The organism is Flavihumibacter solisilvae (genome assembly GCF_000814475.1).
In the GTDB taxonomy this organism is placed as follows: Bacteria; Bacteroidota; Bacteroidia; order Chitinophagales; family Chitinophagaceae; genus Flavihumibacter; species Flavihumibacter solisilvae.
This window is the reverse complement of record NZ_JSVC01000045.1, coordinates 115,343-165,171: the sequence shown is the minus strand read 5'-3', so window position 1 is coordinate 165,171 and position 49,829 is coordinate 115,343. Positions and strand designations below refer to the sequence as shown.

Sequence of the window (49,829 nt, the reverse complement as noted above, 5' to 3'; positions counted from 1 at the left end):
TCTTTCACAATACGGATGTTATAAGGGAGAAAACGTATAATCCAATACTTTTGTGGCTCCGATATGAGTAAGTCAGATTCACCAGCGACGGTTTCTTCCAATGATATTTTTATCAAAGGCGCCAGGGTTCATAATCTAAAAAATATTGATGTAAGCATTCCCCGGAATAAACTGGTAGTAGTTACCGGCGTTTCCGGTTCGGGCAAGTCATCTCTAACTATTGATACGCTTTTTGCCGAAGGCCAGCGCCGCTATGCAGAAAGCTTAAGCGCGTATGCCCGCCAGTTCCTCATGCGCATGAACAAGCCCGATGTTGATTTTATTAAGGGACTATGCCCCGCTATTGCGATAGAACAGAAAGTTATTACCCGGACACCACGTTCAACCGTGGGCAGCATGACGGAAATCTATGATTACCTGCGCCTGCTTTTCGCCCGCGCCGGTAAAACCATCTCGCCGGTTTCAGGACGGGAGGTTAAAAAGGATGATGTTTCAGATGTGGTCCGTGCCATCAGGGAGCGCCGCAAGGGAGATAAGATCCTGGTAATGGTACCTTTTCGCCAGCATCAAAACAGGTCGGTGGAAGAGGAACTGGTGATCCTGCTGCAGAAAGGTTTCAGCCGCCTGTACGATGGCTCTGTACTAAGCATAGACGATATCCTTCAGGAGTCAGCTAATGGCAAGCCCTGGGTTCCCAAACCGAAGAAAAAAGTGTACCTGCTGGTCGATCGCCTGGTTGCGAAGGATTTTGAGGAAGACGACCTGCATCGGATAGCCGACTCCGTGGGCACCGCATTTTATGAGGGTGAAGGGGAAATGGTATTGCTGGTCAATGAAACTGAACTGCTGCAGTTTTCAAATCGGTTCGAGCTCGACGGCATTGCTTTCGAAGAACCTGTTCCGAATCTTTTTTCGTTCAACAACCCATTTGGCGCCTGCCCGACCTGCGAAGGTTTTTCACAGGTGCTCGGAATCGACGAAGACCTGGTGATCCCCGACAGGCGGCTAAGCGTTTATGAAGGCGCCGTTGCCCCGTGGAAAGGGGAGAAGCTCGGTTGGTGGAAAGAGCAATTCATTAAAGCTGCCAAGGCAACCGGCTTTCCGATTCACAAACCCATTGCCGCTCTGACGAAAGAACAATACCGCCAGCTGTGGAAAGGCAGTAGTCCTGCCCTCGGAATAGACGACTTCTTTAAGGAAGTTGAACAGAACCTGTATAAGGTGCAGTACCGGGTACTGCTTTCCCGGTACCGTGGCCGCACTATGTGTCCCGATTGCAACGGATACCGGTTAAGAAAAGAAGCACTTTATGTAAAAGTAGCCGGCAAACATATCGGGGAGTTGTGTGAAATGCCGGTGAAGGACCTGCAGGACTGGTTCCAAAACCTGTCTCTCAGCGATTACGATCGCCAGGTCGCGAAAAGGATCCTGCTTGAAATAGAAACCCGGATCGGGACACTAATGGATGTCGGACTTAGTTACCTGACCCTGTCAAGACTCGCCAACTCATTGAGCGGTGGCGAGAGCCAGCGCATCCAGCTCACCCGGAGCCTTGGCAGCAACCTGACAAATTCATTATATATACTGGATGAACCTTCAATAGGGTTACATGCGCGTGACACGGAAAGGCTTATCCGCGTGTTAAAATCACTGCGCGACCTGGGCAATACTGTGGTAGTTGTGGAACACGACGAACTCATGATGCGGCAAGCCGACCATATTATTGATATGGGTCCGCTTGCCAGCCATCTCGGTGGTGAAGTGGTTGCAGCAGGCGATTACAAAACGATAACAGCAGATAAAGACAGCCTTACTGGAAAATATCTTACCGGTAAGCTGACAATTGATCCGCCCAAGAAAACGAGGAAGTGGCGGAGGTCGGTTACCGTTAAAGGTGCTGCACAGAACAACCTGCGAAATATTGACGTCGAGTTTCCTTTGGGCGTGTTTTGCGTGGTGAGTGGTGTAAGCGGCAGCGGAAAGACCACACTTGTCAAACAGATTCTTTACCCCGCACTTCAAAAATTGAAGGGTGAGGCAGCTGATAAAGTAGGCCATCACCTGTCGATAGACGGCGATATAGACTTTATAACGCAAATAGAGCTGGTCGACCAGAACCCGATTGGGAAATCTTCCCGGAGTAACCCTGTCACTTACATCAAGGCATACGATGAGATCAGGGATGTTTTTGCCAGCCAGCCTCTTAGTAAAATGCGCGGCTTCATGCCCAAACATTTTTCATTCAACGTCGATGGTGGCCGTTGCGATACCTGTAAGGGGGAAGGCGAACAGGTGGTGGAAATGCAGTTCCTGGCCGACGTTCACTTAACCTGTGAAGTATGTGGCGGCAAACGATTCAAGGAAGAAGTACTTGAAGTCACATACAAGGAAAAGAATATTTATGACGTCCTCGAAATGAGTGTTGATGAAGCGCTTGAGTTTTTTGCAGGTGAAAAAGACGTTGTCAATAAAATAAAAGCTTTGAGTGATGTGGGCCTTGGCTATGTGAAACTTGGCCAGTCATCTGATACACTTTCGGGCGGTGAAGCACAAAGGGTGAAGCTGGCGTCATTCCTTGGCAAAGGCAGGTCGCAGGGACATATCCTCTTCATCTTCGACGAACCGACCACAGGTCTCCACTTTCATGACATAACCAAATTGCTCGCATCTTTCAATGCACTCGTAGAGCAGGGTCATACCATCCTTGTGATTGAACACAATACTGATGTAATCCGCAGTGCAGACTGGGTGATTGACCTTGGGCCTGAGGCTGGCGACGCGGGCGGGCAACTGGTATACGCCGGCGAACCCTCCGGACTACCGGCAGTTCCACAAAGCATTACAGGTAAACACCTGCGAAGCTGACCTCATGTTATTCAGACCTGGCGATCTTCGTTGTAAAGATCCTGCTTCCTGATTGCAACACCAGGAAGTAATTTCCCGCACGAATATTTCGCAGTGAAACCTGGCGGCTGTTCCTGCCCGGGGTTTCAGGAAGCGAACGCAGATCCGCCACCCTGCCCAGGAAATCTATGAAACGCAACTGCGCTGTTCCGGCTGCTGCAGCGTCCCATTCTAATTGCAGGTTGTCCCTTGAAGGGTTCGGATAAGCTACGAGCCGTCCGGCACTTTTCTCAGTCAGGATCAGCGCCTGTGCTGGCGCGGTGCCACTGCATGCACCTGGAGTATCGCCATGCGCCAGGTGGGTGGCAACTTCCGATGCCAGGATGCAGAGCGTATTCTTGTTTTTATGGCAAATGACCCGCTTTTCATTGTTGGTGCCACACCTTCCATTTACAACGTTTACAATCACTGCATCTGTCGCCTCGTGTTCATTTGCATCGGTTGCAGTTACTGTGTAGGTCGTCGTTACTGTCGGACTAACTATAATGCTGGCCCCTGACTGGCCGGTTGACCAGGCAAATGTCGGTGCACCGCAGGAAACGGCTGTTGCTGTAAGTGTCACTGAAGGAGAGCCGAATCCAAGCGTAATAGTCTGGTCGGTACCTGCATTTACTGAAATGAATCCGGGAATGGTTGCCCACGGATTGAATAACACATTCGCACCCACAGGGTCACCGGTACCCGGACCAGCACCGGATGGTCCACTTGCATTACCCCACCAGTTACAGGTCGCATCAACCGGCGTTCCGGAATTGTTGACAACTCCGGTTCCATTACCAGTAATGGTATTGTTCTTCAGGTTAAGAGTAAGCGAACCACCGGCAGACGATGGCGCAAGTAAACCTGTTTGCCAGGCGCTAATTGCGTTATCAATTACCGTTAACTGCACACTGGCGCCACTACCAGCCAAGGCAGCGATCCCGGTTCCTGCGGAAGTGCCTGTCCCTGTCACAGTATTCTTATTTACGGTAACGTTGGAGTTGCCTGCACCCGGCTGTACCATAATTGCAGTGGTAACTGGCGAACTCAGGGCAAGCAATGTATTCTCTGAAATGTTGGCCGTTCCACTTCCGGTGTAAACAATCCCGTTTATGAAAGATGAAGTGCTGCCGCTCACATTGATTTGACCGATCTCGTTCTTTTCAGCAGTGACCCCGGCTTCTTCCAGCACAATGCCCCTGAAACCTGCATCACCATCACCGGCATCGATGGTCAGGTTGTTGATGAGGTTTTCATCAATTACAGAAGGTGAAATCGGATTGGCACAGGCGGTGAGCAGGTTCTCAATGAAGCCGATAGCAACAAAATCTAACGGTCCCGTTCCTGAAGCGTCGACCTGGAAGATCTGGTTTCCTGAAATTGTCGTATTGCTGAATGGAACCCGACCTATTCCGATGAAATGCAATTCATTCCCCGCCATCACGATATGGCTGATAGTATTGTCGGTTATCGAAACCGGGAAGCAGGAATAACTGATAATACCTTCAACAACGGTGTTGCTGGGGCCGCCGGTAAGAACAGTATTATCGGCAGTTGATGTACCGCCAATCAGGTTGTTGGAAACCTGCACGGCACCATTTTCAATCACGATCCCCGTCACCCTGACACTGCTCTGGGTTGGCGCTATATTTTTGATCACGTTATTCTGTACCGCGGTACCAGAACCTGTACCTGCTTTCAAAAAGATTCCTGTGAAGTTTGCCTTGCCATCATCACCGGTATGCACCCATTTTGGTGCTCCCGCCAGTGGTGCCTGTCCGCCGATGAAATTGCCCGCAATAACATTGTCATTGGCCGCAGTACCTGGCCTGAAGTCAATGCCGACGCGACCGGTTTGGGAAGACACATTCAATTCATTGAAGATGCTGTTGCCGGAGATCGTCCAGCCACCACCGTTACCTGTTGCTTCAATCCTGATGCCATAGATAGCGAAGTTGAAGATCTCATTGTTCAATATTGAGTTGTTGGCGTTCGGACCGGCAGCAATCCCGATCGCATAAATGCCGTAAAACGGCGGATCAACATCCGCGATCGCTCCCTCTACCCGGCAAAATGAAATGGTATTGTTTGTGTTGCCGACCGCCGCACCAGTTGTATTGGTGAAGGTTACAACACCTTCTTCCAATAGAAAATCACCACTTGCCAGGTGGCAATAAGTGATAAGGTTGTTATTGGCACCATTGGATAATCGCAGCGCCGATCCGTCGTTGCTCATGTTGCTGATGGTAAGCGCTATGGCGGTTCCCGTGCGTCCCGGCCTGCCATCGATAATCAGGTGCGCAGCTGCAGATAATTCCATTGCCGGACCGCTGACAGTGGATTGAATCTGTAAGTTACTGCTGCCGGCGGCGGGACTGATAGTTAGAGTATTTGTTGCACTGCTGCCGGTAAGCGGACCGATCACAATGGGGAAATTTTCTGAAGTGGATACGTAACCCGGTTGTAACTCGAGTACGACAGCACCCCCTAACCCCTGTATGCCAATGTCCTGGATAGCCGCTGTGATGGTTGGGTAATTACCGGGGATGGCTTTTGTCCCGGAAACCTGTGAATTGCCGGCAATCCATATGCAGCCAGCAATCATAAAAAGGGTAAACTTTTTCATGTGAAAAAAGTTGTTGTTCCGTGAATATGATGCCAGGTCTGGATAAAGGCATTATGGGGAAGTGATTATTATCTCCCTGATGCCAATCAATAAATAAGGGAATAAGCTTGAAGTAGCAGCGCTACAAATGTACAAAAAAGGCGCCCCACCAACCCCTGGTGCGACGCCTTTTGAATATAAATATTTAAATTTTGAAACTTCTGCCGTTATCGCAGCCGGTCGAGGCTTTTTACAAGTTTCTCGTCCTTGCGAATATGTTTTGCGGCTATGAAAAGGAAGATCATCATAGCGATAGGCAATAGTCCGCCCCACTGGTATGTGCCCTGGATCATGTTGATGGATTTCTTGAAATTCTCAACTGAATAAACCTGCAGGGCAATTACACCTGCGGAAAGCAAACCACCGGTGATTGCCAGTTTATATTGTGTCGGCCTGTTTTTAAAAAGAAAGATAATTACCAGCGACAGGCAGGCAATTCCTATAACAAGGGCAAATGTCAGCAGGCTTTCCGTTGCCAGGAAAGTGCGGCTTGATTTATCTGCAAGGGTTGCAGTGAACAGCGGAACACGCGCCATGGCAAAACCGCAGATGGCTGCAAGTGCAAGCCAAACCGTCTGAATGCGTTGTATCATACAGTTACTTTAAAAAGAAAGATAAAACAAATAACGGGTCATGGCTTAGCCCAGTTCAGGATAAAGCGGGAACTGGTCCATGAAATCATTTACTTCCTTCCTCGTTTTCGCAATGATGGCTTCGTCATCGGCATTCATCAACACCGTGTCAATGGCATTGACCACAAACTCCATATGTTCCGCCTGCATGCCGCGGCTTGTTATTGCCGGTACTCCCACACGGATGCCTGAGGTAACGAACGCACTCTTGTCATCGAAAGGAACCATATTCTTGTTGAGGGTGATCTCTGCTTTGCCAAGAACCTGCTCTGCCTTCTTTCCGCTGATGTCTTTATTACGCAGGTCGATCAGCATAAGGTGGTTATCTGTTCCCTGGCTGATGATGTTGTAACCGCGTTGAACGAAAGCGGCCGACATTGCCTGTGCATTAGTGATAACTTGTTTGGCGTAGCTTGTAAAGCTGTCGCTCAGCAATTCTCCGAAGGCAACAGCTTTAGCTGCGATCACGTGCTCAAGCGGGCCTCCCTGGATGCCCGGGAAAACAGCCATATCAAGCAGGTTGCTCATCAGCCTGGTATTTCCCTTTGGATCTTTAAGTCCGAAGGGATTTTCAAAATCTGACTTCATCAGGATAATTCCGCCGCGGGGTCCGCGAAGTGTTTTATGTGTAGTTGAAGTAACAAAGTGACAATGCTCAAAGGGGGAGCTAAGCAGGCCCTTGGCAATCAGACCGGCCGGGTGTGCCATATCGCACATCACAAAGGCACCGATCTCGTCAGCTACTTTCCGGATGCGGGGATAATCCCAGTCTCGGCTGTAAGCGGAAGCTCCGCAAATGATAAGTTTCGGCTTTTTTTCACGGGCCTGCTTCTCAAGCATGTCGTAATCGACACGACCGGTCTCTTTTACCACGCCATAAAAATGTGGTTCGTACAGTTTGCCGGAGAAGTTTACCGCAGAACCGTGGGTCAGGTGACCACCCATGCTGAGGTCGAGCCCGAGGATCCTATCACCCGGCTGTAAGATCGCCAGTAATACGGCGGCATTTGCCTGCGCGCCACTATGAGGTTGCACGTTGGCATATTCGCAGTCAAATGCGGTCTTGATGCGGTCAATTGCCAGCTGCTCTGTCTGGTCTACAATCTCGCAGCCACCATAGTAACGGCGACCGGGATATCCTTCCGCATATTTATTGGTCAGCACACTTCCCATTGCCTGCATTACCTGCAGTGAAGTAAAATTCTCAGACGCAATGAGTTCAATACCGTGACGTTGCCTTTCCAATTCCTTGCGGATGAGATCAAAGACCAGAGCATCTTGTTGCATGTATTAAAAATTTGGCGCAAAAATACGGCATCCGCCGGTAATTGTTTTTTCCTATTTTCACGCCTAGTATGAAAGCGATTATCCCGGTGGCAGGAGCAGGCACTAAGCTGCGACCGCATACTTATACTCAGCCAAAGGCACTCATTCCCCTGGCAGGAAAATCAATTTTAGGAATTATAGTTGACCAGCTGGTTGAAGCCGGCGTTAATGAATTTATTTTCATCATCGGTTACCTGGGCGATAAAATCCAGGACTTCGTAAAAGAAAAGTACCCTCACCTCCAGACACATTTTATTCAGCAGAACGAACGACTGGGTATCGGGCATGCTATCTCGCTGACACGCAACGTAGTACAGGACGACGAAGTGATCATTGTACTGGGCGACAGTATCTGCGAATATGATGTCCGTTCTGTTATAAAGAGTGAACAATCACTGTTGTGCGTGAAGCGGGTTGACGATCCGCGGGATTTTGGTGTGGCAGAGATCAATGAGGAAGGCCTCATTACCCGGGTGGTCGAAAAGCCACAGATCCCGAAATCTAATATGGCCCTCGTAGGCATCTATCGCATCCGCGAAACAACAACCCTGTTCGAATGCCTCGAGAACAACCTGCAGCAAAATATCACCAGTTATGGTGAATTCAATCTTACCGATGCCATTGAGTGCATGATCACCAAGGGATCCCAGATCAGGTCATACAAAGTGCAGAACTGGTTTGACTGTGGTAAGAAGGAAACCCTTCTCGAAAGCAATGCAACGCTCCTCAGGAAAATGGGCCAGACCATTTCCGACGATCATCAGTTTGAGAATACGATTATCGTACCTCCGGTAAGTATCGCGGCAGGTTGTGATATTTCAAATAGTATTATCGGACCCAATGTGGCAATCGGGGAGTGTGTGACCATCAGCGACTCCATTATCAAGGATTCCATTATCGGTGCCTTTTCTGATCTGAAGGATATTGTGCTTACCCAGTCTCTGATTGGATCCGACACCGAAGTGCGTGGTGAAAGCCGCAGCCTTAACATCGGCGATAATACCGAGATCGACCTGGGCAAAAGATAGAGACTTTCTATTTTACCCACTCACCTTAAACGCCATATAAACCCATCATGAATTTTGATAATCGTGTTACCCGGCTCCTGGGAGTAAAATATCCGATTGTACAGGCAGGAATGGTCTGGGCAAGTGGCTGGCGATTGGCAAGTGCGGTAAGTAATGCAGGTGGATTGGGACTTATAGGCAGCGGAAGCATGTATCCTGATGTCTTATTGGAACATATCCGGAAATGCAATAAGGCTACCGCTATGCCGTTTGGTGTAAATGTGCCCTTAATGTACCCGGATATCGATAAGGTCTTCCAGATAATTATTGATGAAAACGTAAAGATTGTTTTTACATCGGCAGGCAACCCGGCTGCGTGGACAGGCATTTTAAAGGAGAAAGGAATCAGGGTTGTACACGTGGTAAGCAGCAGCAGGTTTGCCATGAAGGCGGAAGCGGCAGGTTGTGATGCAGTTGTGGCTGAAGGCTTTGAAGCAGGCGGCCATAATGGGCGGGAAGAAACCACCAGTATGGTGCTGGTTCCCGCGGTTTCGTCAGCGGTAAAGATCCCGGTGATCGCAGCAGGCGGAATTGCAACAGGAAGGCAAATGTTTGCAGCCATGGCACTCGGGGCGGAAGGCGTACAGGTAGGAACGCGGTTCGTGGCCAGCGAAGAGGCATCGAGCCATGCGAATTTCAAATCAGCATTGGTGAAGTCTGCAGAAGGCGACACTATGTTGAGCTTGAAAAAGCTGGTACCAGTTCGATTGATGAAAAATAAATTCTTTGCCGAAGTCCTGGCAGCCGAACAGCGAGGCGCATCCGAAGACGAACTTCGAACCTTGCTGGGAAGAGCCAGGGCAAAAAAGGGAATGTTTGAGGGCGACCTCGACGAAGGTGAACTGGAGATCGGCCAGGTGAGTTCCCTGGTAAAAGATATTCTTCCGGCTGAGAAAATATTACGAAATTTATGGAGTGAGTTCGTAAGCGCTATGGAAACTCCATTTCTAAAACACTAACGAGGGCAACATGAAAAATCTACGCTCGACTATTACATTAATCGGATGTATGGCGTTATCACATGCAGCGCTTGCCGTAGGAGGCGAATCCAGCAAGAACGAAGGCGTGGTGCATGGATATGTTATTGATGCAGCTACGAAAAAACCTGTTGCGGGCGTCGTAGTTTCAGCCTCATCTTCAAAAGGCGGACCAAGTAAGGAAGTTGCAACAGACGCAGCCGGTTACTTTAAAATAAAACAACTGCCAGCCGGTGACCTTTCTATACAGTTTGACAAAAAAGGCTATCGCAACCTGAAGAAAGAACAGGTTTCACTGAAGGAAGGGATGATCCTGAAAATGAACGTGGATATTTTATCAGACCGGAATGGGGAAGTGGTCGATGACCTGGAACATCCGGTGCTGAGGTTGATCGAAAGCATTTAAGAAAGTAATTTTAAAAAGTAAATATTTAAAAGGGCGCCCTTCGATTGAGGGGCGCCCTTTTTTTTCAAGGATAAGTCTTAATGGTTTGATCAGTCATTTTCATCACCCTTCTCAAGATCAAACTTGTCCTTCTCGTTTACCAGGACAGTTTTTTTACCGGAGAAGTATTTTTTGTAGCGGTTAGTAACCGACTCCGGTTGCAGTTTACCGTCTACAGTCAGCTTGCCATCATTGTATTCAATGCGGTAGTTTTTCGGGTCTTTGATGATTCCCTCTTTTTCCATTGACAGGATCATCGTTTTATATCCTTCGAATTCCAGCTTGGTCGCGTCGATCTGCCTGCGGGCGGTTTCAAGGCTTTCCTTTATGTGGAACTTATTATTCTTCATCTCATCGCGTGCACGTGCGATCTCTTTTTCAATATTCACTTTGTTCCTGGCCATCTCATCTTTCGCCCGGTCCAGTTCTGCCTTCAGTTGCTGCTCATTGATCTTCGACATTTCACGGGTGGCTTTTTTCGCTTCTTCCATGGCCGCCCTTATCTCCCTGTCCCAATCTGCATTTTTAAATTCTTTCTGGATCTTTTCTTTGGCGATCTCCATTTCCTTCTGCAACTTTTCCATGTCCAGCTGGCGCATCACCTGCTCATCCCTGATTTTATCCATTGCCAGGTTCACTTCCTTCATTGCCTTCGCTATCTGTTCCTCCATTTCTTTGGTATTGATCTTTGCAAGAGCTGTTTCCATTTCCCTTTCGATCTTGTCCCAGTCCTTGCCCCCCAGCTCGCGCTGCAAATCCAGCTGCGCTTTTTCCAACTGCTTTATATGATCGTCAAGCGAGGAAGGTTCGGAAGACCTGTACTTTTTTGACCTGGTTCCCGGCACTGTATCGCCGCTACAGCCGTCCGTAGAATATATATCGTGATTTAATCCTGCTGTATGCACTATTGTATCAGTCCAACTGATACCTGTAACCGTTATTGCCGTCAGGGCAGCCATTGCCAGCCATTTTCTGGAGGGTTGATCGAATCTGAACATAGTGAAGGTTTTATTTTTACGAATGATTTCGTAATAAATGTACGATTCGTTTCGTATTGATGCACACAAAAGATTTTCTTTAGGAAAAATTAACAACTGGCCGGGCAGTGCTGATTAAAAGGGTGATTCATGAACAATTTCCCACCTGGCGGGAGAAAGCTTCAATAAACTGATTCTGTCCGCTTGCATCAGCGCGGTATAACTAAGTGTTTCAAAATGTTCCATTGCGCTGCGGAAAGCCCCTTGCGGAATATCGCGCGTAGCAATGGTGACGTGTGGATGATATGGTCGTGTATCCACAGTAATCAAACCGGGCAACTCCTGTCTCAGGTAGTGATTGAGTTTATTATAACATTCACTCAATGCGGCGTTATGTTCAACATGTACGAAGATGACTTTCCTGTTGAACGTATCGAAGCCATTGAGGGTGATCTCAAAAGGAACCTGTGTGGCGGTAAATTGGTTAAGCAGGGATTTCAATTTCCCTTCCGAATCCGCTGTCATTCTGAATGGTGGCACCAGGGTTATATGAGCCGGTGATCGCAAGGCTGCCCTGCATCCAAAGTTGTCACGCATCCAATGCTTCCAGCTTTTTACTTTCAAACCGATCTCGTCCGGTGCAACCAGGGCTATGAAATAAAGGGCAGACATAATCATCACTTCGTGAAAGCCCACTTCCACATTTCCTTCCAGGTTGGTTTCTTTCCATACATCAGAATGCCGGTGCGGTAAATGCGTGCAGCAAGCCATGCGGTTCCCAGGAATCCCAATGCAAGGAGGGCAATGGACAGAAAAATTTGCCATCCGGGTACACCATACGGCAGTCGGGCCATCATTACGATCGGAGAAGTGAGCGGGAAAAGGCTTCCGAACAAAGCTAAACCACCATCCGGATTGTTTAGTGCCTGCGTCATGATCACGAAAGAAAAAATGATCGGCATCATTATCGGAAACATAAGTTGCTGGGCATCCTGCGGATCTTCGTTTACTGCGCAACCAACGGCAGCGAAAAGGGCCGAATACAGGAGGTAACCACCGAAGAAGTATAGAATAAAGAGTCCGGCGATCATTCCGATATTGGTGTTGTTGAGGTTTTTCGTCAGTTCCTGCAGCATTCCAGGCTGCTGTGCAGCATTCGTCATAGCAGGCATACTGCCCTGTTGTTGTATCGCCTGGTCAACCATCTCAGGGAAAAACAGGGGTAACAGCATTTGCAATGCCATGATCAATACACCCCAGATGAAAAATTGTACAATTCCTACGGCACCAATTCCGAGGATCTTGCCCATCATCAGCTGGTAGGGTTTTACACTGCTTATCATTACTTCTGCAACTCGGTTAGTTTTCTCCTCCATTACACCCCGCATAACCATGGTACCATAGATCAGCAACACCATATAGATCAGGATGCCGCTGGCGAAACCCAGCACGTATGCAAAACCAGTACTTCCACTTTTGCCGCCCTCTTTCGAAACCTGCAATGCGATTTCCGCGCGTGTGCTGTCAACAGCTTTTATGCTCACCCCAGGTGCCAGCAGTGGCTGCAGCCTGATTTTTTCGTAGGCCTTGTTGATCCGGCGTTCTATCTTCTCCTTAGTCATCAACCCGACATTGGAATTACTGGCATACACAAGGGAATCTCCTTTTTGTGCTGTAAAGCCGGCAGGGACAATGATATATCCGTTGTATTTGCGTTCTTTCAGTGATTGTTGCAACACAGCAGGATCTTTTTCCTCCACGAAAGTGAATTGTACGGACTCCGAATTTTCCAGCTTGTCCTTTAATAATCCCGTGTGGTCTGCAACTGCTACTTTCAGGTCATCATTCCCTTTTACGCTGAAATAGATAATGAGTGCATAAAAACCAAAGATGAGGAGCGGCAGCAGGATGGTTGTCAATACGAATGTCTTTTTCTGTACCCTGCTCAGGAATTCCCTTTGTATAATAATATATGTCTTGTTCATAGTAGGCGGGTTTTAGGCAGTTACGGGTTGGAATTGCCTGCTTGCTGACTGGCTGCCATTTACCAGGCGGATGAAAATATCGTTCAATGAAGGAAGGATTTCATTGAAACCTTTGATGTTTACATTATTTGCGATGAGTTGTGTGAGCATCTCATTTACGGAAGTTTGTTCATTCAGTTGAATGATCCACTCATGGCCATCCCTTTCCTTGATGGTGAAGCCATGCGTTACCGGTATCTGTTCGCTGTCGGTTTGCAGCAGGTACAGGTTTTCCTTAAACTGTTGCTTGACTGTATCAACTTTACCGTCAAGTATTTTTCTTCCTTTATTAATAAGGATGATCTGGTCGCAGATCTCTTCCACCTGTTCCATCCGGTGTGTACTGAAGATGATGGTGCTGCCTGCTTTCGCCAGCTTGAAGATCTCTTCCTTGATGAGGTTGGAGTTAACAGGGTCGAGGCCGCTGAATGGTTCATCCAGTATGATCAGACCAGGCTCATGCAGCACGGTAGTAACGAACTGAAGCTTTTGCCCCATCCCTTTACTCAGGTCTTCAACCTTCTTCGACCACCAGCTTTGCATCTCGAATTTTTCGAACCACTCTTTCACTTTTGCAATTGCCTTATCTCGTGGCAATCCTTTCAGTTGGGCGAGGTATACAGCCTGGTCGCCGATCTTCATCTTTTTATAAAGTCCTCTTTCTTCAGGCATATAACCGATGCGCAGGATGTCAGTTTCAGCCTGGAATGGGCGGCCATCGAGCAGCACATTGCCTTCATCAGGATAAAAAATACCGGTGATCATTCTCAGCAGTGTCGTCTTACCGGCACCATTCGGGCCCAGAAGTCCGAATATGCTGCCCGGCTGAACGGAGAAGCTGACATCATCCACTGCTTTCTGGGTAGCATAATATTTTTTAAGGTGCTGAACTTCAAGTAAGGCCATATGAGGTCGAATTAATTGAGGAAAGGAATTTGCTGTATCAGTCGTTGATCCGGCAAGGATATTACATTTTTTTAATAAAACTTCTGCCATTCAGATAATCCACAATTACCCCGGCTATTTTTTCGCCATCCATTGCGGCGCTGACAATGCCACCAGCATATCCGGCACCTTCCCCTGCGGGATAAAGTCCTTTTACCTGCGGATGTTCCAGAGTTTCCGGGTCTCTGGGGATTCTTACCGGAGAAGAAGTCCTCGACTCTGTGGCTACCACAACTGCGTCGGCGGAATAATAGCCACGCATTTTTTGTCCGAACATTTTAAAGGCTTCTGCGAGGCTCTTGTAAACGAACTGTGGCAGCACTTCCCAAAGCGGAGCGGATGCAAGTCCGGGAAGGTATGAGCATAAAGGAAGATCCGCAGAGAGGCGGCGGTTAACGAAGTCGGTCATGCGAAGTGCGGGAGCAACGAACTTTCCGCCACCAGCCTGGAAAGCTTTCTGTTCAACCTGCTGTTGAAATCTCATCGCTGCAAGTGGTCCGTCAGTCGCCCCATAATCTTTTTCTTCCACTGACACCACCATACCCGAGTTGGCGAAAGGGTTGTTGCGTTTCGATGGGCTCCATCCATTCACAACCAGTTCTCCTTCGCTGGTTGCTGCCGGCGCGATGATTCCACCGGGACACATGCAAAAAGAGAACACGCCGGTCCCATTCACCTGCTGAACAAGACTGTAGGAGGCGGGGGGCAGGTGTTCGTTGCGGGCGGGACTGTGGTACTGGATACTGTCGATCAGTTGCTGCGGGTGTTCGATGCGAACGCCAAGCGCAAAGGGCTTTGCATGGATCAGGACATTCTGCCGGTGCAGCAGTTCAAAGATGTCGCGGGCAGAATGGCCGGTGGCCAGCACAACAGCGCTGCCGGTAAATCGGTTACCTGCGGCCGTTAGCACACCGGTAACGCGGTCGCCTTCAATCTCCAGCGCCGTCACTTTCTGTTCAAAAAGGAAGATTCCGCCACTATTCGTGATCTGCTGCCGCATTTCGGTTATGATTTGCGGAAGTTTGTTGGTGCCGATATGAGGATGTGCTTCATATAATATCCTTTCATCCGCACCAAATTGTACGAACAGGTTCAGAATCCTGTCAATACTACCTCTTTTGTTTGAACGGGTATATAATTTACCATCGCTGTAAGTACCTGCCCCCCCTTCACCGAAACAGTAATTGCTTTCACCGTTCACTATTCCTTCTTTATTAAGCATGGCCAGGTCACGCCGCCTTGCCCGTACATCTTTACCTCTTTCCAATATCACCGGCCTGATGCCATTCTCGATCAGCCTCAGTGCAGCAAATAATCCGCAGGGACCGGCACCCACAACGATCACCTGTTCATCAGCGCGTGAAACATCCGGATAACTGATCTGTTGTACGGTACGATCGTGGAACGGTTCATTAATGAATGCCCTTAAAGTGAGGTTGATGCGGACCTGGCGGCCGCGTGCATCTATGGACTTTTTTAATATATGAAAACCGCTAACAGCTGTTCGTTTTGCAGAAACGGTTGCGGCAATGTAGGCTGAAAGGTGCTCCGGGTTTTCCGCTTCGGCCGGTGTAACCTGTAATGTAATGACTTGTTGCATGGTTAGGTATTGATCCTAAAACCCCCCAAAGGTAGTGCACAGGCTATTTTACTTTTAATTTTTACTTTTTAATCCGGCCCTGCTGCTATCTTTGCGTCCCCCAAAAAATGACACTTGGAAAGTAAAAATAATTTGTACCTTATGAGCTCACGTATGAGATACTCTGGTAAAAAGGCACTGGTTAAGATTACTCTTCCTCTGTTACTATTCTTCGGGCTTTGTGGCATTTCCTGCAACAGGAACTACCATCCTGTTTCCGTGCAATATGAACAACGCAGAATCACACCCCAGTCTTCCGGAAGCAAGGATTTGAACGTATTGCTGCAGCCTTATGCAGACAGTGTGAACAAGAGCATGAATAAGGTTATAGGTGAAGTTGCAGAAACACTTGAAAAGAAATTGCCGGAAAGCAGCCTGGGTAACCTCATGGCTGATGCTATCCTTAACGAAGCCACCAGGATCTTCAACACAAAAGTGGATGTCGCTTTCATGAACTATGGCGGTATCAGGTTAAATCAATTAACTGCAGGTCCGCTTACCATTGGCAAGGTTTATGAACTGATGCCGTTTGATAATCTGCTCGTGATCCAGCGTTTGCGTGGAACAGTCCTCCAGCAATTGCTTGATCACATTGCAGGCAGGGGAGGATGGCCGTGCAGCGGCATCACTTACCAGATAAAAGAAAAAAAAGCTGTTGAAATAAAAGTCGGAGGTCTTGCACTTGATACTTCTGCTACATATATTGTAGCAAACTCTGATTTCATAGCAAACGGTGGTGATGATTGTGAGATGTTGCGAAAAATACCACAGGAAAATAAAGGCTACCTGATACGTGATGGGTTGCTTCATTATTTCAGTGGCTTTACATCGAAAGGAGAAAAGATCAGGGCACGAACAGATAAAAGAGTAAGTAATGCAGACTAGGAGGAAATTTTTACAGGATGCTGCCCTTACCACTGGTGCACTCATTGCCGGTAATGGCATAGTGAATGACGCATTGGCAGGTGAGGGAACGGAGCGCCTTATTATTCTGCATACAAATGATACGCACAGCAGGCTTGAACCATTTCCGATGGATGGTGGCAGGAACCAGGGACTCGGCGGAGTGGCAGCAAGGGCTGAACAGATCAGGAAGATAAGGGCGGAAGGCGCAGAAGTACTTTTACTTGATGCGGGTGATATATTCCAGGGTACTCCATATTTTAATTTCTATAAAGGGGAGCCTGAGATGAGAGCGATGGCTGCGATGGGATATGATGCGTGCACGATGGGCAACCATGATTTTGATGCAGGGCTTGAGAATTTTGTTGCGCAGCTTGGGAAGGCAACATTCCCCGTCCTGAATTGTAATTACGATTTCACCGGAACACCAATGGAAAATAAATCAATGCCTTATAAAATATTCAGGAAAGGAAAGTTGAAAATAGGGGTAACTGGCGTAGGTATTGAAATGAGGGGATTGGTACCAGACAATCTATATGGTAACACAAAATATCTTGACCCGGTGCAACATGCCAGCGCCACAGCGCACTACCTGAAAAAGGAAAAAGATTGCGATATGGTCATCTGCCTGTCGCACCTCGGTTATAAGTACCGTGAGAATAAGGTAAGTGATGAGATCCTGGCAAAGGAATCATCACATATTGACCTGATAATTGGCGGACACACACATACGTTTTTTGATGCACCTGTTGTGTATAAAAATAAAACAGGCGGTGATGTAACAGTGAACCAGGTGGGTTGGGCAGGAATCGTTCTAGGCCGCTTGGACTATGCGTTTCAGCGGAATAAAAGAAAAAAGTTGGAAGCCTCACACACTGTTATTATTGGCAAAAAAAGTAGTGAGTAAAAAATTTTTTTTTCAACAAAAAAATTTGATATTCGTCCCCCCACGATAAATTTTTACTCTATCTAACTCAATTATAAAACTGCACGATCACAAATGACCAAAACCTTAGATACTGTCTGGAATAGTTGTCTGGAAATCATCAAGGATATCGTGGAGTGGCAGCATTTCAAAACATGGTTCGAACCCATCCGTCCCGTTGAATTAAAAATCAACATTCTTGTCATCCAGGTGCCCAGCCAGTTCTTTTATGAGTACCTCGAAGAGCATTACGTTAACCTTCTCGCAAAAACATTGCGCAGGGTTTTGGGAAAGGATGCACAACTCGAATATCGCATCATGGTCGACAGCGGCAATCACAAGAACAAGCCATTGACCATGGATGTTCCTGCTCATGGGTATAAAACCTACTCTAACAATGAGATGGATTTTCCACTGGTTATTAATAACCCGGTGAAGAATCCGTTTGTGATCCCCGGTCTGAAGAAAATGCAGATCGATCCGCAGCTGAATCCCATTTATACTTTTGATTCATATATAGAAGGTGATTGTAACCGCGTAGCACGTCGTGCAGGTAAAACTGTTGCCGACAAGCCCGGTGCCAATTCTTTCAACCCATTGGTTATATATGGTGGTGTAGGGCTGGGTAAAACGCACCTTGCCCAGGCGATCGGGAATGAAGTGAAGCGAACCAACCCGAATAAGGTGGTATTGTATGTAAGCTCGGAGAAATTCATCAACCAGTTTGTTGACCACAGCCGCAACAATGCCATTAACGACTTTATTCATTTTTATCAACTGATAGATGTGCTGATCATCGATGATGTTCAGTTTTTTAACCGCGCTGAAAAATCGCAGGATGCTTTCTTCGCGATCTTCAACCACCTGCACCAGTCGGGCAAGCAGCTGATCCTTACGTCTGATAAATCACCCAAAGACCTTGAAGGTGTACAGGAACGATTGCTGAGCCGTTTCAGGTGGGGGTTGAGCGCTGACCTGCAGTTGCCGGATTATGAAACGCGGATCGACATCCTTGAAAGGAAAATGAAGAATGACGGCCTTGAAATGCCTCGTGAAGTTGTTAAGTACCTGGCTTATAATATCAATAGTAACGTACGTGAACTGGAGGGTGCTTTGATTTCCCTTTTGGCACAATCTTCGCTGAACCGTAGGGAAATTGACCTAGACTTGGCCAAGAAAGTACTCCGTAACTTTGTGAAGACCTCTTCCAAGGAAATCACCATTGAGGCAATTCAGAAGATGGTGTGCGATTATTTCGATGTTCCTTACGAGAAGCTTTTACAGAAAACCCGTAAACGCGAAATCGTACAGGCACGCCAGATAACGATGTACCTTGCTAAGTCATTCACAAAGAATTCACTCAAAACCATCGGCGAGCATTTCGGTGGAAGGGATCATACGACCGTGATCCACTCCTGTCAGACTGTCAAAGATCTCATGGATACGGATAATGTATTCAGGGAGAACGTGATGGAACTGCAGCAGAAGGTTCAGCTTGCAGCCCTTTAAATGATTTTGTTTATTTAGGGTAAATACATATTTTTGCGTCCCCTTGAACCAGTTACAGGGGACTTTCGGTGAGGTGCCTGAGTGGCCGAAAGGGCCGGTTTGCTAAACCGTTGTACGGGCTTAAACCTGTACCGAGGGTTCGAATCCCTCCCTCACCGCGAATGAACGCAGATCCAGAAAGGGCTGCGTTTTTTTATTATTGGTCTTTTCTTAAAACCTCACCGATAACGTTGCTAAAACGAAAGCATCACCAGATCCGATATTGTAAAAGTAAGTTGACAACTCCCAGTTTTTAAGTCCACCTCCTATCAGCAGTCCGCGCTGCACTTCGAAACCACTTTGATATACCCTTGTTCGCTGACCGCTTATTCCAACCCAAAGCCAGTCAAAAGGCGAATAGATCAGATCTGACCAGTTGTAGAAGTAGTTTTCGCTTTCAAAATCGAACATGTATTCAGATTCTGAGTAAAGTTCAAAGCGTTTATAAGTAAAAGTCATTTCCAGGCCGGGAGCTATCCCGTTTGTACGCCCTACTACAGCACCAATCATTGGTGTAATGGTATATTCAAGCTTTCTCCCGCCATTGAAGTTGTATCCTGCCCAGGCGGAAAAAGTTTCCCTGTCTTCATAATTGTAACGTGCTTCCAGGTGGAGCTTATTTTTATCTGCACGGAATACCGGAAGGATAAAGAAATCTTCAGGAATAAAATAGAAACCTGCGTCAGCGTTGAATTCCCATGCTGATGAATCCGCGTGCTGGGCGAGGACCGGCAAAAAAACTGCGACAAGTGCAAATGTTAAGATGATCTTTTTCATCAGCTATCCTCCTAAGCTCATCGTCAGAGCCACTAGTAATACTCCGATTGTCATAAAGAGCAACGCCGTAAGTAAACGCGAAAACCCTGCATATCCCGCCAGGATAAAGCCACCAATGAACAGCATGACTAAGGCTACTCCGTTTGAGATACGCATGGCCGAAGCAATATCATGGTGCAGGGCAAATGGTAAGGCTACTGGAAGCGTACAAAGGAAAACAAGTAAAAATATTTCAACCCCCGTCCCCAGGTCTTTCAGGGTAAGCAAATTGCGTACTGAAGGAACAGGCAATTGTTTCAGGCGATCATTTAGTTGATCGAGCTCATCTTCAGTCATCAATGAGGATACCAGCGGATTAATTTCTTCCTTCAGTATCTCCCTGGAATCTGCCTGGGACCCGGAACGCATGATTTTTTTAATGATAACCAGGGAATGTCCGCGTTCAAGCACGATGTTCATAAGATACATAATGGCATCAACAAGCCCCCATGCAACATTGCACCCCAGCGCCGCCCACAATAATTCCCGTACCTCGCTTCTTCCATCAGAAGCAGCACTAATAGCGCCGGTGAATGTCAATACCATGATCAATCCGAAAAGCACTTCCGAAGTGCGATCGATGGGATTCAACACCGCGTTCTCTTTCACCCGGTTCTTCCAAAATATCTGGTCAGTCATATAGTTATGCAGGTACAAAATAAAACATCAGGGCAATGATCAGGTAAACGAGCACCAGCTGAACACCTTTGTACCAGTTCGAACGGCCATCACCGGAAATCATCGCGGCCAGGATAACCGCGAGAAATAATGTTCCGATCAGCGCACGCGAAAAAGAGAGATTCATCTGGTGAGGGCCGACAAACAGGCTGAGTAATACCAAAGTCGGAGCAATAAAAAGTGCGATCTGAATCGAACTGCCTAAGGCAATGCCGATGCTCAGGTCCATCTTATTCTTATATCCCATTAAAACAGCCGAAATGCTTTCTGCAGCTCCGCCCACAATGGCAAGAAAAATGACACCAATAAACAAACTGGACATGCCCAGCACTTCCCCCGTTTCTTCTGCTGCCCCAACAAGTATTTCGCTCATAAATGCTGCCAGGACCGAAGCGATTACGAGAGACATCACTGCGCGTTGTAAGGACCAGTGGTCTTCATGTTCTTCCTCTGCGATCTCATGGCTTTTGAAAAAGTCTTTATGGGTGTTAAGCATAAAAACCAGGTAGAGCGTATAAGCGATCAATAGCACAACCGAAAGCCAGATATTCAATGCGTTCTCCTCCGATGTCGCAGTTTCTGATCCAAGGAATCGGTGAAATGCGCTGGGAACCGTAAGACTAAGTACAGCGATCATCATCATGGAACTGTAGACCCTGATACTGGCTGGGTTGTAGTCCTGGTTGTGAAACCTGATGCCACCGACCAGGAATGACAAACCCATTGCCAGCAGAAGGTTACCAAGAATAGCCCCGGCAAGCGAAGCGAGAACCATATCATAAAGTCCTGCCCGTAAGGCAACAATTGCAATGATCAATTCAGGGAAATTGCCAAATGTTGCATTTAGCAAGCCACCTATTGCATCCCCGGTGTATGTGGCCAGGTTTTCAGTTGAGGTGCTGATCATCCTGGCTATAGGAATGATGGAAAGTGCGGCCGAGAAAAAGATTAATGGAGCCGAGGCGTGACCAAATTTCAGTGAGAGAGCAATCGGGATAAAGACCAGTAGCCAGTGGATTCCTGGTTTGAGCAACTTTTTCAAGACTTTGTCGGTTTATGGCTTTAGTACATGTTATTGTTAAAGTTCTGCCGTTTGTCGCCCTCCGTTTAATTTTACTGTTAAATTCAACCCGTGTTGAAAAAGCTGGCAGCAATATTCTTTTTAACCACATATCTCTTCTCCTCAACAGAAGCGGGAGAACTATTGAAACTGCCTCTCGTCTTCCTGCATTTTACTGAACACAAACAGGAGAACTGCAGAATCAGTCTCCTGCAGTTCCTTGACATGCATTACATGCATGGCAGTCCGAAGGATAAAGACTTTGACCGCGACATGCAACTGCCTTTTAAATCGTTGGCGCATTACGCAGCATCCATTACTTCAACTTTTATCCCGCTGCTAACGGAAATGTCGGTGCAACCGGATGATGGTGTTTTGCTGGATCAACCTGTTCCGTTGCAAACTCTTCCTTCCTTTGCAAGTGGCTTTCATGCGCTCGTCTGGCAACCTCCCCGTATTTGCTGATTGTGTCTCAACCCGGTTTAAGCCCCGGTGGCTCCTTATTTACTGACCAATCAATTAACGATGAAACATTTCCTGTTTGCATTATTGTGCACTACCGGCATGTCTGTGACCGGATGGCAAACCAATTTCGAAACAGCAAAAAAACTGGCGAAGGAGCAGGATAAGTTGATACTGCTCAATTTTTCAGGATCGGACTGGTGCGGTCCATGTATCCGCATGCACCGCGAATTCTTCAGCAACGACCAGTTTACCCGGATGGCCGACAGTGCGCTGATCATGCTGAATGCTGATTTCCCGCGCGACAAAAAGCACCAGTTGTCGAAGGAACAGAAAGCACATAATGAGGCTCTTGCTGACCAGTATAATCCTTCAGGCAAATTTCCCTTTACACTTTTACTTGACGCAGAGGGAAAGGTCATTCGCAGCTGGGATGGATTTCCGTCGATGTCTCCAGCAGGATTTTCCATGGAAATAAAACATTTGTATGAATCCCGTAACAAGCAAAAAAACGACCCTCTGTGAGTACAGGCAGTCTGCCCGTTTGATGGGAAACCGGTTCGAGTTTACAATCGTCGCAGACGACATAGAATGGGCGAATGAAATGACCAGGCTCGCTATTTCCGAAGTACAGCGAATCGAAGTGCTGCTGACAACCTACAATGAAAACAGCCAGACCTGCCTGATCAACCAACAGGCGGGCATCAGTGCAGTTAAGGTGGATCGGGAAGTGTTTGAGCTTATACGTCGCTCACTGCGGATCTCTGCTATAACTGATGGCGCATTTGATATCACCTATGGTTCAATTGACAGGCAGCTCTGGAATTTCGATACAACCATGAAAGCATTGCCGGATCCTGAAACTGCAAAGCGATCGGTACGACTGATCAATTACCGGAACGTTATCCTGGACGAAGCTGATTGCTCCGTTTATCTCCGGGAGAAGGGGATGCGGATAGGTTTCGGTGGCATCGGGAAAGGTTATGCGGCTGAACAGGTTCGCCGGCTCCTGCAACAACATGGTGTTCAAAGCGGCATTGTAAATGCGTCTGGTGACCTGGCTACCTGGGGAACCCAGGCCGACGGTCGACCGTGGACCATTGGGATTTCAAATCCTGACCAGGCGGAACTGCCGTTCTCATATATGAATATTTCCGGGCTCGCAGTGGCAACTTCAGGCAATTATGAGAAGTTCATAACTGTTAAAGGAAAACGCTATTCGCATACTATTAATCCCCGCACCGGACTGCCGGTCACCGGCATTAAAAGCGTGACAATTATTTGCCCTAATGCCGAACTGGCCGATGCAATGGCAACTCCAGTTACGATAATGGGCGTGAAAGCCGGACTGATGCTGGTTAATCAGCTTGAACAGATGGCCTGCATCATCATCGACGACAACAACAGGATTTACACCTCAAAAAACATTCAACTGACATGAAAACACTAACATTTCTAATAACTGCTGCAGTTTGCTTTTCTGCCTGCAGCACAGTGAAGGAATACCAGAAAAATAAACTGAACGATGCAGAAATGGTGCTCGGTAACCGTAAAGTGGAAAAATCGGAACTCAGTTTCCAGTCCTACCGCGAAGGCGCTTCCGGTGCTAATGCTGGCAAGAGTGGCGGAGGCTGCGGCTGCAACTGATCACCTGACCAAATCAACATCAAATGAAAAAAATCTTCCTGACAGCAGCAGGGATTATGGCCCTGGTGCATGGCTTCAGCCAGGTTTCCAAAGACAGTGCCGGTTATAATCCAAGAAAACTTAAGATCGAAGAAGTTAACCTTGTTTCAAGTTACTACAAGCAGGATGGCGAAAATGCCCCGGTTACCGGTGGTATAGGTTCACAGAAACTCACCGACATTGCCAATGTGCTGGAACTGAAGCTAACCCGGTACGACAAGCGCTTTCGTAAACATAACTACAGCGTTGAAATAGGCATCGATCATTATACGTCGGCCTCATCAGACAAGATAGACATGAAAGCCAATTCATCTGCTTCTTACCAGGATACGCGGGTATACCCGACATTAAGCTGGACCAGGGAAGATGAAAAGAAAGGCCGCACAATCGGGGCATCTGTATCTTCCTCGGCTGAATATGATTATTTGTCTTTTGGCGGTAATCTCAGCTTCGCCCAAAAAACGCGGGACAGGAGCGGAGAATTTTCGGCAAAGATCCAGGCATATATCGACCAGGTAAAAATGATAGCGCCTGAAGAATTGCGTGGTACCGCAGATGGAACGGTTAAAAGTGAAGGCTCTGAAGCGCGTAATACGTTTGTTGCTTCCCTTTCTTATTCGCAGATCGTCAACGAACGGTTACAGCTGACCGTGCTGGCCGACGGCATCCAACAGCAGGGATTCCTTAGCCTGCCTTTCTACCGGGTTTATTTCAACGATGGTTCCGTTCACCAGGAAAAATTGCCCGATAGCCGCTTCAAGTTGCCACTCGGATTCAGGGCCAATTATTTCCTCGGCGATCGATTCATCTTCCGTACCTATTACCGTTTCTATACAGACGACTGGGGATTGCATTCGCATACGGCAAGTCTCGAAATCCCGGTAAAGATTACGCCGTTTCTTTCTGTCAGCCCGTTTTACCGGTACTATACCCAGACCGCAGTGAAATATTTTTCGGGGTATGCGAAGCATACGGTCGCGGATGAGTATTACACGAGCAATTACGACCTGTCCGCGTTCAGCAGCAATTTCCTGGGCGCTGGTGTCAGGATAGCCCCGCCACGTGGCGTATTGGGAATCGAATACTTCAAATCACTGGAGTTGCGTTATGGGCATTATGTTAAGAGTATTCCCATGAATGCTGATATTGTCAGTCTTCATTTACAATTCAAATAAGAAATGCTGACGCAGACCCATAAGGTCTGCGTTTTTTTATGCTTTGGCAATTCATGGAAATCTGTTTAAATTGATTTAAACGCTTCGTTATGCTGCCAGACAATATGAAGAAGGTCAAGGACCATGTGAAAAAAACGCTTACCAGCAATGATAAAGCCATCAAATATCCCCATGCAGTTGAAGCGCAAACTTTTTTTGATACACCTGGACTGGAACAGGATGCTGTGAAAAAAGTGATCAGTTATCTCGTTGAAACCGGGGAAATAGAAGTAACTGAACGGCAGGAGCATATTCAACTCCTTCCGCCCTTTGGTAACGATGAAACCTCGGGTGCAGAATAATTAACCCGCATTTCGGGCGAAAAAAACTGCATTTCAGCCTTCTAAAAGCCGTGAAAGAGCCGTCTAAGACAGGAAACGGTGCAGACAAGAACTATAAAAGCACAGGGCGAGCACAGTAAAAGCAGAGTAAAAGCACGGCGGTACCACGGGAAAGCAGAGAGAAATGTGCACGAACGGTAAGTCATTTAAGCGTAAAGCCAGCACGAGTGACACAGTAAAACTCAAATACAGACGGTCACCTGCGACATTTTGCAAAGATTTTACCAGTATTTGGGAAAAAGGCACAAATGGGAAACTTTCCTGGTGTCTAATTTCGGTGGGTATTAATAAAAACATTGTGCAACCTAACGATACAGCCAGGGCTTATATCCTTACTACCATTTGTTTCTTTGTATTGGTCAGCTTTCAAATACAGGCACAGCTAAAGCCGGATCAACACGTAGTAAGCAGGTACCGGAATTTGTTTACTGTTCCGCCATCGCGTACTCCTTCATCAGTGTCAGTGGATGCACCACTGCTTGGCAATGGTTATTCTGCAGCTGCAATTGCTGGTCCGCCCGAATTACAGAACTACTATCTTGCCAGAAACGATTTCTGGAGACTGAAATCGGGGTTTAATGAATCATTTCCCGCCGTTGCGGGTAAACTCAGCATTTCAATTCCTGCGTTAAAGCGTGCATCTTACAAAATAGAGCAGGATTTATATTCTGCAGTTACTTCCTCTTACTTCACCAAAGGAGATACCGCTGTCAGGATCCAATCAATCCTGGCTGCAACAAAGGACTGGCTGTTGATTGAAATCACAAATACTGGCAACGCAAAGGTGAATGGAAGCATACTATTGAATCTCCCAGACAAAGATCAGTTTCACCTCGATCCGCCACTTGTAAATAAATTCCCGGATTCAGCGGCTAAAGGCAATTATGCCGGTGTGCAATGGATCCAGAGAGGATTTGTGAGAGAGGTGGAGATACCAACTATGGTAACTGTGGCCTGCAGGATCATGGGGTATGATAGTAATAGTTTTATAATACGGCCCGGTCAGACCCTGGTCGCAGTGTGCGTACTGGCAAGCAATTTTAGAACATCTGATTCTTTCCAGGCTGTGAAAGATGCCGGGAAAATCTCTGCCTCCATGATAACTACGACGAGAAAGCAACATGATGAATGGTGGCGCGCCTATTGGAATGAAAGCTATGTGAGCATTGGAGATTCGCTGATTGAGCACCAATACTATCGTTCCCAGTATACCATCGCAGCCTGCAGCCGCGACCCAAAATTTCCACCGGGAATCTTTGGTAGCTGGGTCACAAAGGAATTGCCGGCATGGAACGGTGACTATCACCTAAATTACAATTATAGTGCACCGTTTTATGCTTTATATTCTTCCAATCATTTGCAGCAGTCATTGCCTTATGAAGCGCCGCTACTGGACTTTATGAAGAGGGGAAAATATTATTCGGCAAAAATCACTGGAATTCCGGATGGATTGTTGTACCCTGTTGGCATAGGTCCATTAGGCATCGAGACAACCAGGAAGAATAAGATAATGAGTGAGCACACTGGTTACATAACAAGCGGCGAAGCTGAAGATGAAGGTTTGTTTTTTGGACAGAAAAGTAATGCAGCGTATTGTGCGACCAACCTATGCTTTAAATTCTACCGGACATACGATGTTGCTTTTACCCGTCGGGTATATCCCTACATGAAATCGACAGCGCAGTTCTGGGAACGCTATCTTAAGAATGAAAATGGCCGGTATGTTATAGAGAATGATGCAATACATGAAGGTACCATCGGGACAAAAAACGCCATCCTTTCACTTGGTCTTGTACCAATGGTTCTAAAAACCGCGAGCGACATGAGCGAACTGCTCGGAATTGATGAAGAATTGCGAAGGTCGTGGCAGGGAAAAGCAGACAGCCTGTCAGCATTCACTACGCAAGTCAAAAATGGAAAAACAGTTTTTCGGTACAGCGAAATTGGAACTGACTGGTGGGGTGACAATACACTTGGTATACAGCATATTTACCCGGCAGGAGTTATAGGATTAAACAGCGATCCAAAGCTGCTAGATGTTGCACGCAACACCATTGACATTATGAACCGCTGGCAGGACTTCAACGGATCTAATAGTTTTTTCCCTGCAGCAGTGCGTGTGGGCTATAGTGCAGATACCATATTGCATCAACTCCGCTCATATAGTCTTCACACCTATCCGAATGGCTTTCAACTTGACAATCCGCACGGAATTGAGAATTGCAGTACTGTTCCAAATACCATTAATGAAATGCTGTGCATGAATAACCAGGGTGTATTACGCGTGTTTGCCGTGTGGCCGGAAAACAGGGACGCATCTTTCTCAGACATTAGAAGCGAAGGCGCTTTTCTTGTTTCCTCTTCCCTGCGCCATAACGCCATTGAGTATGTGAAGATCCGGAGTGAACAAGGGCGGAAATGTATAATTGAAAACCCCTGGCCTGGAAAAACAGTCGTTGTTAAGCGTAGCAAAGGGTCTGTAACCAGGCATGCTGGTGGAAGATTAGAATTGTCCACCGGCAAGGGTGAGGTACTGATAATGAAGCCGGCAGGCAAGCCATAGTCTCCGGACCTGTGGTTAAGAATGGGAAAGAAAAGGGCATTGAATGCATAAACGAACAGAAATATTTCCGGTATTTTACTGGCATGAAAAAGATAGTTGCGCTGGTTTTCGGATCTCTGCTGGTAGTTGCAGTAACCTACGCCCAGTACCCCGCGCTCAGGTTTGTTGTTTCCATGCCCGAGCCGTCTAACAATGTTTACAATATTGTATTCAACTGTGAAGGCCTTAAAGAAGACAGCCTCGTATTTAAAATGCCGGTATGGACTCCGGGTTACTACCAGGTCATGAACTATCCTGAACAGGTGTCGGATTTTACTGCGGTTAACCAAAAGGGTGAGCAATTGCAATGGAAGAAGAGCTCGGTAAACAGCTGGGTGGTGATGGCTGCAAATGCTACTGGTATCACCATCAACTACCAGGTAAAAGCAACACGTAATTTCGTGGCAGGAAATTATCTCGATTCGACCCGGGGGTATATCTCCCCCGCCGGTTTATTCATGCACCCCGAAGGGAAGATCAATACGCCGGTTGTGGTCAGGCTGGAACCACGTGCAGGCTGGAATTCAGTTGCAACGGGATTGGAAACTATCCCCGGAAAGGCATATACCTACCGGGCAAAAGATTACGATGTGCTCTACGACAGCCCGATACTCATAGGCAACCTTGAGTCTTTTCCTGCATTTAAAGTGAAAGGAGTGCCGCACGAATTTATGGCCTATAAGGCTGCGGACTTTGACCGCAACCAATTGATGACTGATCTGCAGAAAATCATCGTTGCTGCCTCAGGCATCATTGGCGATATTCCTTACAACCGCTATGTGTTTATTGGTATTGGTCCGGGTGGCGGCGGTATTGAACACCTTAATTCTTCCAGTGTCGCATTCACCGGCAAAGAGCTTAACGAACGTGCAGGCAGGATCCGTATCTACAATTTCCTGGCTCATGAGTATTTCCATCACTATAATGTAAAGCGCATCAGGCCCATAGAGTTGGGACCGTTCGACTACGATAAGGGAAGCCGCACCCGGATGCTCTGGCTCTCAGAAGGACTCACTGTATATTACGAATACCTGGTCCTTCGGCGCGCGGGACTGACGACCGAAGACGAAATGCTGCAGGAATTTTCGAAGAGCATTAAAAATTATGAGACCAAACCCGGACGTCAGCACCAAACTCCTGCCGACGCAAGCTGGAATACCTGGGAAGACGGACCTTTCGGCAGAACTGCAGACAAGTTGAACAAAACCATTTCACCCTACGACAAGGGCCCACTGCTGGGAATGCTGCTTGACTTCAGGATCCGTCACGACACGAAGAATAAAAAATCACTGGACGATCTTATGCGGCTGCTATACCAGAAGTACTATAAGAAACTTAATCGCGGATTTACCGAAGATGAATTCAGGAAGGATGCAGAAAAACTCGCAGGCACAAACCTGCAGGATTTTTTTGACTATATCTATACCCTGAAACCTGTTGATTACACCACATATTTTGGCTATGCAGGCCTTTCAGTGGATACATCCACTTACAGCATTTCGCGTAAGACGGACCCGGGACAACTGCCTGCTGCAATTTTGCGGGATTGGATGAAATAAGTAATTTACCACCTTCCCAAATTTGCAACAGATGCCCGGCGATTCGCTTAACCTCAATATCCGATCCAGACAACAAAACACTTATGATGCTATTATCGTTGGTTCAGGCATCAGTGGCGGCTGGGCCGCAAAGGAACTATGTGAAAAGGGCCTGAAAGTGCTGATGCTCGAAAGGGGAAGTCCTATCGAGCATCCAAAATATCCGACTGCTGCAATGGATCCCTGGGATTTTGCGCATCGTAACCAGCTCACGAAAGCAGATAAGGAAAAGTTCTATGTGCAGAGCAGGCATTATTCCATCCGCGAAGACAACAAGCATTTTTACATCAACGACCAGGAGAATCCTTATGAAGAGATCAAACGTTTCGATTGGGTAAGGGGCAATATTCTCGGTGGCCGGTCATTGTTATGGGCAAGAGCCTGTTACCGCTGGAGTGACCTTGATTTCGAAGCTAATCTCCGCGATGGTCATGGTGTTGACTGGCCTATTCGTTACAAAGACATAGCGCCCTGGTACGATTACGTTGAGAAGTTTATCGGCGTGAGTGGATACAGGGACGGTATTCCACATCTTCCCGATGGCGAATTCATGCCGCCCTTTGAAATGAATATGGTTGAAAAACATTTCCGGGAAAAAACAGAGAAAAGCTATAAGAACCGCAGGGTCATCATTGGCCGCACAGCCAACCTCACGCAACCGGTAAAAGGCAGGGGGCAATGTCAGACAAGGGATCTGTGTCACCGTGGTTGCCCGTACGGTGCTTATTTCAGCACCAATGCGAGTACGTTGCCCGCAGCGCACGCAACAGGCAACCTTACCGTGAAGCCGTATAGTCTTGTTAACCGTATATTGTATGACGAAAGCAAACAACGCGCAACAGGAGTGGAGGTGATCGATACGCAAACGCATAAGACAGTAGAGTTTCATGCCCGCATCATTTTCCTGAACGCAGCAACAGTTGCAACAACCGCAATACTTCTCAACTCTGTTTCTGATCGTTTCCCCAACGGCCTCGGTAATGGCAGCGACCAGGTGGGAAGGAATTTGATGGACCACCATAAAGGACTTTCGATCGTTGCTTCAGTAGATGGTTTTGAAGACAGCTATTATTCCGGTCGCAGACCAACCAGTATTTACATTCCAAGATTTGCAAATGCCACCGAAAAATCGGAAGGCTTCCTGCGCGGCTATCATTTCGGTGGGGGAGCCTACCGGACTAGGCCGGCCAATGATGGCATCGGCGTTGAATTGAAAGAGCGGCTCAGCGTTCCCGGTCCATGGCAGATGAGCCTTTATGCATTCGGCGAATGTTTGCCTTATACCGACAATCGCATTACCCTTAACCATACAAAGAAGGATCCTTTCGGCAGGCCGATGATCGCAGTAGATTGTCACTTCCGCGAGAACGAACAAGCGATGCACGAAGACATTAAGCGGACAGGTAAAGAAATGCTCGAAAGCGCCGGGTTCAAAAATGTGAGAGTGAATGGAAAGATCTCATTCCCGGGAAATGCCAACCACGAAATGGGAACAGCGAGGATGGGCAGGAATCCGAAGACTTCTGTGCTCAACTCTTTCAACCAGATGCACGAAGTTCCGAATGTCTTCATCACTGATGGTTCCTGCATGACCTCGGGATCCTGTGTGAATCCATCGCTCACTTATATGGCCCTGACTGCACGAGCCTGCGATCATGCAGCCAGGGAATTGAAGAAAATGAACATCTGATCAGTTGTTCGCGTCCATCTGGTAGTTGATCATCCACTGTACGCCAAACTTATCTTTGAAGCTGCCGAAGTAGGCGCCCCAGAAAGTTTCAGCCAATGGCATTTCGACATCGCCACCTGCAGAGAGTCCATTGAATAATTTGTCAGCTTCTTCACGGCTGGTTGGATGAAGTGAGATATAATTGTTGTTGCCAACAACAAGCTTGTGACCCATGGAGGGAACAGTGTCTGATGCCATCAGTACATCACCGCCACCAATAGGCAGGCTCACGTGCATTACCCTTTTCTTTTCTTCTTCGGTTATGCCGTCGAGCCCGGGCGTGTCACCGATGCGGTGAATGGGGCCATCGAATTCTGTTCCGAAAACTGACTTGTAAAAATTGAAGGCTTCTTCCGCTTTGCCGTCAAAATTCAGATAAGGATTCATTTTTGCCATAACGATTATTATTTTTAATTGTACGTAAAAGTAAGATGCTCAATAAAAAACCAACTTGTGTGATTGCGACATTTACAGGGCGGATTGCGACTATTCTGTTAGGCCTCGCCAGCCTTCCGTCAACAGTGAAATCACAGGATCTAACGCAAATAGATTCACTGCTTCGCCAGTATAGCGGCCCTGCCACACCAGGTGCTTCGCTGCTGGTTATTAAAGACGGGAAAAAGCTGCTCCAACGCACTTACGGCAGCGCTGACATAGAAAACCATGTTGCCGTTAAAGCCACCCATAACTTCAGGCTGGCGTCGGTCACTAAACAATTCACAGCAACCTGCATTCTCCAGCTGGTTGGCAAAAAAAAGATTTCCCTCGCCACATCCCTCACCGATATCTTTCCGGGCTTTCCTGCTTATGGTGAAAAAGTTACAATAAAACATTTACTGACCCACACATCCGGTCTTGTTGACTACGAAAATTTTGTTGCAGGCAGCGCCATGAATCCACAGGTTATGGATCGGGGTGTGCTTGAAATTATCATGAAGCAGGATTCTCTTTACTTCGAGCCCGGAACAAGGTATCAATACAGTAATACAGCCTATGCGTTGCTTGCGCTGATAGTTGAGAAATATTCAGGCGAGTCGTTCCCGTCATACCTCAGGAAACATGTATTTGATCCGCTTGGCATGTACAACTCCGTTGCCTATGTAAATGGTATAAATGAAATACCCGGCCGCGCCTGGGGGTACAGTAAAAATGAAAGCGGCTGGATCCGGAAAGACCAGAGTTCCACCAGCGCCGTACTGGGCGATGGCGGCATTTACTCCAGCACCGAAGACCTGTATAAATGGGACCAGTCACTTTACTCCGGAAAACTATTGCCAAAATCAACCTGGCAGGAAGCTTTCCGTTACAACACGCTCGCCAATGGCGATACTGTTCACTACGGTTACGGATGGCACCTCAGGAAAAACAACAATAACGAACAGGTGATCTATCACACTGGTAGCACAACCAGCTTCCGTAACATCATCTATCGTGTTCCTTCACGCAGGCTCACGCTCATACTCCTCACCAACCGAAATACACCTGAGGAAGAAAATATGGTTGACCTCGCTGAGTCCCTATTGTCAGTGCTGCGGCTTTTTGACTTTTGATTTTTTGATTATAGATACCTATTTGTTCACACTATTTTTTTGTGACTTGATTTTTTTGTAATTTCTACACACCTAACGCAGCTGCACATCCGATTCCTGCTATAAAGCCGAAGATTTTTCCCTCCCTCTGATCTACTCCTTTATTAACTGTTAAACAGACCTTATGCCTTACAACTCTACTCCTCATGGGAACATCCTGTGCATTCCCGATATTCCATCCCTCAAACAGACCTGCCTCTTCTGTATTTGCTTACTGACCTGTCTTTCCGCAGTATCACAAAGCGGCGCACTCTATAAGCCATTCGGCAACCAGGGCGTTACACTGACAGCGCTTAATGGCGCTGAGCCGGGGTATGTAACAGGTTGGACGAAGATCCACCGCCAAACATCAGGCAATCTCATTACTATCGCTTCCTATTCATCCGAGTATCCCTATATCATCAGCAGCTTTTCTTCTTCAGGTAAACTTAATAATGGTTTCGGCAACTCCGGATTTATTAAGCTGCAACCACCCACATTCCCCTGGCTGAAATTCCTGGGAATGGTCGTGACACAGGATGACAAGATCCTTACCGGCTTCAGTATTGTTAAGGATGGCAAGGAAAAGTTTCTCTTCCGACGTTTTGATAAACATGGGAAACCTGACCACCGGTTTGGTAACGGGGGAACTTTGATTACCTCACACGGCTTTCCTATGGATTTTCTCGCTACTGCACAGGTTTACCAACAGCCCGACGGCAAGATCCTTGTTGCGGCCTCTTTCAACAGGGAATACGATGGCTCGGATAATTTCACTGATTATGCGGACGTGATACTTGCCAGGTTCCACCAGGATGGCAATCTTGATTATTCATTTTCCCGGAATGGACTGCTTGGAATCGATCACAACAAACTCGAAAATTATCCGGTAACCCTGCAGGTACAGAAAGATGGCAAGATCCTGCTGGCCATGACTTCCGGATTTCTCGAAAACAGCACACTTGTATTGACGAGGATAGATAAATATGGCAACCCCGACAAATATTTCGGCACTGGCGGAAAAAAGGAAGTGAGCTTTGGGCTGTTCCGGACATACCTGCGCAGCATGGTCATTCAACCCGACGGGAAAATTTTATTATGTGGTGAAACCAGTCCACATGAATACTATAACTCGATCGGGCTGGCAAGGCTTATGACCAATGGACAGTTCGACAGGAGCTTTGGTGACAACGGTGTCAAAATGCATTTTTATAAGGAAGGTGAGCTCTCCAGTCAAACCCGCACCATGGTGCTACAGGATAATGGCAATATCTGGATCGTGGGAGCCATTTACAGGCATGACAATGACGACTACCGGCGCGTGATCATCTGCCTCGATAAGTCTGGCCGCCTTAACAAAGGATTCGCCACCAACGGGGTTCTTGAAGTGCCAGAGACATTTGGTTACGTATACAGCGGGGCGATTGCCGACAATCAACTGATTGTAGGTGGTGAAAGAGGTCTTCCGTTCCAGCGCGCCCTGCTCGCATCTTACGACCTCCGTACTTCTACAGTTTGCCCGGATGAGCTTACTTCGGTAGCTCCGCCTGCAGGAATTCAAAAGTTTGCGCCGACTCAGCGCGCATACCCGAACCCGGCGAGCCAGCAGGTCAGCTTTACGGTGCCGGTCGAGTCGCTTGCTCAAACAGCGAAATACACTTTGTTCGATCGTTCGGGTGTGCTGGTGAAGCAGGGACTCGTTACCTCATCAAACACAACCATCACGGTCGGCAGCCTGGCCAATGGTTTATATGAGCTCGTGATCTGGGACAAAAGCGGATCGCGATGGAATGAAAAAATTATCGTACAACACTGATTAAGTACTTCGAGTTGCGGTTCATTCATTCCTTAACTTATCAACAGGGTTTGCGACTGCGGCTTTGATGGATTGAAAGCTGATCGCTGCAAATGCAATAAGCAGCGACAATGTTAGCGCAAACGCGAAAATGCCGGCATTCATCGACAGCCTGTATGGGAAATGCTGAAGCCATTCATGCATAGCCCACCATGCTATGGGGAATGCAACAAGCGAGGCCACAACGATCAATGCTATGAACCGGCGAGATAACAATGATACAATGTCTGTTATTCCTGCACCGAGGATTTTGCGGATGCTGATTTCCTTTGCCCGCTTTTCTGCACTGAACGCGGCTAGCCCAAAGAGTCCCAGGCATCCAACGAAAATGGCCATGATAGTAAAGATCAACAGCAATGTACTTAGCCTGTCTTCCGCTTTGTACATGCGGTTAAAATTTTCATCGAGGAATTTATATTCGAAAGGATAATCCTGGTTGAATGCCGACCAGGTAGACTGCATATAATTAATTGTTGACCGGATATCGTCACCGCTGACTTTAACCGCCATCTGGTAATGTTCGGGGAACAATTGAAGTATGGTTGTGCTGATCTTTTCATGAAGGCTCGAGTAATGGAAATCTTTGATCACCCCGATCACTCTTCCTCTTTTGATCGAATCGCCTTCACCATACCATTTCGTCCACTGCAGTGGTTGCCCGATCGCTTTCTCCGGGGTGCCAAATCCCAGTTCCCGGACAGCCGATTCATTGATCACGAATGCTTCGTCAGGGTCAGTTTTCATATCACGGGAAAAATCCCGTCCGGCAATAAACCTGATGCCCAGCGTGGATGCATAATCGTGGTCAACCATCAATTGTTTGGCACCGAACGTTCCTTTTCCCGGCACAATGATTTCATCGCCAGCCAGCATGTCACCAGGAAAACCATAGCCCGCTGTGGCCGATATGATATGCGGATCCTTCTTCAGTTCCTGTTTAAGCGCATCGAGTTTTTCTGACATGTTACCCCGCAGACGGAACAAGACCACCTGGTCTTTTCTGAATCCCAGATCTTTATTGTGCAGGTAACCGGTTTGCCGGAATACTACAATGGTACAAATGATCAGTAGTGCACTCAGGGAAAACTGCACCACCACCAGCGATTCCCGGAGCCAGCTTTTGCCTGTACCGAATGATGCCGGCTGGTTTCCCTTGATAACTTTCGCGGGCTGAAATCCCGATAAATAAAACGCGGGATAAGCCCCGGCAAGGAGGCCTGTTAAGATTCCACCGCCAACAATCGCAAGCGCGGGTAACCATTCAGTAAACGGCCGGAATGAAATAGACTTGCCGGTAAACTGGTTCAATGGCTGAAGCAGCAGCATCGCAACAAGGGCAGCGAGTAGGACAGAGAAGAGTGATAACAAAACTGTTTCGCCCAGAAACTGGAAGATGAGGGCTTTCCGGTCAGCCCCCATAACTTTCCTTACTCCGATTTCCCTTGCCCTGCGGCCAGCCCTGGCCGTAGCCAGATTAATGAAATTGAAGCAGGCGATGGCAAGTACAAAAATGGCGATATAGGTAAGTGCGTTTACATAGATGATATTGCCTTTAACGGGTAGTTCATCGTGCCGGAAATCTGCAGAATGTAAATGCAGTTCGGACAGTTGCTGCAGGTAGGGAATATAATAATAACCGGCGGGCTTAGTTATGGGATGTGCGCGTGCACTGACATAGTCGCGGAACTTTTTTTCGAAGGCCACTCCATCGGCGCCATCCTTAAGTTTCACATATGTATAGAACTGCTGCCAGTTCCAGCTCTCCATCCTTTCTTTCGGTAGGTTCAGCGTGCCCAATGAAATAAGGTAATCGAACCGCAGGTGAAAATTTTCTGGAACTTTTTTGAGAACTGCGGTAACTGTAAAGTTTTCTTTGTTGATGACGAGTGTTTTTCCAACGGGGTTTGTCCGTGGAAAATATTTGTCAGCGATCTTTTCAGTCAGCACAACTTTATGAGGTCCTTCCATTGCTTTTTCTGCGCTGCCGTATTTAAGGTTGAGCGGGAAAAAGGAAAGGAAAGTATTTTCTGCCCAGATGGCATCACCTTCATACGCTTTGATGTCTCCCGATTCAAGAAGGTCGGCATCCATTGAGTGCAACATCCTCAGGCTTGAACTCACTTCGGGAAAATCTTTTGCTGCGGCCACCCCGAAAGTAGGCGGCACTGTACCAAACTTAGCGCCTTCTTCATCCTGCGCATACCTGATGTTATACAGCCGGTAAATATTCTGGTGGCCGGGGATGAAGCGATCGAACGAATGTTCGTCAAGTATAAACAGTCCGATAAGGATGCAACCTGCAATTCCGGCCGTTAATCCTGTAATGTTGATGATAGAAAATCCTTTATACCTTACCAGGTTCCGGATGGCGGTTTTGAGATAGTTCTTGAACATAACGAATTATTTGCGTAATTTTTGCACTCACGATAATCCACTTGCCATGTCAGCAACACGTAACGAGTTTACCGAAAAAGAAGTTAAGCCACTTAAGAGCTTAGATGAATGGGAAGATGCCGTACTTGAGCGGTACCCTGAGCCAGATTCCATTGCCTCGTCCAAATCCACGGATGAATACCGCAATTATGACAATCCTGAAAGGGATACTGTACGGGAATTCTACCGGCTCAACCATACCTACCAGACCTATTCCTTTGTACTGGAAAAGCGCGCAGAATACCTTAAGTTCGATAAGAAGGAAATGCCGGTGTGGGAAGCGTTTAATTTCCTGAACCAGCTGGTTGATGATTCAGATCCTGATACTGACCTCGACCAGTTCCAGCACCTGCTGCAGACTTCAGAAGCTATCCGTAAAGACGGTCATCCTGACTGGATGGTGCTCGTAGGACTGATGCACGATATGGGAAAAGTACTGTGCCTCTTCGGTGAACCGCAGTGGGCTGTTGTGGGCGACACGTTTCCTGTTGGCTGCGCTTATTCCAATAAAGTTGTTTATCCCGAATACTTTCAGAATAACCCCGATTACAACGTATCTGAATACCAGACAGAAACGGGTGTGTACGAGCGAAATTGTGGATTGCGGAATGTACATATGTCATGGGGACATGACGAATACGTATACCAGATGATGAAAGATCATTTGCCTGAACCGGGTCTATACATGCTGCGTTACCATTCTTTCTATGCATGGCACCGGGAGGGGGAATATGATTACCTGCTCGATGATCATGATCGCGAAATGCTCAAATGGGTGAAGCTGTTTAATCCGTATGACTTGTATTCAAAGAATCCTGAGCCACCGGACTGGAAAAAACTGCGTCCTTATTACGAAGAACTGGTTGCAAAATATTTACCGGCTACGCTGAAATTCTGATCGCACCCGCATGAAAACATTGCAAACGGCCGACTATATTGTATTTGTCATTTACTTTATAGTCGTGGTAGCCTATGGCTATTATGTATATCACCGTAAACGTTCCGCGACAACAAGCTCTGGTGATTTCTTTCTTGCCGAGGGTTCACTGACCTGGTGGGCTATCGGCGCATCGCTCATTGCTTCAAATATATCCGCAGAACATTTTATTGGTATGTCGGGATCGGGCTTTGCGCTCGGACTGGCAATCTCCACGTACGAGTGGATGGCAGCTGCAACCTTGATTATTGTTGCAGTTTTTTTTATCCCGCTGTATCTGAAGAATCACATCTTCACAATGCCGCAATTCCTCGCTAAGCGGTACAATGATAAGGTGAGTACAGTAATGGCTGTGTTCTGGCTGCTCGTATATGTATTTGTAAACCTGACTTCCATCATTTACCTCGGTGCGCTGGCGATCTCTTCTATATCGCAGATCCCGTTTGAATGGTGTATCGTCGGACTGAGTGTATTTGCCATTTTCGTAACACTCGGTGGGATGAAAGTGATAGGCTATACTGATGTGATACAGGTGGCGGTGCTGATCATCGGCGGTCTTGTAACGACTTACCTTGCACTGCAATTGCTTGCAGATAAATTCGGCTATGGCCAGGATATCTGGAAAGGACTTTCGGTACTGCGAAAAGAGGCACCGACGCATTTTCATATGATCTTCGAAAAAGATCATCCCTACTACCGCGACCTGCCAGGCCTGTCGGTACTGATAGGAGGCATGTGGATCAACAACCTGAATTACTGGGGATGTAACCAATATATCACGCAGCGGGCTTTGGGTGCGGATTTACGCACGGCAAGACAGGGGATCCTTTTCGCTGCTTTCCTGAAACTACTTGTGCCGGTTATAGCTGTATTGCCCGGAATTGTAATGTACGTGTTGCATCAAAACGGCATGTTCGCGCAGGAAATGACAGATGCAGCCGGCACGCTAAAACCTGACCATGCTTACCCGACACTGATGAACCTGTTGCCTGCGGGTTTGAAAGGCGTTGCCTTCGCAGCGTTGACAGCAGCCATTGTGGCATCGCTCGCAGGAAAAGCCAATAGTATCTCCACAATTTACTCGCTCGATATTTACAAGAAATACATCAATAAGGAAGCTTCTGAAAGCCGGCTCGTATTGATTGGCAGGTGGACAGTAGTTGTATCCATGGCAATAGCAGCGGTGGTGACACCCTCATTGAAAACGCTTGACCAGGCATACCAGTTCATCCAGGAGTATGTGGGCTTTATTTCGCCGGGCGTACTGGCAATTTTCCTGATGGGCTTTTTCTGGAAACGGACCACGTCGGCCGCAGCAATGGCGGGCGCTTTGCTGACTATCCCCGTTTCAACGGCACTTAAATTTTTACCTGCCTGGACCAACGGCTGTTTCCCTGATTTTCCTTTCCTGGATCGGATGACGATCGCATTTGGACTGATCATCATTGTTATGACCCTGATGAGCCTGTTGCGCCCTCGGTCAAACGAAGGCAAGACGATGATAATTGACAAATCGATGTTCCGGGTGTCGCCGGGTTTCCTCGCAGGGTCAATTCTCATCTGCGGAATTCTCGTTGCCCTGTACACGGTGTTCTGGTAAACTAAGATACAGGCAGGGTATTTGAACGGTATTAAGAAATACCTTTATATGAAAATACCCTTTATGAACGCCTTGCTATTACTGGTCCTTCTCATAATGCTGGGGGCTTGCGGAAAGGATGATGATAATGGGAGCAGCAATCCGCCCGAGGAAGAATGGCCATCTGATTCCATCCGGGTTTTAAAGGACAACCTGCATTATCCATGGGAGATTTTATGGGGCAGGGATAATTTTCTATGGGTAACCGAACGCGATGGCAGGGTCACCAAGCTGAATCCGAAGACCGGCGAGGTAGCTTTCATCACAACCATCAACGATGTTGACAGCAGGGGAGAAGGTGGATTACTGGGTATGGTGCACCACCCGGACTTTTTACAGAACGGCTACCTGTACGTGGTGTATAATTATAGCAGTTCCGATGGTTACCGCGAAAAACTGGTACGATTGACTTACAATAATTCAGCGCTGGTTGATCCGCAGGTTATTCTTGACAATATCCCTGCTTCAAACATTCACAACGGATCACGTTTATGGATCACCGATGAGGTACACCCGAGATTATTCATGACTACCGGTGATGCTTCCAACCAGCCATCGGCCCAGGACGTTTCTTCCCCCAGCGGAAAAGTTCTGCGGTTTAATCTTGACGGAACTATTCCTGCAGACAATCCCATTGCCGGGAGCCCCGTTTGGTCCCTTGGTCATCGTAACCCGCAGGGGCTCGTGGTGGCCCATGATAAAATGTATGCCAGTGAGCACGGTCCCAATATCGAAGACGAGGTAAATATTATTGAAAAAGGCCGCAATTACGGCTGGCCTGCAGTGAATGGTCCATGTTCCGGCAGCGAGGTCGATTTCTGCAATGCCAATAATGTTAAGGAACCCATCTGGAGTAGTGGCTCCTCTACCGTTGCGGTTTGCGGAATGGACTTTTACAATAACCCCCGGATCGCGGCATGGAGTAACAGCCTGCTGATGACCACCCTGAAAGACGAGACGCTATACCGTCATCAGCTGACCGCTGATGGAAGCGGCATCATTTCCACCACCACCTATTTCCGCGGCAGATGGGGTCGACTCCGCGATGTCTGCGTTTCCCCTGCGGGCCGGGTGTATATCTGCACGAGTAACGGCGGCAACGACGACCTCATAGTGGAAATCTCTGCCCCTGAATAGCACTTCGGCTGCCAACTGTCGGACTACACCCGTGGGGAATCACCCGACGGGTGAAAAAAAATGAATCAGCGCTAATTTTTTTGTTTGCCGTAAGGTCGCGAACCCCTACCTTTGCAACCTCTAAGAAACGCACCAACAACGTTTCAAGGGTCCGGGAAGTAGCGCAGGCCGGTAGCGCACCTGGTTTGGGACCAGGGGGTCGCAGGTTCGAATCCTGTCTTCCCGACTAAATTGGAATCAAAAGGATTTAAAAGCCCGTAAATGATTGATTTACGGGCTTTTTTATTTTCGTTTTATTTCAAGCAACATCAAAAGACTCCAAATAATTCATGAGACATTCCTAAGTCGATTCAGAGAAGCAAATTCCTGCCTTAGAACGCTACAAGACTGCGAAGCTCATATACCAGGCCTCACCTTGAACCGATGAAGCCCCAAAAACAGCAACGCAAGAATAAAAACGAGGATAGCCATCTGGACGTATCGCATTACCTCTGTATTGGCAGTGGCCACGGCATCCAGATCGACAGAAAACGCCAAAGAATCCTTTGGTCCTCTGAACACGAACCAAAATGCTGTCAATGTCAAGGCCAAAGTCAATACACATATACGCACGATCCTATTTTCTTTCTTGTGTTGGACTTTCTTGTGTGCAGCCACGGCAGAAATACGATCCATGATTGCATCATCCAGATAACTAGCTCCATCTAAACCCTTCCACACATTGCCTAGCAGGGCTTTATAGTCACGTTCTGGTGTAGTCATAATAGATTGTTTTTTTCCTTTGCCAATAGGGTTTCAAGCGCCTGCTCGAATTTTGTTCTCGCCCGGTGAATCCTGACTTTGGTGGAGGCCAGGCTCCATCCCGTCATCACTGATATTTGCTGCTGGGGCGTTTCGTCCAGGTAATACAGGCTGAGTGCCAGGCGGTCATCGGCAGCCAACAGTTCCAGGGCTTTCCTGATATATGTCACCTGTTCTTTCCCGGCCAGTTTACTTAGCTCGTCGTCATAAAAATGTGATTCAGCATCAATGTGGCGGTCAGTCTCGATATGCTTTTGATAAGTCTTTAGTTTTTCCAGGTGGTTAAGTGCCGTGTGATACACGATCCTGAAAAACCAGGTGGAAAATTTCGATCTTCCTTCAAATGAAGATAAGACAGTAAAGACCTTCATAAAAGCATCCTGCATCACCTCCTGTGCATCTTCATGCCCACCGGTTACTGTAAAAGCGGTCTTGTAGGCCATAGCGCTGTGCCTTTCGACAAGATGTCGGAATTGCTGTATGTCACCATCCAGCACCAATTTGATGATTTCCTCATCCAAACGATCGTCCATGTGTAAATTAGACAGGTGTCGGCAAGGATTGGTTACTTCTTTTGCAAAAAAGCAGGAAAGTAAAATAAATTGTAACCAACACCTATCAGCGCCTGTCCAATAATAAAGTACAAATTTCAAGTTATGGATATCGCAATATTTATTTCTGCACTAACGCTGTCATTTGCCATACTCTTCGCCTTTCGTCAATACAACCGGTCTAAAGAGCGCCGCGCCTTAATCGAAAAAGGGCTGGACCCATCCCTGATCAATATCTATTCCAGTAAGCTGGGTGCAAGAATCTTTTTATTTGCCGGGATTATTCTGTTAGGGATTGCCATCGGGATCATTGGAGGTATCACACTGGCCGCTGTTTTCAAAACACCTGGTGAAACCAAAGAGTTTATTTTACTTTCTACCATTGTATGTACAGGCCTCTCCTGTTTTACCTGTTATTACCTGTCGCGCGACAAAACAATGTGATCGCTTCCTGATTTATTACTGACAATTTTTAATGCTACCCCAAAGGTGTGCCACGGTAACGCAAGGCCGTAGGCGTAATCTGGGAAACCCATTTCAATTATGGTGTGAACGGTAATACCGGACCTGGTATCCCAATGGATTTGAGTTGGTTGAATATTGCGGTCAATTTCATCACTGCGGGTGTTAACCGCAATGTAGTGACCAATATCCGCTCGATTGGAAGGCCGAAGAAAAAATTGGGCGAAGGACTCTATCAATTCTAAGAATGGAGCTTGCAGAGGGGTTCGTTGGGCGAGGCCCAGCTTATGCTCTTTGAGTCAACAACCCTTCATTGGTTTGCCATCTTCTTTGTCATATGCCAGTCCGCGCTGGCGTAGCACCAGGGTTAAAGCATCTGTTGTTCCACCTGCCAGTGGCGAAATGCCGGTCCAGTCACGCAAACCCGAAGTATGGGAAAGCACCTGGTCTATTTTGATCTTTTGTTTATAATCAGGAAGTTCAGGGATATATGTATGTACGTCGTCTGCAAGCGAAAGTCGCTTTTCTTCAACAAGCAGGAGAACGGCGGCTGCAACAAACTGCTTGGTGAGTGATCCGGCATCAAAGATGGTGTTGGTGGTGATCGGTACCTCACGTTCAAGGTCAGCCGAGCCATACGCCCGGTTTGCTATGACCTTTCCATGCTGCGATACGGCACATACACAACCGGGTCCGGTTGCAGTTGCCCAGCCAAATACCTTATCGATCTCGCCGGTTTTGTCCTGAGCGAAAGCTGATGTGCCGGCATGCAAACCAATTGCTGATGCCAGCAGCAGAAAAAAGAATTGTTGTTTCATTTGCCTGAATTTTTTAAAGGAAAGGTTCAATGGTTAATGGTGCACGTATTGACTAGTAAAAAGAACTTTTAAAAACAAAGTGTATTGAGAAAAAAAAGGGAGCAATGATTCGCCCCGTCTTTTTGGATCATTTAAAGCCGAAAATGAAAGGGAATAAAAATGTAACGATGATCGTCCAGCCGAAATATACCGGCAGGAAAAATACTATGGCATTTCCAACCTGGTTTACCTCAGCTTTTTTCTTCACTACCCTGAACAAGTGGGCAGTTACAAACAAAAGATTGACCAGGATTAAGATATTTCCACCCAGCACGGCGAGCCTGTTGGGTGTGAGTCCCCACTCTGAAATCCTGAAAAGGATGGCAGACAGTGCAATGCCGTTGACAATGATAGTTACCATAGAAAGCAGGAAGAGGATCCAGTTCTCTGGTTTGCTTTTTGGCCTGGAAGATTCAGCGACGGAAAAGAAAATTATGGCCATTACGCCTACAAGCAAAGCGTTGAAGAACAGCAGGAATTCCCTGTCGTTATAAGGGTCTTTACCGGAAAAGGCAATTGCGATAAGGTAGATCACGAGCATAACCAGCACGAGCGGACTGAAAATGCGTGCAATTACCGGGGAAACCTTCCCTACCAGGTTCGGATTCAGCTGTGTAAGGTAAGTGCCTATGATTGGCGCAGCGGGAAGGCCGGTAATTACAATGTATTTAAAGTAAAACTGTTCAATGTTCAGCCCGATCAGTGAGAAAAGATTGATAGTTATCGCGGTCATAATACCGCCTGCTATGACGATGAGGGTAGTAATAACAACCAGGTCGCCATTGTATTTCAGGAAGCCAAGTCGTTCATTCAGCTTGTTAGGGGCATCGCCGGTAAATGCAAAACCCAGGATACACCAAAGGAACAATACCAGGTGAATACATGATAAAATCAGGGTGTCACTTTTTTGATCTTCCGGTAACAGGTTGATAAATAAAATCCCCGCCAGATTGGTGGTGGCAATAAAGGCGATTTTGCCTGTTGATATGTTATTCTTCCAGGCGAAATAGGCCGTCAGTACCGGGAAAACGATAAAGCCGGCATTGCGGGTATAGAAAAATTCTTCATTGATCCCGGCAATTGCCGGCAGTTTGGCAATCATACCGGCGAGGAGGGAAGCGATTATGACAAATGCCAGGTCCCTGGCGGTTACCAGCGAAACTTCTTCCCTGGCAAAATTCAACCGCTCATTCCAAAAGGCTACCAGAGTGTTGTCTTTTAATTCGGGTGAAAGGGACCTGAAGGCACGTTTAAAAGTGGTCTTGTCGTCCCGGTATAGCCTTTCCAGCTGCCCGGGGTTGTCGAGGTTTGACAGTATTGCATCTTTCATATCAGTATAGGTTAAAAGCACTTTTATTTTCAAAGTAAAAACAAATATTACAGTTATGCAAGAAAAACCGGAATAAAATCCATTAACGGAGAAATTTCGCCAGTACCTCAGCCAGCAGGCGTTTTAATTCCCTGTAGCTGCTGGGTTTTGTAATGAAGGAATTGGCGCCAAGGATCAAAGCGTGTTCGGATTCTACTTCAAGGGAAGAAGTAGTGTACATGATGACAGGTATTGAAGTGAGATGGCTGGTCTGCCGCAGGAATTTAAGGATCTCCCACCCGCTGACTTGCGGCAGGTTGAGATCGAGGAAGATCACATCGGGTAATGAGACTGCCGGTTCAGACCACTCCCTGAATGCAGCTTTTGCGTTGTCGAAATGCTGGAAATGCAGTTTGCTGTCCACCTCCTCGAGGGCTTCCTGGAATAATTCTGCGTCATCCAGGTCGTCATCAACTAATACAATTCTTTTCATAGGTTATATGCTGTTTCGGTTTTGCAGGATCGGAAGGTGGATGTAAAAGGTCGCACCTTCGCCCGGAGTCGCCGTTGCTTCAATATTGCCCCCATGCCGTTCTGCAATCCTTTTTCCTAACGATAATCCAAGTCCGGTTCCTTCATAGCGGTCCTTGGAGTTAAGCCTGGTGAAAGTTTCAAAAATCGATTCTGCATATTGTTGCTCAAAGCCGACACCATTGTCCTTTACAATAATCTGCAACCACCCCTCGTCCCGGCCAGGGCCTGACGTGATCTCGATGATTGGTGGAACGCCCGGTCTTGAAAATTTCAATGAGTTATTTACTAAGTTATAAAACAGCTGGTATAACAATACAGCAGATCCTTCGATGACGGGAAGGTAGGTATAGTGTAGCGTAGCATTTTTTTGTGTGATCGGAATTTCAAGGTCTGATTCAATATGCTGTATCAATTCAGTAAGGCTGACGGCTTCTATCTTTTGTTCGTTGGTATTGAGCACCGAATAGTTAAGGACCCCTTCAATCATGGCCAGCATCCTGTTAGACGCTGATTCAATTTTGTGTATAAAGGATTTTGATTTTTCCGTTAATGCGTTTCCTTCGTCATCTGCAAGCCGGCCTGTAAAGGTCCTGATCTTACGGAGCGGTTCTTTCAGGTCATGACTCGCGACGTGCGCGAATTGCTGCAGTTCATTGTTGGAGCGTTTCAGTTCAGAGGTTCGCCTTGTCACTTCTTCTTCGAGCACCGAGGATTGTTCCCTGGCAATATGGACATCGGTTGCGCTGCCAAACCATTTGATAATTCTCCCGTTTTCATCTTTATAGGGAAAGCCACGACTCAAATGCCACCTGAAAGAGCCATCCTTCATCTGGATGCGGTGTTCAACCTGGTATACGGAGCCTTCCCGCAGTGCTTTTTGCCAGGCGTTTTCTGTAAGCGCCAGGTCGTCTGGGTGAACAAGGCCTTCCCAGGACCATGAACCATCTTCCTTCCGTATAGCACCTGCAAACTCAGCTACCCGGTCGTTATAATAGGTGATAAGCCCCGTGGCGTCTGCAGTCCAAACCAGTTGCGGAACTGCATTGGCCAGTTGATTCAGTTCTTTCTGGCTCTGTTCTATCTTTTTACGGATGATAACTTGTTCAGTTACATCGATGGCTACAGCAATAATTGAAGCGATCTCATCTTTCTCATTCCGCAACGGTTCGTAAATGAAATTCAGGTAAATAGTCTGCAGCTGCCCGAAGCGAACCAGGTCAACAGGCGTTTCATAAGCCCTGTAGGTTATCCCTGTTTTATAAACCTGTTCAAACAACTCACCGAATCCCTGTGCACCTATTTCCGGTAATGCCTCAAGTGCAGGCTTGTTAAGGACCTGTTCCCTGGTTCTTCCCCAGATCTCCAGCGCCATGTCATTCGCAATTTCGATGACAAATGAAGGACCATTCAATAAAGCCATTGCTACCGGTGACTGCTGGATCACATTCTGCAGATTTTTTGCTGCTGCGATCCTGCTCATTGAAATTTTGATATTTGCTTCTACCCTTGCCAGTAATTCCTTGGCGGAAAATGGCTTTACGAGGTAATCATCTGCGCCAGCTTCCAGGCCTTCCACCTTGGCTTCTTCGCCCGCTCTTGCCGACAATAAAATTACCGGTAACAGCTTGAGGCCCGGGTTCTGCCTGATTTTTTCCAGCAACCCAAAACCATCCAGCCCCGGCATCATTATATCTGAAAGCAAAAGGTCTGGCTTGTGCGATAATATCTTGTTGTATGCGTCTTCTCCATCTGCAGCAGAAACAATTTCGAAATGCGGGGATAACAACCGGGTAACATATTCGCGCATGTCCCTGTTATCATCAGCCACAAGCACCTTGTATCTTTCTTCGATATGTAAACCTGATGATGGATTTTCTTTTGTCAGGTCATCAGGGTTTACTTCAATTTTGTCTTTTTCCGGCGAAGGGATCCATTTCAGCGCTTCCTGGACGAAAGCCTCTGCATAACGGGAAGTTGCTGATGTGGAAGTGTCCGTCACGATTTTGTTGTCGGGGAGATGATCTTTTCCAACAGGAATTGAAACAGTAAATGTGGAACCCGTTCCCACTGTGCTTTCCACTTCTATGCTGCCATTGTGTAATCGCACCAGTTCCTTTACCATTGCCAATCCGATTCCTGAACCTTCCTGGCTTCGACCCTGCACATTTTCAATGCGGTGGAAGCGGTCGAAGATCTTTTCAAGGTGTTCTGCCGGGATGCCGACACCGGTATCTGCGATGGTTAGTTGCACTTGCTGGCCAACTTCTTTTACTGATACGGTAATCGTTCCGTCCTTGCTGTATTTGAAGGCATTGGATACAAGATTCAGAACGATCTTTTCCCACATATCCATGTCCACATACACGTCTGATGTGATCTCCTCGCTATGAAACTCCAACTTCATCCCGGCCTTTTCAATGGCTGACCGGAAAGTGCTGGCGAGTTCGAGGGTAATGGAACTGAGGTTCACTTTTCTATAACGGCCGTCCACTCTTCCTGCTTCAATCCGGGAGAACTGAAGAAGGGTGTTTACCAGTCGCTGCATACGCAATGCATTCCGGTATGCCACATCCATACGCACCATATTTTCTTCAATGGTCTTCGGGTCATGTAGCGCTTCTTCTATCGGACCCATCAATAGAGTCAGAGGCGTCCTGAATTCATGACTGATGTTTGAAAAGAAAGTGGTCTTCGCCTTATCAATCTCTGCGAGGGCTTCAGCACGTTTTCTTTCTTCCTCCAGCACATGTACATCAGCGAAAGCCGTAGCCACCTGGTCTTTAATCAGGGAAAACAAACTGATATATTTTTCATCCAGCAGGCGATATGGATTTGCGCCTACCGTAAGGATGCCGTAGGGCTGATTCATTCCGGCCTGGGTAATAGGAATTATGATTCCGAATTTGGGCGGCACCTGCCAGGTTCCATGGGGCAGGTTTTGCAGCCTTATGTCTTGAAGTTCGAATACATGCAGCTTGCCTGATTCGAGCCCCTGGTTCATCACCTGGGCAACAGGATGGTCACCGGGAAGCCTGACATTACTTAAAAAAACGGACTGTGATTCAGTCAGCGGTGTCGAACTTTGCAATGTTGCCTGATCGCCATCTACCGTATGAAATAGTGCAAATGGAAAATCATGAATGTTCTCCTGCAAAGTGGCAATTGTCTTTTCTATCACTTCCGAATTGCTTTTGCAATCGGTCAGACTCTTGCCGAGTTGCGTAAGTGTCCTCAGCTGCCGTTCATTGATGATTTTTTCGGTATCATCTGTATTGGCGCAGAACATCCCCTCTGTTTTCCCATCATCGCCGGGAATAGGAGTATAGGAAAACGTATAATAGGTTTCTTCCGGGTAGCCATTACGCTCCATGATCAGCAGCTGTGATTCTACGTATGTGCCTTCATCTTCTTCCATCACCTGCCTGAGCATCGGTTCAATATCTTTCCAGATGTCTTTCCATACCACCGATGCCGGCGCCCCTAACGCCCATGGATGCTTGCCGCCGACAATCGCCCTGTAGGGGTCGTTATAGAATTTGATCAGTTCTTTACCCCATCCAATCCAGATGGGTTGCCGGGAGGTTAGCATGATCCGGATGCAGGTGCGCAGGCTCTGGGGCCAGGTTTCGACCGGGCCAAGAGGCGTGGTTGACCAGTCATATTTCCTGATCATTTCTCCAAGTTCGCCTCCGCCGGATAAGAATTCAAGAGTGGAAGCAGGCTTGTTGTTTAAGCTCGTGGGCTGCATAATTTGAGTGTAACCGAAAATACATTTTTAGCGCGTGAGTTAGAAAAAGATCGTGCCTGCAAAAGAATTGTGCCAGCATGTCAGGAAGTTGCTCCAAAATAACCTGGGTATAGGATGGGTATAGGATGGGTATAGGATGGCAATAGTATAGGCAGGGTCCTGGTGGAGCTGAAGAAGGGCTCCGGGGTGTCATTCTGGCGCAGGGAGGGCCACAAGAAACATTGAATTGATTAACTTGGGTTATGAAGACTTACCAGCAGATCATAACGCTAACCGAACGGAGAAGAGGATTCCACCTGATCACATCGGAAGTGGAGCGGGCGCTGCCACAGATTGTACAGATCAGGGCAGGCATGTGCCAGGTGTTTATCAGGCATACCTCCGCGTCGCTGACAATCAATGAAAACGCCGATCCGACGGTGAGAAAGGATTTTGAGATGTTTTTCAATAAAACAGTCCGGGAAAATGACCCGGATTACGTTCATGATTACGAAGGTGCCGACGATATGCCTGCGCACCTGAAGGCGTCACTGCTGGGAAGTTCCGTGCTGGTTCCCATCCGCAATGGCGAACTGGCGCTGGGAACCTGGCAGGGGATATATTTATGTGAGCATCGTAACCAGGGCGGGGAGAGATCCCTGGTGATCACAGCCTGGGGCGACTGACGCCCTTATTCCTGCTTAGAAGCGTGTGAAGTGCAGACCATTCCGGGATATGCGCACTCACCAGCTTGAGAATACCCACAAACGGGATGAAAAGAATCATTCCGCTGGCGCCCCACAGAATTCCACCGGCAATGGCTGCAGCCAGGATGATCCATGTGTTTACATCCAGCTGCGTTCCCACTACCCGCGGA

43 protein-coding genes and 2 tRNA genes (1 of these 45 cut by a window edge) are annotated in these 49,829 nt (G+C 47.3%); 25 read left to right on the top strand and 20 right to left on the bottom strand.

Features of this window, described 5'->3' with window-relative positions:
• The first annotated feature begins 63 nt into the window (after positions 1 to 63).
• Positions 64 to 2,865 (top strand): excinuclease ABC subunit UvrA, encoded by a 2,802-nt coding sequence (gene uvrA / locus OI18_RS23190; protein WP_039144579.1) that lies wholly within the window; start codon positions 64 to 66, stop codon positions 2,863 to 2,865.
• Between the two features lie 7 nt (positions 2,866 to 2,872).
• Here uvrA and OI18_RS23185 read toward each other — a convergent pair whose 3' ends face one another.
• The 3 genes from OI18_RS23185 to glyA all read right to left on the bottom strand — a co-directional run bounded on the left by OI18_RS23185 (position 2,873) and on the right by glyA (position 7,467).
• A complete protein-coding gene (locus OI18_RS23185) occupies positions 2,873 to 5,509 on the bottom strand; it encodes a T9SS type A sorting domain-containing protein (protein WP_039144576.1) in 2,637 nt (878 codons plus the stop codon).
• A gap of 206 nt (positions 5,510 to 5,715) precedes the next feature.
• On the bottom strand, positions 5,716 to 6,141 hold the full coding sequence (locus OI18_RS23180; protein WP_039144574.1) for a DUF4293 domain-containing protein: 426 nt from the start codon (positions 6,139 to 6,141) through the stop codon (positions 5,716 to 5,718).
• 45 nt (positions 6,142 to 6,186) lie between these two features.
• Entirely contained in the window at positions 6,187 to 7,467 is a 1,281-nt protein-coding gene (gene glyA / locus OI18_RS23175; protein WP_039144571.1) for a serine hydroxymethyltransferase, read from the bottom strand.
• 68 nt (positions 7,468 to 7,535) lie between these two features.
• Here glyA and OI18_RS23170 point away from each other — a divergent pair, with 68 nt between their 5' ends.
• The 3 genes from OI18_RS23170 to OI18_RS23160 are packed head-to-tail and all read left to right on the top strand — an operon-like array spanning position 7,536 to position 9,956.
• On the top strand, positions 7,536 to 8,534 hold the full coding sequence (locus tag OI18_RS23170; RefSeq protein ID WP_039144569.1) for a sugar phosphate nucleotidyltransferase: 999 nt from the start codon (positions 7,536 to 7,538) through the stop codon (positions 8,532 to 8,534).
• Positions 8,535 to 8,581: 47 nt separating this feature from the next.
• Positions 8,582 to 9,532, top strand: a complete 951-nt coding sequence (locus tag OI18_RS23165; protein WP_039144566.1) for an NAD(P)H-dependent flavin oxidoreductase — start codon at positions 8,582 to 8,584, stop codon at positions 9,530 to 9,532.
• Between the two features lie 49 nt (positions 9,533 to 9,581).
• The gene (locus tag OI18_RS23160) at positions 9,582 to 9,956 is read left to right on the top strand and encodes a carboxypeptidase-like regulatory domain-containing protein (RefSeq protein ID WP_039144563.1); all 375 of its coding nucleotides are present in this window, start codon (positions 9,582 to 9,584) and stop codon (positions 9,954 to 9,956) included.
• Positions 9,957 to 10,045: 89 nt separating this feature from the next.
• Here OI18_RS23160 and OI18_RS23155 read toward each other — a convergent pair whose 3' ends face one another.
• From OI18_RS23155 to OI18_RS23135, 5 genes are all read right to left on the bottom strand, one after another.
• Complete coding sequence (locus tag OI18_RS23155; protein ID WP_039144561.1) at positions 10,046 to 10,993, bottom strand: hypothetical protein; 948 nt, start codon at positions 10,991 to 10,993, stop codon at positions 10,046 to 10,048.
• Between the two features lie 114 nt (positions 10,994 to 11,107).
• The gene (locus OI18_RS23150) at positions 11,108 to 11,644 is read right to left on the bottom strand and encodes a 2'-5' RNA ligase family protein (protein ID WP_160290287.1); all 537 of its coding nucleotides are present in this window, start codon (positions 11,642 to 11,644) and stop codon (positions 11,108 to 11,110) included.
• Positions 11,645 to 11,649: 5 nt separating this feature from the next.
• Complete coding sequence (locus OI18_RS23145; RefSeq protein WP_039144556.1) at positions 11,650 to 12,957, bottom strand: ABC transporter permease; 1,308 nt, start codon at positions 12,955 to 12,957, stop codon at positions 11,650 to 11,652.
• 12 nt (positions 12,958 to 12,969) lie between these two features.
• Positions 12,970 to 13,902 carry an ABC transporter ATP-binding protein gene (locus OI18_RS23140; protein ID WP_039144655.1) on the bottom strand — a complete coding sequence of 311 codons (933 nt, stop codon included), beginning with the start codon at positions 13,900 to 13,902 and terminating at the stop codon, positions 12,970 to 12,972.
• 61 nt (positions 13,903 to 13,963) lie between these two features.
• On the bottom strand, positions 13,964 to 15,541 hold the full coding sequence (locus tag OI18_RS23135; RefSeq protein WP_039144553.1) for an NAD(P)/FAD-dependent oxidoreductase: 1,578 nt from the start codon (positions 15,539 to 15,541) through the stop codon (positions 13,964 to 13,966).
• Between the two features lie 141 nt (positions 15,542 to 15,682).
• On the opposite strand from OI18_RS23135, the gene OI18_RS23130 reads away from it, so the two are divergent.
• The 4 genes from OI18_RS23130 to OI18_RS23115 all read left to right on the top strand — a co-directional run bounded on the left by OI18_RS23130 (position 15,683) and on the right by OI18_RS23115 (position 19,075).
• Entirely contained in the window at positions 15,683 to 16,465 is a 783-nt protein-coding gene (locus OI18_RS23130; RefSeq protein ID WP_082038104.1) for a 5'-nucleotidase C-terminal domain-containing protein, read from the top strand.
• Positions 16,455 to 17,390, top strand: coding sequence for a bifunctional metallophosphatase/5'-nucleotidase (locus OI18_RS23125; protein ID WP_039144552.1), 936 nt, complete (start codon positions 16,455 to 16,457; stop codon positions 17,388 to 17,390). Before OI18_RS23130 ends, OI18_RS23125 begins: the two co-directional genes overlap by 11 nt.
• A gap of 93 nt (positions 17,391 to 17,483) precedes the next feature.
• Positions 17,484 to 18,917, top strand: a complete 1,434-nt coding sequence (gene dnaA, locus OI18_RS23120) for a chromosomal replication initiator protein DnaA (RefSeq protein WP_039144549.1) — start codon at positions 17,484 to 17,486, stop codon at positions 18,915 to 18,917.
• Between the two features lie 67 nt (positions 18,918 to 18,984).
• Positions 18,985 to 19,075: transfer RNA gene (locus OI18_RS23115), tRNA-Ser, on the top strand.
• Between the two features lie 52 nt (positions 19,076 to 19,127).
• Here the strand turns inward: OI18_RS23115 and OI18_RS23110 are convergent.
• Genes OI18_RS23110 through cax form a run of 3 tightly spaced genes read right to left on the bottom strand, consistent with a single transcriptional unit; the run spans position 19,128 to position 21,492 of the window.
• Positions 19,128 to 19,733 (bottom strand): hypothetical protein, encoded by a 606-nt coding sequence (locus OI18_RS23110; protein WP_052273516.1) that lies wholly within the window; start codon positions 19,731 to 19,733, stop codon positions 19,128 to 19,130.
• A 3-nt stretch (positions 19,734 to 19,736) separates the two neighbouring features.
• Positions 19,737 to 20,411, bottom strand: coding sequence for a VIT1/CCC1 transporter family protein (locus tag OI18_RS23105; protein ID WP_052273515.1), 675 nt, complete (start codon positions 20,409 to 20,411; stop codon positions 19,737 to 19,739).
• Between the two features lie 4 nt (positions 20,412 to 20,415).
• Positions 20,416 to 21,492: a calcium/proton exchanger gene (gene cax, locus OI18_RS23100; protein ID WP_072039068.1), complete on the bottom strand. Its 1,077-nt coding sequence runs from the start codon at positions 21,490 to 21,492 to the stop codon at positions 20,416 to 20,418.
• 93 nt (positions 21,493 to 21,585) lie between these two features.
• Between cax and OI18_RS24100 the strand changes: the two genes are divergently transcribed.
• From OI18_RS24100 to OI18_RS23055, 9 genes are all read left to right on the top strand, one after another.
• Positions 21,586 to 21,975 (top strand): hypothetical protein, encoded by a 390-nt coding sequence (locus OI18_RS24100; RefSeq protein ID WP_052273514.1) that lies wholly within the window; start codon positions 21,586 to 21,588, stop codon positions 21,973 to 21,975.
• Positions 21,976 to 22,035: 60 nt separating this feature from the next.
• A complete protein-coding gene (locus tag OI18_RS23090; RefSeq protein ID WP_039144546.1) occupies positions 22,036 to 22,497 on the top strand; it encodes a thioredoxin family protein in 462 nt (153 codons plus the stop codon).
• Positions 22,460 to 23,413, top strand: a complete 954-nt coding sequence (locus tag OI18_RS23085; RefSeq protein ID WP_039144543.1) for an FAD:protein FMN transferase — start codon at positions 22,460 to 22,462, stop codon at positions 23,411 to 23,413. Before OI18_RS23090 ends, OI18_RS23085 begins: the two co-directional genes overlap by 38 nt.
• Positions 23,410 to 23,619 carry a DUF4266 domain-containing protein gene (locus OI18_RS23080; RefSeq protein ID WP_039144540.1) on the top strand — a complete coding sequence of 70 codons (210 nt, stop codon included), beginning with the start codon at positions 23,410 to 23,412 and terminating at the stop codon, positions 23,617 to 23,619. Before OI18_RS23085 ends, OI18_RS23080 begins: the two co-directional genes overlap by 4 nt.
• A gap of 23 nt (positions 23,620 to 23,642) precedes the next feature.
• A complete protein-coding gene (locus OI18_RS23075; RefSeq protein ID WP_039144537.1) occupies positions 23,643 to 24,833 on the top strand; it encodes a DUF3570 domain-containing protein in 1,191 nt (396 codons plus the stop codon).
• Between the two features lie 89 nt (positions 24,834 to 24,922).
• Positions 24,923 to 25,174, top strand: a complete 252-nt coding sequence (locus OI18_RS23070) for a hypothetical protein (protein ID WP_039144535.1) — start codon at positions 24,923 to 24,925, stop codon at positions 25,172 to 25,174.
• Between the two features lie 337 nt (positions 25,175 to 25,511).
• Complete coding sequence (locus OI18_RS23065; RefSeq protein WP_152616950.1) at positions 25,512 to 27,776, top strand: glycosyl hydrolase family 95 catalytic domain-containing protein; 2,265 nt, start codon at positions 25,512 to 25,514, stop codon at positions 27,774 to 27,776.
• Between the two features lie 83 nt (positions 27,777 to 27,859).
• Positions 27,860 to 29,374 carry a M61 family metallopeptidase gene (locus tag OI18_RS23060; RefSeq protein WP_052273512.1) on the top strand — a complete coding sequence of 505 codons (1,515 nt, stop codon included), beginning with the start codon at positions 27,860 to 27,862 and terminating at the stop codon, positions 29,372 to 29,374.
• 31 nt (positions 29,375 to 29,405) lie between these two features.
• A complete protein-coding gene (locus OI18_RS23055; protein ID WP_039144532.1) occupies positions 29,406 to 31,103 on the top strand; it encodes a GMC oxidoreductase in 1,698 nt (565 codons plus the stop codon).
• On the opposite strand, the gene OI18_RS23050 is transcribed toward OI18_RS23055, so the two are convergent.
• Positions 31,104 to 31,538 (bottom strand): VOC family protein, encoded by a 435-nt coding sequence (locus OI18_RS23050; protein WP_039144529.1) that lies wholly within the window; start codon positions 31,536 to 31,538, stop codon positions 31,104 to 31,106.
• 59 nt (positions 31,539 to 31,597) lie between these two features.
• On the opposite strand from OI18_RS23050, the gene OI18_RS23045 reads away from it, so the two are divergent.
• Both OI18_RS23045 and OI18_RS23040 read left to right on the top strand, forming a co-directional pair.
• Positions 31,598 to 32,692, top strand: coding sequence for a serine hydrolase domain-containing protein (locus tag OI18_RS23045; RefSeq protein ID WP_205410099.1), 1,095 nt, complete (start codon positions 31,598 to 31,600; stop codon positions 32,690 to 32,692).
• A gap of 163 nt (positions 32,693 to 32,855) precedes the next feature.
• Complete coding sequence (locus tag OI18_RS23040; protein ID WP_039144527.1) at positions 32,856 to 34,526, top strand: T9SS type A sorting domain-containing protein; 1,671 nt, start codon at positions 32,856 to 32,858, stop codon at positions 34,524 to 34,526.
• Positions 34,527 to 34,547: 21 nt separating this feature from the next.
• Here OI18_RS23040 and OI18_RS23035 read toward each other — a convergent pair whose 3' ends face one another.
• Entirely contained in the window at positions 34,548 to 36,959 is a 2,412-nt protein-coding gene (locus OI18_RS23035) for an ABC transporter permease (protein ID WP_039144524.1), read from the bottom strand.
• 46 nt (positions 36,960 to 37,005) lie between these two features.
• Between OI18_RS23035 and OI18_RS23030 the strand changes: the two genes are divergently transcribed.
• From OI18_RS23030 to OI18_RS23015, 4 genes are all read left to right on the top strand, one after another.
• Positions 37,006 to 37,896, top strand: coding sequence for an inositol oxygenase family protein (locus OI18_RS23030; RefSeq protein WP_039144521.1), 891 nt, complete (start codon positions 37,006 to 37,008; stop codon positions 37,894 to 37,896).
• A gap of 10 nt (positions 37,897 to 37,906) precedes the next feature.
• Complete coding sequence (locus tag OI18_RS23025) at positions 37,907 to 39,535, top strand: sodium/sugar symporter (RefSeq protein WP_039144518.1); 1,629 nt, start codon at positions 37,907 to 37,909, stop codon at positions 39,533 to 39,535.
• Between the two features lie 48 nt (positions 39,536 to 39,583).
• Positions 39,584 to 40,711 (top strand): PQQ-dependent sugar dehydrogenase, encoded by a 1,128-nt coding sequence (locus OI18_RS23020; RefSeq protein WP_039144516.1) that lies wholly within the window; start codon positions 39,584 to 39,586, stop codon positions 40,709 to 40,711.
• 152 nt (positions 40,712 to 40,863) lie between these two features.
• Positions 40,864 to 40,937: transfer RNA gene (locus OI18_RS23015), tRNA-Pro, on the top strand.
• A 170-nt stretch (positions 40,938 to 41,107) separates the two neighbouring features.
• Here the strand turns inward: OI18_RS23015 and OI18_RS23010 are convergent.
• Together OI18_RS23010 and OI18_RS23005 are read right to left on the bottom strand one after the other, a co-directional pair.
• On the bottom strand, positions 41,108 to 41,473 hold the full coding sequence (locus tag OI18_RS23010; protein ID WP_039144513.1) for a hypothetical protein: 366 nt from the start codon (positions 41,471 to 41,473) through the stop codon (positions 41,108 to 41,110).
• Positions 41,470 to 42,045, bottom strand: a complete 576-nt coding sequence (locus OI18_RS23005; RefSeq protein WP_039144511.1) for an RNA polymerase sigma factor — start codon at positions 42,043 to 42,045, stop codon at positions 41,470 to 41,472. Before OI18_RS23005 ends, OI18_RS23010 begins: the two co-directional genes overlap by 4 nt.
• A 123-nt stretch (positions 42,046 to 42,168) precedes the next feature.
• Between OI18_RS23005 and OI18_RS23000 the strand changes: the two genes are divergently transcribed.
• The gene (locus OI18_RS23000) at positions 42,169 to 42,507 is read left to right on the top strand and encodes a DUF6249 domain-containing protein (RefSeq protein WP_039144508.1); all 339 of its coding nucleotides are present in this window, start codon (positions 42,169 to 42,171) and stop codon (positions 42,505 to 42,507) included.
• Between the two features lie 317 nt (positions 42,508 to 42,824).
• Here the strand turns inward: OI18_RS23000 and OI18_RS22995 are convergent, their stop codons facing one another.
• The 4 genes from OI18_RS22995 to OI18_RS22980 form a co-directional block, all read right to left on the bottom strand.
• On the bottom strand, positions 42,825 to 43,343 hold the full coding sequence (locus tag OI18_RS22995) for a serine hydrolase domain-containing protein (RefSeq protein WP_152616949.1): 519 nt from the start codon (positions 43,341 to 43,343) through the stop codon (positions 42,825 to 42,827).
• A gap of 127 nt (positions 43,344 to 43,470) precedes the next feature.
• A complete protein-coding gene (locus tag OI18_RS22990) occupies positions 43,471 to 44,712 on the bottom strand; it encodes a DUF4153 domain-containing protein (protein WP_039144634.1) in 1,242 nt (413 codons plus the stop codon).
• 82 nt (positions 44,713 to 44,794) lie between these two features.
• Positions 44,795 to 45,184, bottom strand: coding sequence for a response regulator (locus OI18_RS22985; RefSeq protein WP_039144503.1), 390 nt, complete (start codon positions 45,182 to 45,184; stop codon positions 44,795 to 44,797).
• A 3-nt stretch (positions 45,185 to 45,187) separates the two neighbouring features.
• Positions 45,188 to 48,973 carry an ATP-binding protein gene (locus OI18_RS22980; RefSeq protein ID WP_052273511.1) on the bottom strand — a complete coding sequence of 1,262 codons (3,786 nt, stop codon included), beginning with the start codon at positions 48,971 to 48,973 and terminating at the stop codon, positions 45,188 to 45,190.
• A 242-nt stretch (positions 48,974 to 49,215) separates the two neighbouring features.
• Here OI18_RS22980 and OI18_RS22975 point away from each other — a divergent pair, with 242 nt between their 5' ends.
• Positions 49,216 to 49,638: a secondary thiamine-phosphate synthase enzyme YjbQ gene (locus OI18_RS22975; RefSeq protein ID WP_039144500.1), complete on the top strand. Its 423-nt coding sequence runs from the start codon at positions 49,216 to 49,218 to the stop codon at positions 49,636 to 49,638.
• Here OI18_RS22975 and OI18_RS22970 read toward each other — a convergent pair.
• Positions 49,619 to 49,829: the final stretch of an AI-2E family transporter gene (locus OI18_RS22970; protein WP_338030057.1), read on the bottom strand. Its footprint extends 806 nt past the window's final position; 211 of the gene's 1,017 nt are visible here — the last part of the coding sequence; the start codon falls outside the window, past its right edge; it ends in the stop codon at positions 49,619 to 49,621. The two genes, OI18_RS22975 and OI18_RS22970, sit on opposite strands and share 20 nt — an antisense overlap.

Bases quoted from the DNA above. Each gene is read 5' to 3' on its own strand.
- OI18_RS23085 (WP_039144543.1), top strand. From the start codon at position 22,460: ATGAATCCCGTAACAAGCAAAAAAACGACCCTCTGTGAGTACAGGCAG.
- OI18_RS23005 (WP_039144511.1), bottom strand. From the start codon at position 42,045: ATGGACGATCGTTTGGATGAGGAAATCATCAAATTGGTGCTGGATGGT.
- OI18_RS22985 (WP_039144503.1), bottom strand. From the start codon at position 45,184: ATGAAAAGAATTGTATTAGTTGATGACGACCTGGATGACGCAGAATTA.
- OI18_RS23055 (WP_039144532.1), top strand. From the start codon at position 29,406: ATGCCCGGCGATTCGCTTAACCTCAATATCCGATCCAGACAACAAAAC.
- OI18_RS23090 (WP_039144546.1), top strand. From the start codon at position 22,036: ATGAAACATTTCCTGTTTGCATTATTGTGCACTACCGGCATGTCTGTG.
- OI18_RS23000 (WP_039144508.1), top strand. From the start codon at position 42,169: ATGGATATCGCAATATTTATTTCTGCACTAACGCTGTCATTTGCCATA.
- OI18_RS23145 (WP_039144556.1), bottom strand. From the start codon at position 12,957: ATGAACAAGACATATATTATTATACAAAGGGAATTCCTGAGCAGGGTA.
- OI18_RS22975 (WP_039144500.1), top strand. From the start codon at position 49,216: ATGAAGACTTACCAGCAGATCATAACGCTAACCGAACGGAGAAGAGGA.
- OI18_RS23050 (WP_039144529.1), bottom strand. From the start codon at position 31,538: ATGGCAAAAATGAATCCTTATCTGAATTTTGACGGCAAAGCGGAAGAA.
- OI18_RS23150 (WP_160290287.1), bottom strand. From the start codon at position 11,644: ATGTCTGCCCTTTATTTCATAGCCCTGGTTGCACCGGACGAGATCGGT.
- OI18_RS22980 (WP_052273511.1), bottom strand. From the start codon at position 48,973: ATGCAGCCCACGAGCTTAAACAACAAGCCTGCTTCCACTCTTGAATTC.
- OI18_RS23010 (WP_039144513.1), bottom strand. From the start codon at position 41,473: ATGACTACACCAGAACGTGACTATAAAGCCCTGCTAGGCAATGTGTGG.
- OI18_RS23080 (WP_039144540.1), top strand. From the start codon at position 23,410: ATGAAAACACTAACATTTCTAATAACTGCTGCAGTTTGCTTTTCTGCC.
- dnaA (WP_039144549.1), top strand. From the start codon at position 17,484: ATGACCAAAACCTTAGATACTGTCTGGAATAGTTGTCTGGAAATCATC.
- OI18_RS23040 (WP_039144527.1), top strand. From the start codon at position 32,856: ATGCCTTACAACTCTACTCCTCATGGGAACATCCTGTGCATTCCCGAT.
- OI18_RS23165 (WP_039144566.1), top strand. From the start codon at position 8,582: ATGAATTTTGATAATCGTGTTACCCGGCTCCTGGGAGTAAAATATCCG.
- OI18_RS22990 (WP_039144634.1), bottom strand. From the start codon at position 44,712: ATGAAAGATGCAATACTGTCAAACCTCGACAACCCCGGGCAGCTGGAA.
- OI18_RS23125 (WP_039144552.1), top strand. From the start codon at position 16,455: ATGCAGACTAGGAGGAAATTTTTACAGGATGCTGCCCTTACCACTGGT.
- OI18_RS23110 (WP_052273516.1), bottom strand. From the start codon at position 19,733: ATGAAAAAGATCATCTTAACATTTGCACTTGTCGCAGTTTTTTTGCCG.
- OI18_RS23160 (WP_039144563.1), top strand. From the start codon at position 9,582: ATGGCGTTATCACATGCAGCGCTTGCCGTAGGAGGCGAATCCAGCAAG.
- OI18_RS23060 (WP_052273512.1), top strand. From the start codon at position 27,860: ATGAAAAAGATAGTTGCGCTGGTTTTCGGATCTCTGCTGGTAGTTGCA.
- OI18_RS23020 (WP_039144516.1), top strand. From the start codon at position 39,584: ATGAAAATACCCTTTATGAACGCCTTGCTATTACTGGTCCTTCTCATA.
- OI18_RS23135 (WP_039144553.1), bottom strand. From the start codon at position 15,541: ATGCAACAAGTCATTACATTACAGGTTACACCGGCCGAAGCGGAAAAC.
- OI18_RS23170 (WP_039144569.1), top strand. From the start codon at position 7,536: ATGAAAGCGATTATCCCGGTGGCAGGAGCAGGCACTAAGCTGCGACCG.
- OI18_RS23140 (WP_039144655.1), bottom strand. From the start codon at position 13,902: ATGGCCTTACTTGAAGTTCAGCACCTTAAAAAATATTATGCTACCCAG.
- OI18_RS23035 (WP_039144524.1), bottom strand. From the start codon at position 36,959: ATGTTCAAGAACTATCTCAAAACCGCCATCCGGAACCTGGTAAGGTAT.
- OI18_RS23105 (WP_052273515.1), bottom strand. From the start codon at position 20,411: ATGACTGACCAGATATTTTGGAAGAACCGGGTGAAAGAGAACGCGGTG.
- uvrA (WP_039144579.1), top strand. From the start codon at position 64: ATGAGTAAGTCAGATTCACCAGCGACGGTTTCTTCCAATGATATTTTT.
- OI18_RS23075 (WP_039144537.1), top strand. From the start codon at position 23,643: ATGAAAAAAATCTTCCTGACAGCAGCAGGGATTATGGCCCTGGTGCAT.
- OI18_RS23155 (WP_039144561.1), bottom strand. From the start codon at position 10,993: ATGTTCAGATTCGATCAACCCTCCAGAAAATGGCTGGCAATGGCTGCC.
- OI18_RS23070 (WP_039144535.1), top strand. From the start codon at position 24,923: ATGCTGCCAGACAATATGAAGAAGGTCAAGGACCATGTGAAAAAAACG.
- OI18_RS23185 (WP_039144576.1), bottom strand. From the start codon at position 5,509: ATGAAAAAGTTTACCCTTTTTATGATTGCTGGCTGCATATGGATTGCC.
- OI18_RS23180 (WP_039144574.1), bottom strand. From the start codon at position 6,141: ATGATACAACGCATTCAGACGGTTTGGCTTGCACTTGCAGCCATCTGC.
- glyA (WP_039144571.1), bottom strand. From the start codon at position 7,467: ATGCAACAAGATGCTCTGGTCTTTGATCTCATCCGCAAGGAATTGGAA.
- OI18_RS23025 (WP_039144518.1), top strand. From the start codon at position 37,907: ATGAAAACATTGCAAACGGCCGACTATATTGTATTTGTCATTTACTTT.
- OI18_RS22995 (WP_152616949.1), bottom strand. From the start codon at position 43,343: ATGAAACAACAATTCTTTTTTCTGCTGCTGGCATCAGCAATTGGTTTG.
- OI18_RS23030 (WP_039144521.1), top strand. From the start codon at position 37,006: ATGTCAGCAACACGTAACGAGTTTACCGAAAAAGAAGTTAAGCCACTT.
- OI18_RS23130 (WP_082038104.1), top strand. From the start codon at position 15,683: ATGAGCTCACGTATGAGATACTCTGGTAAAAAGGCACTGGTTAAGATT.